Source organism: Paenibacillus sp. RC21, assembly GCF_044907935.1.
GTDB classification, from domain to species: Bacteria; Bacillota; Bacilli; order Paenibacillales; family Paenibacillaceae; genus Paenibacillus; species Paenibacillus terrae_A.
Genome location: NZ_JBIYCS010000002.1, coordinates 230,686 through 287,331, shown reverse-complemented (window position 1 = coordinate 287,331; position 56,646 = coordinate 230,686). Strand labels below are relative to the sequence as shown.

The following is a 56,646-nucleotide window of genomic DNA, read 5'->3' as shown; positions in this document are numbered from 1 at the left end:
TCAAATATAGCGGCTGACATCGTAGAGTATGGTGTGTTGGAACAGGAAGTGGAAATTCGTCTGGATTCCATTGAGGAAGCGTTGGAGGATCTAAAGAACGGTAAAGTCGTGATCGTGGTGGATGATGAGCAACGGGAAAACGAAGGCGATTTTGTCGCTCTGGCTGAAAAAGCGTCCCCCGAGGTCATTAATTTCATGATTACCGAAGGCCGCGGGTTGGTCTGTGTGCCGATTACAGGGCAAAGAGCAGAGGCACTGGAATTGCAGCCGATGGTGGAGCAGAATACAGATTTCCACGGCACAGCCTTTACGGTGTCGGTGGATCATAGAGAGACGACAACGGGGATTTCAGCAGCCGAGCGTTCATTGACCGTGCGTGCGCTGACCGATGAAGCAGCCACAGGAAGCGATTTCCGCAAGCCCGGTCACATGTTTCCGCTGATCGCCCGCGATGGGGGTGTTTTGCAGCGTGCGGGTCATACCGAGGCGGCTGTTGATCTGGCCCGGCTCTGCGGCTCCAAACCCGCCGGAGTCATTTGCGAAATTATAAAGGAAGATGGGTCCATGGCTCGGGTGCCTGATTTGGCAGTGATCGCCAAGCGTCATCATTTGAAGCTGATCAGTATTCAGGATTTGATTGATTATCGTCGTCGTTTGTCATTGAAAGTACAGTTTTGAAACTCATTATTTAAAAAAAGAGAGGTTGATTTATATGGCACGTTTTCTGGAAGGTAATCTCGTATCGGATGGTATGAAGTATGGTATTGTAGTGGGCAGATTTAATGAGTTTATTACAAGTAAGCTGTTAAGCGGGGCAATCGATGCACTTCAGCGACATGGAGCGCAGGAAGATGAGATTGATGTGGCCTGGGTGCCAGGCGCTTTTGAAATTTCACTGATTGCTCAAAAAATGGCTGCAAGCGGTAAATACGATGCTGTGATTACGCTGGGTACGGTGATCCGTGGTTCTACCTCGCATTATGATATCGTCTGCAATGAAGTGGCCAAGGGTGTGGCGGCAAGCAGTCTGAAAACAGGTGTGCCTGTTATTTTCGGTGTAGTGACGACGGAAAACATTGAGCAGGCTATTGAGCGTGCAGGTACGAAGGCTGGTAATAAAGGCTGGGATTCCGCACTGGCTGCGATTGAGATGGCGAATCTGGGCAAGCAGTTTTAATTTTGCGATTACCTGAATAGAACGGCATAACTATAGCCGGAAAAAGGGATTGGATTGTTAAGCAAGGCGATGACGTATATACTACAGAAAGAGGGATTGATAAAGTCGAGCATAAGTGCTAACGGGGAAAGGTATTGTTGAATGATGATTGGAGTAAGGCAGGGGGAAGCACATTGACAGTCGTAAATTACAAGCTGGAAACATTCGAGGGTCCGCTAGATCTGCTGTTGCATCTGATTGATAAGGCCGAGATCGATATTCAGGATATCCCGATTAGTGATATTACCGATCAGTATATGGCTTTTTTGCACAGTATGCAGGAGCTGGAGCTGGACATTACGAGCGAGTTTCTGGTGATGGCGGCGACGCTCTTATCCATTAAGAGTAAATTGCTGCTTCCCAAGCCACCTGTAATGGAATATGATGATTTGGATTTTTATGAAGAAGAGGATTATGATCCGCGGGATGAACTGGTTCGCAAGCTGGTGGAGTATCGTAAATATAAAGGGATTGCCCGCCATCTGAGTGAACGTGAATGGGAACGAAGTCTGATCTATGGTAAGGAGCCGGAAGATTTGAGCGCATTCCTGCCCACCGAACCCGCCAATCCGGTGCATGGGCTACATGCAAGCGATTTGGTCGCGGCCTTTCAGCGTGCGCTGCGTAAAGCAGAGCGACGTACGACGGTAACCCGTATTCACCGCGATGAAATTTCGGTCAAGGACCGTATTCGCCAGGTCATCGGGGCGTTGGAGATGGTAGGGACGGGAGGACGGCTTTTGTTCTCCAAGCTGATGCATGAGGATATGTATCGGCATGAAGTGGTAGTCACCTTTTTGGCTATCCTCGAACTGATGAAAATGAAGCAGATTTTCTGCTATCAGGAGAAGCTTTTCGATGATATTGTAATGGAGTGGAGAGGGGATTTACGGGTTAATGGATTATCTGAAGCTGAAATCAATTATTGAGGGACTGCTGTTTCTTGCGGGAGAGGAAGGGTTGTCCGCCAAGCAGATCGCCGACATTGTAGAGCAGCAGCAAGAGCTGGTTGAAAAGAGTCTGGAGGATATGAAGCAGGACATGGAGCAGGGAGGAAGAGGTTTGCAAATTGTCCGTATCGCTGGGCATTATCAGCTGGCAACCTTATCCGAACATGCACCTTATTTTGAAAAGCTCGCCTATTCTCCCGCACGTGCCTCGCTGTCTCAAGCGGCTTTGGAGACACTTGCCATTGTGGCCTACCGTCAGCCCATTACAAGAGTTGAAATCGAAGATATTCGCGGTGTCAAATCTGAGCGGGCTATACATACTCTGGTCAACAAGGAGCTTATTGAGGAAAAAGGTCGGGCTGAGGCCATCGGACGGCCGATTTTGTATGGAACGACGAAGTCATTTCTGGATTATTTCGGTTTGGGCTCTTTGGCGGATTTGCCGCAGCCTGAGCTGTTTGAGGACTCAGATAATCTGGAGGAAGAGACACAATTGTTGTTCGAACGTTTGGAGAACAGCCAGCCGGTTATGAATGATACGGAGTCTTGATGCCTGGCAGAAGCCTGTTTTACGGGTTCCTCTTCATGGTTACAGGTTCGAAATTTAGAAAACAGCCAGTCCTCGCATAATGGGGGCTGGCTGTTTAGCGTTTCAGGATGCATGTTTTCCGGGCGAAGGGCCATACTATTTTTGCCATGGTATATCCATGGAGAAAAAAGGCAGGGAGGACTCGCCAGTGTGGAAATGGATCGGTATCGCCATCATCGTCGTTTTGTTACTTGTGCTGGCTGTTCTGCTCTCCCGTATCCGATTGAAGCTGGATATTGCCAAGCATGATAATGATGACCGGGCGCATCTGGAGATCAGATTTCTGTACGGGTGGATTAAAATAAATTATGACATTCCGGCTATTCTGCTGGCAGGTTTGCAAAAAGGGCTTCTCTATCGACTCGATCGCAACAAAAACATACATAAAACCGATGCCACCATTGACAGCGGCACCATCGATAAAGAGAAAATTAAGCGATTTATACACGATGTTCGGATACTTCTGAAAGGAACGCGGTCCTTCCGTCGATGGATACGTCATACGCTAGCCCATGTGACGATGTCGAAAATGGAATGGTCCACCAATATCAGTCTTGCTGACGCTGCTTATACGGCTACCTCTACCGGTATTCTGTGGGGGCTGAAAACGTCACTGATCGGTTTTGCCTCCAGCTTTGTGCGCATGAACTGCACACCCAAGCTGTTTGTCGTGCCCTATTGGGTGGATCGCCTGCGTTTTACTACCACTTTGACCTGTGAGGCAAGTATTTCACTGGGTTATGCCGTTTATTCGATGCTTATGTTGGCTTACCGCATATGGCGCGTACCAGGCGGTCCAGAGGCGTGGAAACGGGTATTCTCCAAGAAACCAGTAAAGCATGAGGAATAATGAGCCATACATATTTCCTTGAACCCCTGCGCACAATAGCGAAAGAAAAGGCAGTCTACGCTTGAACAAAGCAGAGGAGGAATAATCATGTCAGATCACCCGATTCAAGGGCTCATGCAAACCGCGATGGAGAACATCAAAGCCATGGTGGATGTGAATACGATTGTGGGAGACGCGGTGGAAACACCCGATGGTTCCGTTATTTTGCCGATTAGTAAGGTGGGATTTGGCTTCGCAGCCGGGGGCAGCGATTTTAATGTAGATGAAGAGGCACTTCATACATCCTCGTCGTCAGGTGCTCACAGCGGCAAGGAAGGACACCCTTTTGGTGGCGGTAGCGGTGGCGGGGTATCCATTCATCCAATCGCTTTTTTGGTTGTTGGCAAACAAGGTGCACAAATCGTTCCGCTGGATAATCAGACTCATCTGATTGAAAAATTGATCGACTCTACACCATACCTGATTGATAAAGTCCAATCTATCTTCCGGAATGCCGACGTGGATATGCATACTCCGCCTCCACAGGTCCCGGTAGATGTTAACACAGATCACAATCACACTGGCCCAGCTTCTTTGTAACGGTTATTTTTAGCACAGGAGGGTATTCCAAAGTCAGCTACTGGCTAAGGAACACCCTCTTTTTTACATACACTTAACCATAATACTTTTATGCACGGATATACTGTCTTCCACCAATGCTCGCATGTATACCGGGAGGGTGCTCTTGTGAAGGGCTCAGCGCAATTTCTTCTTCCCGGTTTCCTTCAGGGGCAAACTGCGACAGATAGGCAAAATCGGGGTAGATCACTTCATTTGTCAAATAAGCAGAAGTGGTGGCCCCTGGTCGTCGATGACGATTGAGGGAGTCGATGATGCCTTGCGCTGTGTGGATGCCAATCCCATGACCATAAAACGAATCTTCCCTTAGCTTGACAACATTTTCTCCTTTCCACTCCGGCGTTTCGGGTGATACATCAGGATTGTTGAAATACAGAATATCGCCAGGAACAGCATTGTGACTCCCTTGCTCCTGTATGAGTCTGAGATCACTGTCATAGTGCCAATCATACAGCAGCATATCGGCAAAAATCCGATTAAATTCACTTTCCAGAATGGAATCCAGCACTCCTTTGTAGAGCACAATGACCATAGCTGTCGCACACTCAAAGGCATATTTATGCCCATTCACAAAAATATCCCTGATCCCCTGCGCCGGAGTGATACCTGCTTTAATCTGAAATCCGCCTTTGTCCGTCAATTCCCAAAATTGCTCGTTGCTGCGTGCTGTATCAAAGGTGGCGAAGGATACACCGCTTCGATTCAAGGCTTCAGCTGCCTCAACAATCCGGGCTCTTAAGATCGTTTCAAACTGTTGCCGCTGCATGTGGTAACCTCCATTCACTCATCAAGTTTAGTAACTATTATATATATGTCATCTGGAGTGCAAGTTGCCTGGTTTCCTTCAAAAAGTAAGCGGAAGAGAGGGACGGTACACCATTATCTCTGGAGGGATTTTCTGCTATAAAGGTGGACATACTTTGAACAGCTTGGACATAGAATGGTACAAGACTTGTTCAAAACCGGAGGAATCCAAATGTTTAAAAGAAAGCCAACAATCCAAACGGGCCACAGCCAGCTTTTGCCCAAGACACGCGTTTTTGTGTTGCCGCTGGCACTGCTGCTCGTCTTGACATTGCCGCTCACACTGCTGAGTCCGCAGGCTGCTTGGGGAGCAGTGAAAAAGGAGGAATTCCCACCTGCTTTTACTACACATGCACAGGCTTCATCTCTAATTGATGTCACATCAGGAAGAATCATATACTCTGCCGAGGGTGACCGAGAGCTGCGTATTGCCAGTCTCACCAAAATTATGACCGCGATCGTAGCCATCGAACATGGACGCTTGCAGGATCCGGTAAAGGTGAGTCCGACGGCTTTTGCCAAAGAGGGTTCCTCGCTTTTTCTCCAAAAGGGTGAACAAATGACACTGGAAAATATGCTGTACGGCTTGATGCTCCGTTCCGGTAACGATGCGGCTTCCGCCATTGCTGAGCATGTAGGAGGGACGGAGGAAGGATTTGTTCATTTGATGAATGAGAAGGCGGTTGAGCTTGGACTAAGCCATTCCCACTTTGCTAATCCGCATGGACTGGATGCCGAGGGGCACTATTCCTCTGCCAATGATATGGCCCGGCTTACCGCTTATGCGCTGCATAATCCGACCTTTGCCCGCATTGTGAAGACGGAGTTAAAAAAAGCGCCTAATCCGAATGAATCATGGGATTATTCATGGCATAACAAGAACAAGATGCTGAGGCTCTATGAGGGAGCTGATGGTGTGAAAACGGGTTTTACGAAAAAAGCGTTTCGCTGTCTGGTCAGCTCAGCTACACGGGACGGTCGCCAGCTTGCCGCTGTTACCTTAAATGATGGAGACGATTGGAACGATCATGCCCGTATGCTCGACTACGGTTTCCGATATTATCCGCTCATTCCGATTACGGACAAGCAGCAGCCGATTGACGGTTATCCGCTGCTGACAGGCACAAGCTTTGCCTATCCTCTGCATGATGGGGAGAAGGCGCAGCTGCACAAAAGACTGGTCCTGTATAAAAAGGCCAAGTCTAACAGAGCTGACGTATCCTTCGGTTTGCGGGGACGTGTCGAGTTCCTGCTGGAAGGCAAGCTTATTGGCTCCGTTCCTGTGTATGACAAAGGCAGCTTGCTGCCCGCCCGAAGCACAGTACAGCCACAACAGGAAATTCCGACTGCCCAAGCTCCTGCAAGCCGTAGCATCCAAAAGCGTACCTGGACGAGCGGATGGAGCGAAATTTTAAGAAATCTGTTCGGAGCATAGGGGTTAGGTTACATTCATCGGTGAAAGGGAGGGATCGGCCTTGATTCATCTCATATGGGTGGCCCTGATTTGTATTGGATTTGTGTTTGCCGCCGCGCAGGGAAATATTGAAGTGGTGACCAAGGCGGCATTTGATGGGGCGGCCACGGGCGTTACGGTATGCTTTGGACTGATTAGTGTGCTTGTATTCTGGATGGGTATGATGAAGCTGGCGGAGGATGGTGGGCTTTTGCAGAAAATATCCAAACTGCTCGCCCCGTTTGTAGCCTTTCTGTTTCCTGATGTTCCGCGTAATCATCCGGCAATGGGGTATATCTTGTCCAATATGAGCGCTAACCTGCTCGGGCTGGGAAATGCGGCGACCCCGATGGGCATCAAGGCGATGCAAGAGCTGCAATCGCTCAATCCCGACAAGCAGACCGCTACACCCGCTATGTGTACGCTGCTTGCTTTGAACACGGCCAGCATTACGCTTATTCCAACCACGCTGATCGCGATCCGGCTCAATTATCATTCCGCAAATCCGACAGAAATCGTTGGGACAACGCTGGTGGCGACTGCAATAGCCACCTTTGCCGCGATTGCGGCGGATCGCTGGTACCGTAGCCGGGAGTTACGTCGTCCTCCAGCCAGTCCACCTTCCACATCATCATTGCCGCCACAGAAAACACAGGCACCACAGGGCACGCCAGTAGCTGCGTCCTCTCCGGCTACGCCGCCCGTTTCTTCACCTGCCGCTCAGGGATCAGGAATGACGGCTGCCAAGGGCAGAAACACCACTTGGAAAGGATGAGGGAGGCATGCTTTATCTCATTAATCTCGTATCGACTTGGGCCATTCCGGTTATTCTTGCCTTTATTCCTTTATATGCTTATGCCAAAAAGGTACCGGTCTACGATTCCTTTGTGGATGGAGCCAAAGACGGCTTCTCTACGGCCATCAGTATCATTCCTCATCTCGTAGGCATGATGGTGGCTATCAGCATTTTTCGAGCGTCCGGCGCTCTGGATTACTTGATATCCTGGGTAACGCCATGGATCAAAAGCTGGGGCGTACCTGGTGAGGTACTGCCATTAGGACTGTTGCGCCCGTTGACGGGCACCGGCTCGCTTGCGTTTACGACGGATCTGATCCGCACGTATGGCCCGGACTCCATGATCGGTCGCATTGCTTCGACGATTCAGGGCAGCACAGATACGACACTCTATGTACTGACTGTATATTTTGGCGCGGTAGGTATCCGAAATGGGCGTTATGCCTTGAAGGTGGGGCTGTTTTCAGACGTGGTCGGTTTTGTGGCAGCGATTGCGATTTGCCTGCTTGTATTTTGATTCCTGCATTGATTTGTGAACGGGGGTTGTGATTTTGTTCATGGATGGGTATCATTAGCATGAGGTGAATTAGCGAACATGGAAAGATTGCAGAAAATACTGGCCCAGGCTGGTGTAGCTTCCCGACGTAAATGTGAGGAGCTTATTCAGGCGGGTAGCGTGGAAGTGAACGGGGTTACCGTAACAGAGCTGGGAACGAAGGCAGACCCTGATCAGGATATAATTACGGTAAAGGGTAGACCTATCAAAACCGAGAAAAAAATCTATTTAATGATGAACAAGCCTAAAGGCGTGATTACGAGCGCTTCCGATCCAGAAGGCCGTAAAATCGTGTCCGACTATCTGAAAGGCGTTAAGGAGCGCGTATATCCGGTAGGTCGTCTTGATTACGATACTGAAGGGCTGTTGTTGCTCACCAATGATGGCGAGTTCGCCAATCTGCTCACCCATCCGAAGCATCATGTGCCCAAGACGTATGTAGCGACAGTCAAAGGCGTTCCGCACGGAACCGAGCTGGACAAGCTGAAAAAAGGGATCGTGCTGGAGGATGGTATTACCGCACCCGCTGAGGTAGAATACAAGGATGTGGACCCGAACGGCAAAGAGTCTGTAATCCAGATTACCATTTATGAAGGCAGAAACCGTCAGGTCAGACGAATGTTTGAGGCCATTTCCCATCCGGTCATCAAGCTTAAACGTATTGCCTTCGGCGATCTTTTGCTGCAAAATTTGAAGCGCGGTCTGACGAGACCCCTCACCAAGGACGAAATCAACCGTCTCATTCAACTTGCACAGTCAGACAACACGAAAAAGAAACGGACAGGACGGGGGTCATAACCCCGGCCTTTTTGGTGTAAAGAGAGCTGAATGAACAGAGTAAGGTTTGACCGGACACGGGAAAATAGTAAAATAGAGAGAATGCTTTTTTTAACGAAGGGGCTGGGAATATGTCAGAACAAAGCAACCGCATATTAATTGTAGATGATGAAGAACGCATTCGCCGCCTTCTGCGGATGTATCTGGAAAAAGAAGGATATGAAATTGATGAAGCTGAGGATGGCGAAATTGCACTCCAGAAAGCGACTGCAAGCGATTACAGCATTATTCTGCTCGATGTGATGTTACCGGGCATGGATGGAATTGAAGTTTGCACACGTCTGCGTCAGACCAAAGCTACACCTGTGATCATGCTGACCGCCAAAGGCGAGGAAGTAAACCGCGTACAGGGTTTTGAAGTCGGAGCCGATGATTATGTGGTCAAGCCTTTTAGCCCGCGTGAGGTGATTTATCGGGTGAAGGCGATTTTACGCCGTTCGTCAGAAACTGCTTTTTTGACCAAGGAGACGGTGCCGAGCAACAGCATTGTTTTTCCGAATCTTATTATTGAGCATGATGCGCATCGTGTAAGTGCAGGCGGGATTGAAATCAGTCTCACACCTAAAGAGTACGAGCTGCTGCATTATTTGGCTGTGTCGCCGGACAAGGTGTTTTCGCGCGAAGAGCTGCTAAAAGACGTATGGAATTATGAATTTTTTGGTGATCTACGCACGGTGGATACACATGTCAAACGGCTTCGTGAAAAGCTGAACAAAGTATCACCGGAGGCAGCGGCTATGATTACAACGGTTTGGGGTGTCGGCTACAAGCTGGAGGTTCCAAAATAACGTGAGCTTCTGGAGATCGCTGGTAGGCAAGCTGTGGATCACCATCATTTGTCTGGTAGGCTGTGTGCTTATTTTTCTGGGACTTTTTTTGTTGCCTTACATCAACAGGAATTTCGCCGCATATGAATCGACGGAAATCAAGCATTTATTCACCTATACATGCATTGTCGGCTTTTTACTTACGACTTTTTTTGCTCTGTTTCTTTTTACTAAAATCACGCAGCCTATGCAGCTGTTGATTCAGGCGGCGAATGCGATCCGTGAGGGAAGATATGATACACGGCTTTCGCTGGTAACGAGTGACGAGATTGGCGAACTGGCGAAAACTTTTAATCATATGTCTACGGAGCTGGAAGCGACGATCCGCAGTCTGAATGAGGAGAAGAATCATCTGTCCAGCGTGCTGAGAAGCATGTCTGATGCTGTAATGACCTTCGACAGAAGCGGACAAATCATTTTAACGAATCCGCCTGCGCAAAGTCTGCTGGATAGCTGGAAAAAGCTGGAGTGGCAAGAGCATGATCAGGAGGAATTCGGAGTGTCTGTACCTGGGCCGTTGCTGCCGTTGTTCCACACCGTTATGGACAGGGGAGAGGACGGCGGGGACTATATTCATGTAAAACAGGGCTCATGGTCGGTACAAATGGCGCCGTTGTACACGGATAATGTAATTCGTGGCGCTGTCGCTGTACTCAGAGATATCACGGAGGAAGTCAAGCTGGAGAAGATGCGGAGTGACTTTGTCGCTAATGTGTCCCATGAAATTCGTACACCGCTTTCCATGATGCAGGGCTACAGCGAGGCCTTGCTCGATGGAATGGCTGGTTCACCAGAAGAATCCGAGGAATTGGTGCGGGTCATTCATGATGAATCGTTGCGTATGGGAAGACTGGTAAAGGATCTGCTAGATCTGGCTCGAATGGAGGCAGGGCATACAGACATGCACCGTCAGGAAGTGGATGTCAATGAACTGATCGAGCGTGTTCACCGTAAATTTACGGTGCGCTCAAAGGAACAGGGGCTGACGCTCGATTATCATGAGCAAGGTCAGCATCTACTGCTACCTGAAGCAGATGAAGACCGATTGGAGCAGGTGCTGACCAACTTGTTAGATAATGCGTTCAGGCATACGCCCGGCGGAAAAAGTGTTACCATTAGTGCCGATCAGATTTTGGGGGAACGGCATGAGCTGATTCGCATTCGGATTAAGGATGAAGGTGTGGGCATTGCCAGTGAGGACTTGCCTTATATTTTTGACCGCTTTTACAAGGCAGACAAGGCCAGAGTGCGGGGCGTGGACAAAGGAACCGGTCTGGGGCTTGCGATTGTCAAAAATATTGTGGAGGCTCACGGAGGCTCTGTCACTGCTGCCAGCGTATTGGGAGAAGGGACGGAGTTCACTATTTTGCTGCCGATCTCCAAAAAACAAAGTCGGGCTCTGCAACAGGGTTTATAAGCCAACAGCAGAATATACCCCGGTTCGCAGGCATCCTCGGAAGAGGGTGCTTTTTGTTGAAAAATCAACATTTATCTTGTTCAACGTGGAACATTCAGCTTCCAAAACAGGTGCGTCAAATGATGGTTATGGATATATAAAAAAGACGCCCGGTTCGCCGGGCGCCGCTGTTATTAAAGCAAGAGCATGTTAACATGCTCTAACGCTGCTGATCATTAATCGAGTACCACTTCTTGAGCGGTATTCAGATCAGGCAAGCCAACCAGTTGGATCAGCACGTCTTTAGGAACGGCTTTATCAACGGTCAGAATCATGATGGCTTCACCACCGACAATTTTACGTCCTACCTGCATGGAGGCGATATTCACGCCGTTCTCCCCGAGCAGAGTGCCGACGCGCCCGATAATGCCGGGTTTGTCATTGTGGGAGATGAGCAGGAAATGCGCTTCTGGTGCCACGTCCACCGGGAACTGGTTCAACCGGACGATACGTTCGCCATAGCCTGCGAGCAGGGTACCTGCTACACGTTGCTCCTCTCCGCTTTGCGTTTTGAGCGTGACGGTGATCAGGTTGGTAAAGCCCTTGGTAGCCGGAGCCTGAGACACGACAAGATGGATGTCACGTGTTTTGGCAAGGTGGACAGAGTTTACAATGTTAACATCGCTGCCCAGATGGCGACTGAGCACACCTTTCAAGATATAACGTGTCAGTGGTTGTGTATCTACAGAAGACAGATCACCTGCGTAATCCACCTGGATTTCACGTACAGCCTGATTCGTCACTTGAGCGGCAAAGCTGCCCAGCTTCTCGCCAAGCGAGAAATAAGGCTGCAATTGCGTCATCACGTTGGATGGCACCGGAGGCATGTTGACCGCATTTTTGAACGGCTCATCACGCAAAATGTGCAGCACCTGCTCGGATACGTCGATCGCTACATTCTCCTGAGCTTCTACCGTGGATGCACCCAGATGCGGAGTAACGATAATTTTCGGATGGCTCAGGAAAGGGTGATCCTGTGCTGGCGGCTCCGATTCGAATACGTCAAAGGCTGCGCCGGCAACGATGCCTTCATCAATGGCTTCAACGAGAGCCATTTCATCGACAACGCCGCCGCGGGCACAGTTGATGATACGCATCCCTTTTTTCATCACTTCAAACTGCGGACGGGCAATCATATGCTTCGTTTCCGGTGTTAACGGTGTGTGTACCGTCATGAAATCCGCGTTGCGGATAATTTCGTCCACACTTGCCAACTTGATGCCCAGCTTCTCGGCGCGTTCTTCCGTCAGAAACGGATCATAGCCGAGGATACTCATGCCGAAGGCTTTGGCACGTTTGGCCACCTCGCTGCCGATGCGTCCCATACCGAGTACGCCAAGCGTTTTGTTACGCAGCTCAACACCGAGGAATGTTTTACGATCCCATGTACCGCTGATGGTTTTGGCATACGCCTGTGGAATATGACGCGCCAGAGCCATCATCATGGCAAAAGTATGCTCACATGTCGTAATTGTGTTGCCGTCAGGGGCGTTAATGACGATAATTCCGCGTTGTGTTGCTGCTTCCAGATCAATATTGTCCACTCCGACACCAGCGCGTCCGACAACCTTGAGGTTCTTACCTGCCGTCATGATGCGTTCTGTTACCCGGGTTTGGCTACGAACAAGCAGTGCATCATAGTCACCAATAATTTGAACTAATTCGTCCTCGCTGAGACCTGTGTTCTTGTCTACCGTTACATCGTCTGCATCCATCAGTTGCTGGATGCCCAGGTCACTGATCGGATCGGATACTAAAACTTTAAACATTTGGTTTCCTCCTCAAAGTTAACTTCTTTTATGGACAGGATGTACTTCAACTGAAATACATTCCATAAAGAACGTGAAAAAAACTTGAGATGCTTCTGAAAAACAGAAGATCGCAGACAGCACTAACGTGATAACGCATTGACGCAGAAAAGGGGTAAAATAGCATTTGGCACCAAGTTGACGGTTAAAAAGGTCATATGCAGAACCGCTTTGCGGTTTGCGGGCATCAAAAAAACTCCCGAATCACATACTATCTCCATAGTAAGGGACGAGAGTTTATCGTGGTACCACCCTAATTCGCAGCCGTTTCACAACGGACTGCCTTCAGCGGTCATAAATATGACCGAAAGGATAACGGTTTTCTGCCGATTGCATCTAATGCCGGGAATCATCCCGAGGCTTCGGTGCAATAACTCAGGAGCGCTAAAAGTAATTACTCCGTCACCGGCTTCCACCCAAGCACCGGCTCTCTGAAGACGAAATCAATACCTTTTCTCCATCATTGTTGTTGTCGCTAATAATTTTTTCATAATGTATCATGGCTTACATGGACATGTCAATAGGACATGTGACATGCGTGGACACCGGGCTAGATACATAGCTGCAGAATGCAGAATAATAAGTTTTAAGCCTTCTTGAATCCGTTCGACTTTTTGGCTATGATGCTTAAGAAGACTATGCAGAGGACTAACTACTATGAAAAAGCTTAAAGTGAAATGGAAAAGAGCGCAAATTCATGAATTGAATGACCGCTTGCTGCTTTACAATTTGTATCTAACCCAGGGACTGACCCTGATAGTCGGGGCAATCTGGATTATTTTTCAGAAAAGAAATGTGCTGGAGTTGTTTGCGTGGCCGAACAGTCTGCATGTTTTATGGTGGGGGTTGGGACTGGCTGCGGCTATGCTGCTGGTGGACCTGCTCCTGTCTCGGGTTATGCCCGAGGATGCTATGGATGACGGGGGCATTAACCAGATGCTGTTTCAAAACCGCCCCATCTGGCATATTGTATGTATAGCAGCCATCGTTTCGATCTGTGAGGAACTATTGTTCAGAGGGGCGATTCAGTACAGCTTTGGGCCTTACTGGACAAGTATCTTGTTTGCGGTCATCCACATCCGGTATTTGCGGCATTGGATTCCAACAGGCTGGGTTTTTCTGAGCAGTTACGGTTTGGGCTACATATACGTGCAGACCGGTAGCCTGTGGGCGCCGATTATTTGTCATTTTGTGATTGACCTCATATCCGGTTTGGCGCTACGTTTTCGGAGGTATGAAGCATGAATCAGGAACTTAGCAGAGTACAGACTTACGGCAGCCGCCGAAATGGACGCAAGAGCAAGGAAGAAAACAGTCCAAAACCGGTTCGCTCCCGTGCTTCACGGCCCGCACCGGAATTGGCTCACGTTGCTGCTGCACGGGAAGTTGCTGTGACGATGGAGGAGGATGCTCCTGTCAGCGAGTACCGGACACGGGCAGAAATGTTTCCGTCCCGCCGTATCCGGGTGAGCAAGTGGTTTTTAAATTTTTTGAGCACACTTTTTGTGCTCATTACAGCAGCATTGCTGTGGTGGGGCATCAAAGGGGCACCGCCCATTAGTAAAATGCTCTGGTAATTTTAAACCTGTGTGGTCGCTTGTGAGTAGAGTTATTTACAGGCACAGGCACTGCAAACGGTATACTAAAAGAGCCTCCTTACCCGCTTATATGACTTGCGGGAAATGGAGGCTCTTTTGCAATCGTTTAGGATCGGTAATAGAAGCACAAGGGCCTGTTAGCTGGAAGGCACCTCAATACTTTGTGGATCGACAAATTGGTAACCCTTTTGCTCCAGATGGGTCAACAGGCTATCCAACGCTTCTGCTGTCCATGGCAGCTCATGCATTAAAATATTGCTGCCCGGATGCAATTGCTCCGTTACATTCTTGAGAATTGCATCGGTTTTATTTGGCTGACTCTTTTTCATTGTCCAATCGAGCGAACCAACGGACCATGTCATATATAAAAGTCCGTTTTCCTTGGCGACCTTGCGGCCGACATCCCCACCTGCACCATGAGGAGGACGGAAGAACACTGGCGTTTGCCCCGTTGTATCCTCAACAATTTTTTGCACCGATTCAATTTGCTTTTTCACTTCGGCCTCGGATTTGTTCTTTAGCACGATGTGATCCCAGCTATGGTTGCCAATAGGCTGCCTACGGTCATGTATGAGCTTGAGCAGCTCAGGGTGCTCCTTCACGCGGTAACCGTTTACGAAGAAAATGGCTTTGGCCTTGTGCTTGTCCAGAATATCAATGATTTTGTTGATCATGACCGCTTCCTTGGGTCCGTCGTCAAAGGTCAGTAAAACAACCTTTTTCTCCGCCCCTTGTTGGTTAGGAACCACGTTGTAAGCCTTGTCCAAATGATACGTTTTGTCAACGGTAGCCGTTAAATTTGTAGCCTCGTTGCTGTCGGCGACGGTCTTGCCAGTTTGCAGCGTTGTTTGGGCTGTTGAGTTATTACTATGATTACTGCCTGCTTGTTCACTGCTGTTGGTTGGGGAAGAAGCTGTGCCCTGCCCTTTGTCTGTGTTGTCACTGGTTTCAGACGTTGCCTGGGTCTGGTTATTGCTTGTGGCTGCCGATTCCGGCTTGGCCGCAGTGCAAGCACTTAGCAGCAGACATGCGGTCAACAAAATGGCTGCTGTTTTTGTACCCATTAATTCATCTCACCTTCCTGTATTTATACCGTATGAGTTTGTCTCTGCTGACGAACACTATGCTTGATTCTACCACAAAGGGAGGTTCTAATTGTGAAAACATCTTCATTTTTCCTGGGAATCGTTTTGGGCGCAGTGGCGAGCGCTATGATCTCCCGAAACCGCAGCATGTTAGGCTTATCTATGGACATGGATGGAAAAAAAGGCGGTAATCTGGTTCAAAAAGCCCGTACCAAAATGATGGACGCGGCGTTCCCCGGAATGGGTGATATTACGCTTAACAAGCAAGACACCCATAAGGACCACGATCACCGTTCCACAACAGATAAGACAGCTCATAGCGCCCATACAGCCCAAAATAAAGAAGAAAATATGAAGCTGATTAAAGATTTTATCAGCACCAGTCCCGATGTTAAGCGTGAGGTCGAGCAAATCCTGAAAGAAACTCATACAGCCGTACCGGGTTTGTAACCCGGAACCTCTATCCCGAATCATTTTGCGGCTTTTTTGTAAAAGCCGTTCAAATGATTCTTTTTTTTATCATTTTTATTTCGTGCATTTACGATTATAAAATGATAACATGATTACATAGAACCATTTTCTTCACAAGCACCATAAATGCATCATAATCTGTTAATAACACTCGGCTGCCAGGAGGAGGGTCCAGTATGAAAATAGAAAGACTGAGTCAGGACAAGATACGGATTTTCCTTACCTTTGACGATTTGAGCGAACGCGGTATTCAAAAAGACGACATGTGGCAAGAGATTCCAAGAGTCCATGAGCTGTTCACCGAAATGATGGATCAGGCATATAGTGAGCTGGGCTTCGACGCCACGGGACCTTTAGCTGTCGAAGTATTTGCGCTTCCTGCTCAGGGCATGGTAGTTATCGTCACTCGTGGGAAATACGACCACCAGCAATTTGGTTCGGGTCCTGATGATGAGCTTCCGGAGGAAGTATATGAAATGGAAGTTACGCTGGAGCACAGCGATTCCATCGTCTACGCGTTTAGCGATTTCGAAGTACTCATAGAAGCGGCTCACATGCTCCGTAGTAACACCACGGATGCAGGTAAGCTGTATCATTATAGAGGAAAATGGATTCTGCACTTGGAACCGGAAGAAGTGGAAGAGCCCAAGCTTGCGGCCTTGATCGCGGTTCTTGCTGAATTTGGGGAAGGCTCATCCGTAACACCGGCAATGCTGGAGGAGTATGGCAAGCTGGTCATTCCTGAACAGGCGATTGATGTCATCTGCACTCATTTTGACAGCCGCTCTTAATGAGGCTTAAAGAAAAGTAATATCGAAGTGACTTTGTCGGCTCTGCGCTGAATGCAGGGCCGACTCATTTTTATGGAGGGATGATCGGTGCTTCTGTTTTCTGTTTTAGCGGCAGCAACTGCGCCGGGTCTCGCCTTATTAATGTATTTTTACTTGAAGGACAGATATGAATCCGAGCCGCTGCACATGGTTATCAAAGTGTTTTTGCTCGGCTTTTTGATGGTACTGCCTGTCATGATTTTTCAACGTGGGTTGCTGCTTTGGCTGGGGGATAACACGTTAATCCAGGTGTTCGGCATTTCGGCCGGAGTGGAAGAGTTTTTCAAATGGTTTTTGCTGTACCACTTTATATATAATCATACCGAGTTCGATGAACCTTATGACGGTATTTTGTATGCCGCCGCAATCTCGCTTGGATTTGCAACCGTTGAAAATCTGTTGTACGCATGGGCAGGCCACGCTTCTGTTAGTATGATGCTGATGAGATCATTGCTTCCAGTATCCGGTCATGCGATGTTTGGAGTCATGATGGGCTATTACATGGGGAAGGCCAAGTTTTCAGAGGACTGGAAAAGCAAATATATGTTGCTTCTGTCACTGGTACTTCCGTGGTTCTGGCATGGCATATATGACCTGATTCTGACGACAATTTCGCATGACTGGATCTGGTTTATCATCCCTCTGATGGCATTCCTCTGGTATGGAGGGATGGCGAAAATCAGTAGGGCCAATAACCGCTCTCCATTTCGACTGTTCAAACGGGAAGGAAAGGTTAATTTGTAACAAATTGGGGCACACTGATCTGACAAACCTGTTAGAGAAAGAGGTGTCTTTTTTTTGCGTATTAAAGTGAGAATACATTGTAAAAGGTGTGGTGAACGTTTCGTACTGAGAGGACAGATGGAGCAAGGGAGTGTTCAGACCGGATTTAAGCGCTGTATCTGCGATCACTGTGAGTTTATTATCGAAGTTATGGAAAACCATGCATAAGAGAGCATTCTTCTTGTCACACTATCGTTAGTGTACTTGAAGAAAGGAGACTCCCAATATGTATAGACGACTTAGTACCGTAATGTTTCCGATTGTTACCCTGATTATGATAGGAGCATTTGTGTGGGGTTATCGGGAAAGCCAGATGAGAAAAGAGGTGTCTCTTCAGGCAAATAGCATGTCGATTAAAGCGGAAAATCAATATCAGCGTGCGTTTCATGATTTGTCGTTTCATATGGATCAGTTGCATTCACAACTCGGGAACGCTATTGCAGTTCACAACACGTCACACGCCATGCATCGCAAATGTCTGATGAATGTGTGGAGAATTACAAGCGAGGCCCAAAATGAGGTCAACCAGTTGCCGCTCAATGTGATGCCTTTTAATCATGCGAAGGATCTATTGTCACATCTATCTGCATTTGCGTATCAAACGTCTGTCCGTGATTTGGATCACGAGCCATTGAATGAGAAAGAATTATCAAATCTGAAAACCTTATACACTAATTCCAGAGAAATTTCGAAAAATATGCACGAAGTCCGGCAAAAAGTCCTCAGCAAAAATTTGCGTTGGATGGATGTCGATACAGCCCCAGGCTCCCAGACCGGGCCTAAGGACAACACCATTATTGACGGCTTCCAAACTGTAGACAAAAAAGTGGAGAATTATAAGGAGCTGGATTGGGGACCATCCGTGGCTAGCATCTATGATAAACGCTCTGTGAAGAAGCTGAGTCTTCCTGCTGTGAACGCGGAGCAAATTAAGCGGAACGCGGCTGAATTTACAGGGAAACCGGAAAGCCAAATCCGTGTCCATGAAAATGGTAAAGGAACGGAATGGGCATCTTATACAGCTACTCTGTATAACAAACAGAAGCCTGTAGCCACCATGGATTATACCAAAAAAGGCGGCAAGCTTATTTCTTACCATGATATGAGAACGGTTGGGCCGAAGAAATCAACTCGCAATGAGGCGGTTCGCTATGCGAGTGAGTATCTCCAACGTAAGGGATATCCAGGGATGAAGCCTGTTTCTTATGATGAAAGTGGAAATTTAGCCAACATCACATTTGCCACTCAAAAAGGGGATGTGATCATCTATCCAGAAAAAATCACAGTTAGATCCGGTCTCGATAACGGGCAAGTGATCGGTTTTCAATCGAGTGACTACGTGTATGAGCACAGCCATCTCCGCCGTATTCCGAAGGCTAAGCTGGATGTGAAGACAGCACGTGCGAAGCTGAACCCTGAGTTTCGTGAAACTTATCACCGGAAAGCACTGATTGAAAATGAACTGTCCAAAGAGGTTCTGTGTTACGAATTTGGCGGGAAAATCAACGGTTCCATTTATCGAATCTACATTAACGCTGATACGGGGATGGAAGAAACGATTGAGCAAGTTAAAGATTCGGACGAACCGGCTTCTGGAAGTAATGTTTAAGTGTAAATAGGGTAAATACGTAAAAATGAACCATTAGTCATGCTAAACCTCCTTCATTAAGGAGGTTTTTTTGTGCTTTTGACATGGTTATAACAAATATAATGCTTAAAATAGGCACAAAGTCGTGGTATTATATACCTTATTAAAGCTTTTAAATGGACAAGGATGGTGAGCGGTTTGTTTCCTACAATTAATGATGTGCTATACATACAAGTGGCTGGTACCGATCATGCGGATGAACATTTTGAATTTAAGTCACGTATTGCGGAAGAGGAGTCCCAGAACTTTCTAATAGAGATACCCATGTCTCAAACGAGCGGGCAACTGAAAAAACTGTTTTTAGGAGAAGAACTGTCGATATTTTTTATGAGCGAGGGCGGGATAAAAAACTATTTCAATACCCACGTTACTGGCTTTAAAGAGGATGTGCTCCGGATGGTTCGCATTCACAAGCCTGTCCCAGACAGCATCAGCAAAATTCAGCGTCGAAATTTTCTACGGGTTCAGGCCAACCTGGAAATAGCGGTAAAGTATGGATTAAACGAATCAAGGTTTGTAGCTGAGACACATGATGTAGGAGGTGGAGGCGTTTCTTTTCAGACTCAAGGATCACATCACCTGGAAGAAGGTGAATCATTGTCCTGCTGGATTCTGGTCCCTTATAAAAATGGAACTCAGGAGCATGTCCCGTTCCAATCCGAAATTGTACGTATTCAGCAAATGGAAAATGGTCGCAGGCTAATCATGCTGAAATATGAGGAAATTGCTGATCAGGAGCGTCAAAAGCTTATCAAATATTGCTTTGAGCGTCAGTTGGAATTCCGGGGGAGATAGCTTTCATCCCGGTTTATTCTTTTTTTGTTAAACCTGCCGTTCATTTTGCATCAACTCTGAATGTGTGGTATAATTTTCACGTCGCAGGCAATGCCTGCTTTTTTCTTGAGGTTAGGTTAGGAGGAATTACCCGTTGGCAAGGCAACATGTATCTTCAAGTAATAAAATAAATGTAGCCATTGATGGACCTGCTGGTGCAGGGAAAAGTACGGTGGCCCGCTTGGTAGCGAAAGCACTTTCTTATGTTTATGTAGATACCGGAGCGATGTACCGGGCAGCAACGTGGTACATGATGCGCAAGGAAATTCCGGCGGAAAATGTACAAAAAGTGCTTCAATATGTGCCTGAGCTGGTGATTGAATTAGTACCGGACCCTACAGGCCAAAAGGTTTATTGTAACGGGGAAGATGTAACGACAGTAATTCGTTCGATGGAAGTGACAGGCAAGGTGTCACAGTATTCGAGTATTGCGGGGTTGCGTTCGCGTTTGACTGAAAACCAGCGTGAAATGGCCGCGCGTAAAGGTGTCGTTATGGATGGTCGCGATATTGGAACCACTGTGCTTCCTGATGCGGAAGTCAAGGTGTTTATGACCGCAAGTGTTCAGGAACGTGCCTCTCGCCGGTTTAAAGAACTAAGCGGAGCTGATGATATCACTCTGGAGCAGCTTGAACGTGACATTGCGGCGCGTGACAAGCTTGATGAGGAGAGGGAGGTATCCCCGCTTCGTTGCAGTGACGACGCTATCGTGCTGGATACGACCCATATGGGCATTCAGGATGTCGTCGATACCATTGTATCTTACTGCACCACGGCGAAGGATGGAGAGATCAGCCAATGATATATGCTGTATGCGTCCGTATTTTGCGTCTCATATACCGCTTTCTGTTCAGACTTGAGGCGGTAGGCAGGGGAAATGTTCCTGCTGAGGGCGGAGTACTGTTGTGTTCTAATCATATTAGTAATCTGGACCCGCCGACAGTTGGCATTTTGCTGGATCGAAAGGTTCACTTTATGGCGAAAGCCGAGTTATTTAATACTCCTGTACTTGGTCCGTTGATTGACAAGCTGGGAGCTTTTCCGGTCAAACGCGGTGGTGTGAGCAAGGAATCCATTAAGCTGGCCTTGACCATTTTGCGTGACGGCAAGGTTATGGGAATCTTTCCAGAAGGCTCCAGAGGAGCCGGGGGAATCGGTAAAAAGGGTGCTGCCAGTTTTGCGCTGCGTAGTGGAGCGGCTGCCGTTCCGGTCGCCATTGTTGGTGATTACAAGCTTTTCCGTAAAACGAAAGTGATATACGGCAAACCTGTTAATTTGGATGCTTACCAAAAAGGCGCCGTTATCGAAGGAGATCCACTTGAGCTGGCAACAGAAGAGATTATGTCTCGTATTCGTACAATGCGAGAAACCGGCGAGCCTACGAATAACTAAAAGGCTTGCATGAATTGTGTCTAATCTCGGAAAACTAGAACAGAAGTTTATCAGTGTTTTGAACTCTGCTACGCGCAGGTTTAAATAAATGGTTTTTTTGAATTGAGGAGGGTATTGACATGTCGGAAGAAATTAAAAATCAAGAAGCTGCTGAAGCGGCAAATCAAGACGAGCTCGATCAAATCGTCTCCCTGAAAAAAGGTGACACCGTTAAAGGTACAATCGTGAAATTGGAAGATAACCAAGCGGTAGTAAGCATTGGATATAAATACGATGGAATTATTCCAATTCGCGAGTTGTCTTCTGGTTTGGACAACGCAGAAGAAGCAGTACAAGTAGGCCAAGAGGTTGAAGCTAGAATTATCAGCATCGACGACGGCAAAGAAAAACTTGTCCTGTCCAAACGTGCAATCGACAGTGAAAATGCTTGGGAAAAGCTGGAGCAGCTGTTTGAAAGCAAAGAAGTATTTGAAGTGGTTGTTAATGATGTCGTTAAAGGCGGCATCGTTGTAGACGTGGGTCTGCGCGGATTTATCCCTGCATCCATGGTAGAACGCCATTTCGTTGAAGATTTCAGCGATTATAAAGGCCGCACATTGCGTGTTGTCGTGAAAGAGCTGGATCGTGAGAACAACAAGGTAATCCTTTCTCAAAAAGACGTTCTGGAAGCAGAATTTGAAGCCAACAAGCTTAAAGTAATGGCTGAGCTGAAAGAAGGACAAGAAATCGTGGGTACGGTTCAACGTCTCACTCAATTCGGTGCTTTCGTTGACGTAGGCGGCGTGGATGGTTTGGTTCACGTATCTGAAATTGCCTGGACTCATGTTGACAAACCTTCCGATGCGGTTTCTGAAGGAGAACAAGTAAAAGTGAGAGTCCTGAAAGTGGACCCTGAAAAAGGAAAAATCAGCCTGAGCATGAAAGCTGCACAGCCTGGTCCTTGGGAATCTGCTGCTGGACAATTTAACAACGGTGACGTTGTAACAGGCGTTGTTAAACGTCTGGTTAACTTCGGTGCATTCGTTGAAATCGCTTCTGGCGTGGAAGGTTTGGTTCATATCTCCCAAATTTCCCACAAACACATTGGAACTCCACAAGAAGTTCTGGAAGAAGGACAAGAAGTTAAGGTTAAAATTCTTGAAATGAATCCTACTGAAAAACGTGTTAGCCTGAGCATTAAAGAAACTGAGGAAGCTCCAGAAGCTGCTCCAAGAGCAGAAAGAGCGCCACGTGCATCCCGCGCGCCTCGTGAGGAACTGAACAATCCGAACGTTTCTTTGAACAATTCTGGTCTGAGCATTACGCTTGGCGAACGTTTTGGCGATAAACTGAACAAATTTAAATGAGTTTGAATCAATACACTTTATAAGCATAACGTACACCATCGGCGGACCCAGAGGGTTCGCCGATTGTTGTTACGTGACAATATCGCTAACAGGCATGTTTTTTGCTATGATGAGAGCGGAAGAATTGACAGGAGGAGTGAATTTATGGCAAGACCCGTTGTGGCTATTGTCGGTCGTCCGAATGTGGGTAAATCCACCATTTTTAATCGGATTATCGGAGATCGTTTATCCATAGTGGAAGATAAGCCTGGAATCACCCGTGACCGTATTTATGGTATATCGGAGTGGAACGGTAAATCCTTCAGTATTATTGATACTGGCGGCATTGAGATTGATGGGGAAGATGAAATCTTGAAATCCATCCGGATGCAAGCCGAACTAGCTATAGAAGAAGCAGATGTTATTGTATTCATGAGTGATGCGAAGGCAGGGATTACGCAATCTGATGAAGAGGTAGCCCAAATGCTGTATCGTTCGGGCAAGCCTGTTGTTGTGGCTGTAAACAAGGTGGACAATCTGGCACGTGCGGATCTGATTTATGAATTTTATTCTTATGGATTCGGCGACCCGATTGCCATTTCTGGTAGCCACGGTATAGGTCTTGGTGACCTGTTGGATGCGATTACGTCCAATTTGCCTGAGCTGGAAGAGGACATTTATGATGAAGATGTGATCCGTGTTGCCTTGATCGGTCGCCCGAACGTAGGTAAATCATCGCTTGTTAACGCCATTCTGGGAGAGGAACGGGTTATTGTTAGTGACATTGCAGGTACAACGCGTGATGCAATTGATACGCCTTTTGAAAAAGACGGCCAGAAGTATGTACTGATTGATACGGCGGGTATGCGTAAACGTGGTAAAGTATATGAGACGACAGAAAAATATAGTGTGATGCGTGCCATGCGTGCTATTGAGCGTGCAGATGTCGTACTGGTCGTTATTAACGGCGAGGAAGGTATTATTGAGCAGGATAAGCACATTGCCGGTTACGCTTATGAAGCAGGTAAAGCCTCGCTGTTTGTTGTAAACAAATGGGATGTCGTGGATAAGGACGATAAAACGATGCGCCAATTTGAAACTAAAATTCGCGATCACTTTCTGTTTATGACCTATGCTCCGATTGTGTTCTTGTCTGCGAAAACAAAGCAGCGCTTGCAAAAGCTGCTCCCTGTTGTCCAGCATGTGGCGCAGCAGCATGTCTTGCGTATTCAGACGCATTTGCTGAACGATGTTATTTCCGATGCGGTTGCGATTAATCCTCCGCCAACTGACAAAGGACGCCGTCTGCGTATTAACTACGTGACTCAGGTTGCTGTTAAGCCGCCTACGATGGTTGTATTCGTCAATGATCCGGAAATGATGCACTTCTCTTACGAGCGTTATCTGGAGAACAAAATTCGCGCCGCCTTCAACTTTGAGGGAACTCCAATTCGTATCTTTACACGGCGCAAGTCTGACGAAAGTTAGGAGCGAATAGGTTGATTTTACAGATCGTTGCCATCGTACTCAGTTACTTGCTTGGCTCTGTCAGCTTCAGTCTGCTGTATGGAAAATTAAAAGGAATCGACATTCGCCAGCATGGAAGTGGCAATGCCGGCGCGACGAATACGCTGCGCGTGCTAGGAAAAGGCCCTGCCATTCTGGTACTGCTGCTGGACGTACTTAAAGGGATTGTTGCGGTGCTGATAGGGCATTGGCTTGGCGGAAATTCATCCTGGTTACCGGGTTTGTGTGGCATTGCGGCGATTGCAGGCCATAACTGGCCGGTATATTTCCACTTTCGCGGAGGAAAAGGTATTGCTACCGCTATTGGTGTATTGGTCTCGATTGCCTTACTCCCCGCATTGTATGCCGGAATTATTGCGATTCTTGCAATCGTAATTACGCGCTATGTATCCCTTGGCTCGCTGATTTTTGTCATTTTGACACCTTGGATTTTACTGGTACTTGGTTATGCATGGCCGCTCTTCTGGACGGCTCTGGTCATTTGTGTGTTTGCTGTGTGGAGACACCGCACTAACATTGCCAAGCTGGTACGGGGGAAAGAAAACAAGCTTGGCTCCAAAGGAGGAGATCGTCTTGTCTGAGAAAATAGCTGTGCTGGTCGCGGGCAGTTGGGGAACAGCTCTGGCTTCCGTCCTTGCGGCCAATAACAACGATGTCTCTGTCTGGACGAGAAACGAACAGCAAGCTGCTGAAATCAATGAGAAGCATACAAATGAGCATTATTTACCTGGTTCTGTCCTGACTGAACGGATTACGGCTACAACTGATATGGAAGCTGCGGTGTCCGGTGCCAAAGCAGTTATAATCGTAGCTCCTTCCGCTGCTGCGCGTCAGGTGGCGCGTAGTCTGAAAGCATTCTTTACCAAGGATATGCTGATTGTGCATGCCATTAAAGGTTTTGAAACGGAAACACTCAAACGTATGTCCACGGTGATTTCAGAAGAGCTGGAAGTCGCGGAGGGTGATATTGCCGTGCTGTCCGGTCCGAGCCATGCGGAAGAAGTAGTGCGGAAATGCCCTACGACGGTTGTCGTAGCCTCGTCTAATGAGAAGGCTGCACAGGCTGCACAGGAGCTGTTCATGAACTCCTATTTCCGTGTGTATACGAACCGGGATTTGTTGGGTGTGGAGCTATCCGGAGCGTTGAAGAACATTATCGCTCTGGGCGCGGGGATGTCGGACGGATTAGGCTTCGGGGATAATGCAAAAGCCGCTTTGTTGACTCGTGGTTTGGCAGAGATTACCCGTGCCGGAGTAGAAATGGGAGCCAATCCGTTGACCTTTTCCGGGCTTGCGGGTATAGGCGATCTGGTCGTCACCGCAACGAGCCGTCACAGCCGTAACTGGCGTGCAGGCTCACTGCTTGGGCAGGGACAAAAGCTTGATGATGTGCTAGAATCCATGGGCATGGTGGTAGAAGGCATTCGGACGACAAAGGCAGCCTATGCGATCTCGCAAAAGCTGGGCGTTCAGATGCCTATTACGGAAGTGCTGTACGGGGTACTATTTGAAGGACGTGACGTCCGCAAGGCCGTCGAGGCGCTCATGGGGCGCGACCCGAAAACCGAAATGGAAGTCATGCCTCTGCAAACATGGGAACAATGGCATTCATAAAGGTTTAGCTGCACATAAAAACATACAAAAGGCTGTCTCGCAAGTGGATTTTATCTACGGTTGAGACAGCTTTTTTCAGTTAGGCGTATGGCATGTCTTTCGTAAGCTTAATCACCTTTGGCTTCCACCATTCATACACTGAGTTGAGCAATGGCGGAGGAGGGGAGAATGTGAGTAAAAACTTTCCGAAAGATGCGTTGAAGGCCATTAACAAAAAAGGCGGCAAAAACATATCTGAAAATGCGGTGAAAAAGCTGGCAAGCACCGTGAAGGCGGACACGCTTCAAAGTGAAGCACAGCTGCGTCAGCTGATAAAGCAGGTATCTGCGATGGCCAACATTCCGGTGTCGGAAGATACAGTAAGGGATATTGTCGGTGCCGTCAAAAAGAGCGGAATGAGTCCTTCCAATATGGAAGGGTTGATGAAAATGATGATGAAAAAATAAAAATTCCGGCCGTGTACTGGCGGGTTCCATTCTCCGTGAACCAGACAGGTTCACGGTTTTTTTTATATATTCCAGCAGATTCTCGTCTGCTCTCTTATGCATAAAATGTCGAACTGCCATACATAACATGTTATAATGGTGCCCAACAGAAACGGGATGATGGATTGAAAGGGAGGAAACAATGTGATGGAGGCTATACCTTCGGTGCGATTGAACAAGCTGCCTCACGAGCTGACGGCTGCGTTGAGCAGCTTGGCGGACGGCTGGGAATCTGTTGCTGTTCCGTGGATGCTGGGAGGAAGCTGTTCGCTGCTTTTACAGGGGGTTGAGCTGGATCGACTGCCCCGAGATATTGATATTTACGCAGATATTCACGCAGCGAAGGAGCTCCATGCGAAAGCACCGGGTATAATGATCGATCGACAGCAGGTAGATCGTAGTGGTTCATACGTTTCATTACTGAGCCACTATGAGCTGGAGGGATTTCCAGTTGAGCTTGTGGGTGGTTTTGAGGTGCTGTGTGATGGAGCTTTATATCGTTTGGAGGTCGAGCGGCTGCTATGGACGGCTGGAATCCGGCTTGACCTGGGGCGCTCTTCACTGCGTCTGATGCCACTCAGTCATGAGTTACTATTTAATCTATTACGAAACCGCCCCGACCGATATGAGGCGATTGCAGACGCCATAAAGCGTGATCCACAGCGACATATAGCGGTACTGAACCAACTGCTGATCAGCAACATTTGGACAGATGGCCAACTGGCTAAGCTGCAAGAGCTTTTGCCTTGGCCCGAGTTGCATTCCAGAAGCTGAGGCTGTAATTGGCAGGTTCGTGGTCGCTAAAAGAATGGAGGGCCGTTCATGGATGTGCATATTACGTTTAAGCCATCAGGGAGGCGCGTACAGGTCGGTCAAGGCACGACATTGCTCCAGGCCGCACGTAAAGCGAACGTGTATATTCCAACCCGTTGTGATGGAAAAGCGGCCTGTCTCATGTGCAAGGTGCATATTTCACAGGAATGGGCTGTACACGCAGGCCAGCCAAGTGATGCAGAGCGCCGCAAGCTGGGATCTCTGCTGGATGAAGGCATCCGCTTGTCCTGTCAGGCTCGCGCTCAGAGTAATGTTGAGGTGATGATACCAGAGGATAAGCTCAAGGCGGCTGTTCGGCGACAGCTTGAGCGTCAGGCACAGGAAGACGAACTATGGTAAAGCTTAAACTCAAAAGAATAAGAAACAAAGGATGTTATCCGACGACTATGAAACTTATACCCCTAAAGTGAACGCTCAAAAAAGTGTTCTTAATATGGGTGCGAGTTTGCTTAGAAAGTCAGAGAGACATCCTTTTTTTATTATAAATCTAGTATCGAAGTCATGGGGAAACCCCGTCACGCATATATTAGGTGAGTGGACCCAAACGTAAAATATCGTTTTGCAGTGATCTCTGTGACGTACTCTATTTTTTCGAAAAACTGAACATATTTTACGGAGGGGATACATATGATGGTATCAGTCCAAATGCATGTACGAGTTTACGCCGTTTCGCCGATTCCATCAGTCTCCTGAACCTCGGCGGCGGACGACTTCCGGGCATTTTAAAGGCTGTTCTGCCGCATCTGGGATCAAGCAGTTGGTTGAACACGAAGCGGATGCTCATTAAGCATTTTTCCTTCGGAGACTTTTGAGGAGGGGATTTCATTGGAGAAAGTGGACATTTTTAAAGACATTGCCGAACGCACCGGAGGAGATATTTATCTTGGGGTCGTCGGCGCAGTCCGAACAGGTAAATCAACTTTTATCAAGCGGTTTATGGAGACGATTGTTCTGCCGAACATTACAAGTGAGGCGGACCGTGCCCGCGCCGTAGATGAGCTGCCACAAAGTGCGGCAGGGAAAACGATCATGACGACGGAGCCTAAATTCGTACCGAATAATGCTGTCCAGATCAAAGTAACGGAAGGACTGGATGTGAATGTCCGTCTGGTCGACTGTGTAGGATACGCAGTAGAGGGTGCGAAGGGCTACGAGGATGAAAATGGTCCGCGGATGATCTCCACGCCATGGTTTGAAGAACCGATTCCGTTTCAGGAAGCGGCGGAGATTGGCACGCGCAAGGTCATTCAGGAGCATTCGACGCTCGGTGTTGTCGTCACGACAGACGGCACGATTGCGGAAATTCCGCGTAGCTCTTATGTAGAGTCGGAAGAGCGAGTCATTGAGGAGTTGAAAGAGGTAGGCAAGCCGTTTGTGCTGGTCATCAATTCCACGCATCCGCGCAGCGATGAAACACTTCAACTTCGCAGTGAGTTGGCAGCCAAGTATGATATTCCTGTCATGACGCTCAGTGCAGCAACGATGACAGAAGATGATGTTACAGGCGTGCTTCGTGAAGTATTATATGAATTCCCAGTGCATGAGGTGAATGTGAATTTGCCGAGCTGGGTTATGGTACTGAATGAAGATCACTGGCTGCGCAGCAATTATGAGAATTCCGTCCGCGATACGGTAAAAGACATTCGACGCCTGCGTGATGTAGACCGGGTGGTCGGCCAGTTTATGGAGTATGAATTCATCGACAGGGCCGGTCTGAGCGGGATGAATATGGGCCAGGGTGTGGCGGAAATTGATCTGTTCGCACCGGATGAGCTGTACGATCAGATTTTGGTCGAGGTGGTTGGGGTAGAGATCCGCGGCAAGGATCATCTTCTGCAAATGATGCAAGATTTTGCCCATGCCAAGCGGGAATACGACCGCTTCGCCGAGGCGCTGGAAATGGTCAAGACAACGGGATATGGCATTGCTGCGCCGTCGTTGTCCGAGATGGCACTAGACGATCCGCAGTTGATTCGTCAGGGTACAAGGTTTGGTGTGCGGCTCAAGGCAACAGCACCTTCCATACACATGATCCGTGTCGATGTGGAATCGGAATTTGCTCCGATTATCGGAACAGAGAAGCAAAGTGAGGAGCTTATGCGCTATCTGATGCAGGATTTTGAAAATGATCCGATCAAAATTTGGGAATCGGACATTTTCGGACGCTCGCTGCATTCCATTGTGCGTGAAGGCATTCAGGGCAAGATCGCAATGATGCCAGACAATGCACGCTACAAACTTCAGGAAACGTTGGGCCGCATTATTAACGAAGGCTCCGGTGGTCTGATTGCCATCATTCTTTAAGCGTAAGTAAATGAAAATCGTGTAAGAAACAATAACGCAGAGAGCTATCCGCTCTTTGCGTTATTTTGATATGCAATTGTCGTATTTTGTCATATATGATCGTAAAATATTTTTCTGTATTCATAAAACCTATTTACATACTTGGTTTAACGCGATATATTAAGTATCAAATTTGAATCATTTTGTTGAATGAACGAGGGGGAAACGAAGCATGAATATCCAAAAAAACAAAAAGCTAGGACTAGGGGCTATGATGCTGCTGGTGCTGGTTTTGCTGGTCACTGCATGTGGCGCGCCGAAAACAGAGAGCGGTGCTCAAGGGACAAGCAGTACAGGATCGAACACAACAGATGCAAAAACAGACAGTTTAAATTTAAAAGGCAAACGGGTTGCATTAATTATGGAGTTTAACACAGGCACGTTCTCGCAGCAGTATGTTCAGGGCGTGGAAGAGGAAGTTAAGAAATTTGGCGGTACGCTGACCAAGTTTGTGGCAGACAACGATAAAGCAAAAATGGCCTCCTTGCTCGATAGCGCGATTAACCAGCAGTTTGATGTCATTTTGACGGATCATGGTGATGCGTTGCTGGAAACAGGATTGAAAAAAGCGATTTCCCGCAATATCCCGGTTATCGTATTCGATGCTGCGGTCAACGTTCCGGGGGCTGTCGTACTTTCACAGGATGACCAAAGCATGGCCGAGCTGACGCTGGAGCAAATGAAAAAGGATATCGGCGGCAAAGGGAACATCGTAAAAGTGTGGGTTGCCGGCTTTGCACCGATGGAGCGTCGTCAAGTTGCTTACGATAAGTTTTCCAAAGCTAATCCGGATATTAAAGAAATTGCAACTTTTGGCTCAGCTCAAAATCCAGCTCTGGATACCCAATCCAAAATGGAGGCTGTGTTGAAACAATATCCAAAGGGTGAAATTACAGCGGTCTGGGCTGCCTGGGATGAATTTGCCAAAGGTGCAGCACGCGCCATCCAGCAAGCTGGACGCACGGAAATTAAAGTCTACGGCATTGATATGAGTGACGAGGATCTGCAAATGATTCAGGACCCGAAAAATCCTTGGGTAGCTTCTGCGGCTGTAGATCCTACAGATATCGGACGTGTACAAGTGCGCTATGCATATCAGAAGCTGCACGGGGACAACCCGGAGGAGCAAGTGGTATTGAAGGCGGTCTATGTGCAGCGCGAAGCATTGCCGGATAAGCAAATTTCCACATCCGAGCTGTCTCAATATGTAAAGGGATGGGGCAAAAGCGAGCAAGGCTACAAGGATTGGATGAAAGAATATGAAACGGCCAAATAAACTTTAGGATAAAACATAAGGCGCGCTTCGGCGCGCTTTTATCATAAGCAGGCGTGAGGGAGGTACCATGAGTTCACAAGTGTATACACTGGAAATGAAGAAAATAAGCAAACAGTTTGCTGGTGTGGATGCGCTGCGGTCCGTGGATTTTACGGTGCATGGCGGCGAAATTCACGCTCTGCTGGGCGCAAACGGAGCAGGTAAAAGTACGCTGATGAAAATTTTATCCGGCGCGTATCGTTCCGATCAGGGAAGCATTGTAGTAGGTGGCAAGGAGCTGAGTATTGGTTCGCCGTGGGAGGCGAAGAGAGCGGGGATTCACTGTGTCTATCAGGAGGTCGATTCGGCGCTTGTGCCGCAGCTGAGCGTCGCGGAGAACATTGTACTGGACGATTTATCTGCACCTGAAGGACGCTGGTGGGCTGCGCCGGGTTCCATGCGTAAACGCGCGCGCGAGGCGTTGGGACGGCTGGAGGCCGATATTGATGTACGGCAATACGTTTCTGAGTTGACGTTGGCAGAAAAGCAGCTTGTACTCATTGCGCGTATTTTGACACAGCAAGCAAATACAATCATTTTCGATGAGCCTACAGCGCCGCTCAGCGAAGAAGAAACGCGGCGCTTGTTCCGCACCATCCATACGCTCAAGGCGGAGGGCGTTGCATGTATTCTTATCACGCACCGATTGCCAGAGGTCATCGAACACAGCGACCGCGTTACGGTGATGCGTGATGGGGAGCAAGTATTCACGGGTCCATCCTCTGATTTGAGTGTAGGCGACATCGTTACGCATATGCTTGGTAAAACATTTGAGGAGGAATTTCCGAAAACGGATGCTCCTGTCGGTGAAACGGTGCTGGAAGCCCAAGGGCTTCACAGGGGATTACGGGTTCACGGTGTCGATTTGCAGGTCAGACGCGGGGAAATCTTGTCTATCGTAGGTTTGGTCGGTGCGGGCAAAACGGAGCTGTCCCGGCTTCTTACAGGCGCCGATAAGCCCGATAAGGGGGAACTGGTCTTCAAAGGTCGCTCTATTCGTCTGAGAGAGCCTGCGGACGCGATAGTTCAGGGGATTGTGTCCATACCTGAGGAACGGCGCAAGCAGGGTGTATTCATCGAAGAGACGGTAGAACGAAACCTTAGTCTTCCGCTATTGGGCAAGTTGAGTGTACTTGGTTTTATCAGTCGTCGCAAAGAACGTACGAACGGTAACGAAGTCGTTGCTTCCCTGGGCATTAAGACGCCATCTCTGCGCCAGAATGTTAAATATTTGAGTGGCGGGAATCAGCAAAAGGTTGCGATAGGAAAATGGCTGCATTCCGGGGCAGATGTGTTTGTTTTTGACGAGCCGACCAAGGGTGTGGATATCGGGGCGAAAAGTGATATTTTCCGTATCATTGGTGAATTGGCGGCCCAGGGAAAAGCGGTCATCTATCTAACTTGTGAATTTGCTGAGGCCATCGGTATTGGTGATCGGATTGCGGTGATGTATGACGGAAAAATAATAAAGGAATTTACGCGGGGCGAAGTGGAGCAGGAACAGCTTCTGTTGTATGCCAGCGGCGGTGAAGAGGTGCATTCATGAAGGAAAAATGGTTAAACGTCTCCTTTCGTTATGGGGCTGTAGTCGTAATTATGGGTGTGCTGGCGTTTTTTTCAGCCACATTGCCCTATTTCTGGACGTATGATAATTTGATGGATATTCTTGGCTCAATTGCGATTGTGACTTTCGTCGCAATTGGTGTGACGTTGTCTCTCATCGTGGACGGTTTTGATCTTTCGGTGGGAGCTACGGTGTCTCTGACCACTATTGTTTCAGCTTCGTTGATGGTCTGGTATGAACAGCCTGTTGCGGTGGTCATTATTGTATCTTTGGTTGTCGGTGCGGTGGTGGGACTATTTAACTCATTGTTGATCGTTAAGCTTCGTATTCCCGATTTGCTGGCAACCCTTGCGATGATGTATATTGTAAGCGGGATTCATAAAACGTACGCTCAAGGCTACACCATCTATAATCATATGCAGTTTCCTGATGGCAGCAAGGCGCCAGGAGAGATATCTCCTGCTTTTCTTATTTTGGGACAAGGCAAATGGCTGGGTATCCCGATTTCGGTTATTTTGCTGCTGCTAGCGGTAGCGGCAGTGCATATTTTCTTAACCTACACCAAGCATGGGCGTCAAATGTATGTGACCGGAGGAAATGAGGAAGCAGCTCGTCTGTCAGGCATACGGGTAAAAAAAGTCCGCACACTGGCCTATGTCGCTTCAGGCGTATTTGCGGCCATTGCTGGTATTTTGTATGCTTCGCGAGTAGGATCGGGCCAAATTGATGCAGGATCTCCCTTGCTGATGGAAGCGGTAGCTGCGGTTTTTGTCGGCTTTTCGGTCTTTGGAGCGGGTAAACCGAATGTCATTGGCACGTTTATCGGTGCGGTTTTGATCGGGGTATTGGTGAACGGTCTGACGATGATGAACGTGCAGTATTTTGCTCATGATATCGTCAAGGGAGTTGTGCTGGTGCTCGCGCTGGCCATCACTTTTTATGTGCTAAACCGTCGCCGTACTTGAAATTGTCTGTGGACTGTATTACTATAAACCTTGTTCCACGCAAGAAGGGTGCCATAAAACGCCAGTTTCGGCGATATTGTCTCTATATTGCGGAGGTTAGGTATATTCTATGTATATTTAACGGCGAAACGGAAACAGATGATAACATTATGGAAGGCATATGCCGCCCGGGTTATTTTATACAGGCGACTTTATATCGGTTCTACAACGCCGATAACCTTAATGCTGGACTACACTTGAATTGGGAGGTGAATATTATGAATAAAACGGATTTGATCAATCAGGTTTCCGAAAGCACTGAATTGTCCAAAAAGGACGTAACTAAAGCCGTTGACGCTGTATTCGAAGCGATCTCCGGAGCGCTGCAAAACGGAGACAAGGTGCAACTGGTAGGTTTCGGGAACTTTGAGGTTCGTGAACGTTCTGCACGTAAAGGACGTAACCCGCAAACAGGAGAAGAAATCGAAATCCCTGCGAGCAAAATTCCGGCATTTAAACCGGGTAAAGCGCTCAAGGACGGAATTAAATAAGATTTCTTACATATTCCCATTGCGCTGGAAAGACCGTGAATTTGATTCACGGCCTTTTCTTTTTGTCCTGTTATTCCGTAGCAGATGCGATGCGGGACGAAGAAGGGGAAGCGCTTCTGTCATCCCGTGAGGCATAGGCGATCAGCACCAATGGTTCACCCGTCAGCTCGGCAAATTCATGCTCCAGCTGCTGAAGCCGCTCTACTTGGGCAGGACTCAGATTAGCGGGACGATAGTTTTTCATCCAATTCGCTCCTTTCGTTAGCAGATGGGGCTGCATAGATAGTATGGCTCGGGACGCAGCAATTGTTGCAGTTAGCGCCGAAGCATATGGTTGACAAAACAAGCTCGAATCTCCATCATAAAAAGTATAGCTTCGGCTCTCAGGGGGGAAATGGATATGGAAGATAACGTGACGGGTAGTAATGAGTACGTTGTGATTAAAGCAAAAAGCAACGGATGTCAGGTTTTTGGTTTAACAAGAGGCCAGGATACACGCCTGCATCATTCAGAAAAATTGGACAAGGGTGAGGTGCTGATCGTCCAATTTACCGATCATACCTCTGCTATTAAAATTCGCGGCAAGGCCGTTGTGATGACCAAGCACGGGGTCGTGGATACAGAGGATTAAAATGCAGGCATAGCCTGCTTTTTTTTGTTGTACAATGAGAGTGAGGACCTTTACCGTAGCAAACCCATAACAGGGTAGGGGTCAGGGGAGGCTCTGATGAAACCTTGGATTGTGCTATGCGGCTCGATTCTCATAACCACCGCTGCTGCTGTACTGCTACCATCCTTACAGGCGCTGGATTCGGGAACCGCAGCTGTTCGTGAGACACAGGCGACGATATCGTCGCAGCAGCGGGTGCTGCTGACCGATGACAATCTGGTGGATACGCTGAAGGAGCTTTCTTTGACGACACCAATTGCCAGCGTAAGCTGGGAACATTCAGTCCTGACTCTGGATGTAAAGCTTTCCAAGGAAGAAACCGCCCCGCTTGAAATCTATCAAAATATGGCGGAGATTGCCGCCTTTAGTTTTTATGGAACAACGAACGTACGGCAATTACTGCTTCGGGTAGTGACGCAGGACGAATGGTCAGGAGAACGGCGTCTTCTGCTGGCATCCGATATACGCCGGAACGAATGGACGATTGAAGCACTGGATCAGCTGAGAAGCCGGGAAGGTGCGGACTTGCCGGAGGAACTGAAAGCCCGCTTCCGTATTACGGTAACTCCAATGTGGCAAAGCAGGTTTAACGGTGTATATACAGATTAGATGTTTCTGTCGTTGGACCTACAGTACTTTAGTCGCGAATCATTTTAAATTGTGATATAATATAAGGCATTGCAATTATTTGAGTACACCAGAAAGTCATGGCTCGGAGGCTTAGGATGAAACCGTATCGCGTACCCCAATTAGCAAGGAAATATGTGGAATACGACATGATTCAACAACATACGGAAATGCCGGCTTTTCCTGACAGTCGTACCCGCCTGTTGTTTATGTTTTTGAACCGGAATGCGCAGGAGCTACATGCCAGCGAGGAAGAGCTATACGCATTGGTCACCTCGCTTTTGCAGATGGGGCTGGATACGCATGATATGATTGATACTTTATCCGGTATACGAAGTCCGGAGGAAATGCGTTCCAGACAGTTGAAAGTGTTGGCCGGGGACTATTTTAGCAGCCGCTTTTATCAGCTGCTTGCACTGGCAGGCCACATCACGACCATTTCGAAGCTGAGTGATGCTGTATGTGAAGTAAACGCTGGTAAAATGAGCCTGTATTGGGAGATGAAGCATCTCCGTCTGAATGCGGCACAGTATTTAACTCAGGTGGTTCGTTTTAAAAAGGAGCTTTTTCTATCCTTTACTTCCCTTGTGGCAGAGCAGGATCGGGAAGTCTGGGAGCCGCTTCTCAACGAATTTGCCCTCTGTGATACGCTGGCAGAGGAATGGCACAAGCGTACAGAATCGGACAAGTCCCGTTTCGGATATATGTTCTGGCATGTTTATAGTAATGCTGACCAGAACGAACGGGAACTGCTGTCTGAGAGTGGTTCAGACACTGATGTATGGTACAAGCTTGTTCTGAAGTACAAAGCCGAGGACGCGATACTGAACAAACTCCAGACGACTGTTACACACATCCGGCAGATCCTGTCAGATGATCAAAATACGGGGATCGAGGAATTCGAACGCATGCTGGAGCCTTTCCTGAAGCTGCTGAATAGTCCACACCCGGTTGTGAGGGAAGGTTAGGTGAACGTCATGGGATCAAGCGACACCAAGCCGAAAGAGCAATTCGTTCATGGCGTGTTTGAAAGCATCGCGGGTAAATACGATTTGATGAACGATATACTGAGCTTTCGCAGACATAAGGCTTGGCGTAAATTTACGATGAAAAAAATGAACATGCACCACGGGGATACGGCAATCGACCTTTGCTGTGGTACGTGTGACTGGACGCTCGCGATGGCGCGTGCAAGTGAAAGTGGTCACATCGTAGGACTGGATTTTAGCCAGAACATGCTGAATGTAGGCGAGCGCAAGATTACATCAGAAGCCCGTGAAAAGCAGATCAAGCTTGTTCAGGGCAACGCGATGGAGCTGCCTTTTGAAGACAATTCTTTTGACTACGCAACGATTGGCTTTGGTCTGCGTAATGTGCCTGATTTGCGCCGCGTATTACAGGAAATGCAGCGTGTCGTCAAACCTGGCGGGCAGGTCGTATGTCTGGAACTATCCAAGCCTACATGGCAGCCGTTCAAGGGAATTTACTATGCATACTTTAAACACATCTTGCCCATGCTCGGCAAATTGTTCGCCAAACGTTATGAGCAATACAAATGGCTCCCTGATTCGTTGGCGCTTTTTCCGGGAAGGGATGAGCTGGCTGGCATCTTCCGTGAAGTCGGATTAAAGGATGTACAGGCTCATTCTCTCACTGGAGGCATTGCGGCATTGCATATTGGAATCAAGGAGAGTCAGCATGTTTAAGAAAATTGCTATTTTTTTGGAAATGATTAAAATTGAACATACGTTATTTGCGCTCCCATTTGCATTTATGGGGGCTGTATTGGGGTCAGTTGTCGTGACAGGCACGCTTCCTTCGTGGTCACAGATCGGATGGATCTTGCTGGCTATGGTCGGCGCACGTAGCGCGGCTTTCGGTTTCAATCGTATGATCGACCGTGTTATTGATGGGAAAAATCCGCGTACGGCAGGACGTGCCATCCCGGCGGGGCTGCTCAAGTCCAGCGAAGTGGTTCTTTTTATTATTGTTAGCTTGGCGCTACTATTTTGGGCATCGTTCAATTTAAGTGCACTGGCGTTCAAGCTGTTTCCACTGGCCTTTTTTATGCTTGTTTTTTATTCCTATACCAAACGTTTCACCTGGCTCTGCCATATTGTGCTTGGCTTGACGATTGGCTTGGCGCCACTGGGTAGCTGGGTAGCTGTGACTGGGCAAATAGATATGACGGCTATTGTTTTTTATCTCACTGTTGCATTCTGGACGGCTGGCTTTGATATTATTTATGCTTGTCAGGATATTGATTTTGACCAGAACGAGGGGGTTTACTCCATTCCTGCCCGTTTTGGTATAGCAGGTGCGCTTAAAATTGCTCGTGCATTTCATGTGATTACGGCGATCGGGTTTATTGTGATGTTCTTTATTGCTGATTTAAGCTGGTGGTATCTGGCGGGCATGATTATTTCTTATATGATGTTATTTTATCAGCATTATATCGTAACTCCGAAGGACCTGAGTCGTTTGCAGACAGCGTTCTTTACGATGAACAGTGTGCTTAGCATTGTCGTATTTGCTTTTACACTGGTTGATTTGGTGGTGCGTCAATACTTATGAATCATAATCAGGTGAGCAACCATCAAGGCAAACGAATCGTTATTGGCATTACAGGCGCGAGCGGAAGCATTTATGGGATACGGCTGGTAGAGATACTGCTGGATTTGCAATACACAGTTCACCTGATTGTTTCCAATGCTGGCTGGCGGGTACTCAAAGAGGAATCAGGCTGGAACGTGACTGACCGGGAAGGGGCTCTGAATGACAAATTCGGAGGCCGTCCCGGTTCTCTTGTATACCATCCGTTCACGGATATTGGCGCTTCGATTGCGAGTGGCTCTTATTTGGTGGACGCGATGGTTATCATGCCCTGCTCGATGGGAACATTGTCTGCAGTGGCGCATGGCTCGTCCGATAATCTCATGGCGCGTGCAGCAGACGTGATGTTGAAGGAAGGCCGTCCACTAATTCTAGTGCCGCGTGAGACGCCGCTGCATGCTATTCATTTGGAAAATATGCTTAAGCTTGCAAGGCTCGGGGTCAAAATGATTCCTGCTATGCCGGCTTTTTACTTTCATCCGAAGACGCTGGATGATATCGTACTGTTCCTCGTAGGCAAAGTATTGGACAGCTTGCGTATCGAACATCAACTGTTTACGAGATGGGGGGATTCCGATGCCGACACCGGACACCAAGACAATCACAATCGGAAAAATTAAATATACAAATGCTTGGCCCATTTTTCATTATTTTAATCCTTCACACCTCCTCCATCCGGCGGAGCTGGTTTCCAGAGTCCCGGCTGAATTGAACCGCAGTATGCTGAAAGGAAATCTGGACATCAGCGCGATGTCCTCCTTTGCTTATGCATCCGGTGCCGAGGATATGCTGCTGTTGCCGGATCTGTCTGTCAGCGCAGACGGTCCTGTGCAATCCATTTTGCTGTTCTCACGCAAGCCGCTGGATGAGATTAAAAACGGAACAATTGCGTTGACGAATACGTCTGCTACATCCGTGAATTTGTTGAAAATTTTGATGCAGAAGGCATGGGAAGGCCAACCTTCCTATTTCGACTGCGAGCCGGATTTGGATTTGATGCTGGAGCAGGCGGATGCGGGGCTGTTGATTGGAGATCACGCGATCAAGGCATCTTGGCGGCGTGATGGTCTGTACGTTACGGACCTCGGAGAAGAGTGGAAACGCTGGACGGGGTACAGTATGACCTTTGCCGTATGGGCAGTACGCCGTGTTTTTGCTACACAGAATCCTGATGCGGTGACTGAAGTAGCGAATGCATTTCGTGCAAGCAAGCAGCGCAGCCTGTCTGATCTGACGTCTGTTATTTCCGAAGCCTGCAAGGAAATTGGAGGCCTGCGGGATTATTGGGAGCGCTACTTTACTAATCTGTGTTATGATTTTGGAGAGAAGGAACAAAAGGGTTTAGAGCTTTATTTTCAGTATGCGCATGAACTGGGGCTGCTTGACCGACGAGTGAAGCCGCTTCTCTGGAGTGACAATACGCTGACACGGGTGAAAGAATGAAACGATTGGATTTGTTCGGTTTATTAAAGAAGGATATGAACTTCATAGAAGAAGAGCTGTACCGCAGCATCGACAGCACAGAGCCGTTGATTAATGATACGTCGCTTCATCTGCTCAAAGCGGGAGGCAAGCGTTTGCGGCCGGTATTTGTACTGCTGGGAGGCAAGTTTGGGGAATACGATCTGGACAAGCTCAAACGCATAGCGGTACCGCTGGAACTGATTCATTCTGCTTCCCTTGTTCACGATGATGTGATTGACGATGCGGAGATGAGGCGCGGCCAGCCAACTGTGAAGTCCAAATGGGACAATCGGGTGGCCATGTACACCGGAGACTACATATACGCGCGTGCGCTTTCGATAGTCGCGGGCCTGCCGAATCCGGACATTCATCGGGTGCTGTCCAAGGCGCTGGTGCAAATGTCCATCGGTGAAATGGAACAAATCCGCGATTTTTTTAATGTGGATCAGAGTGTACGTAATTACTTGCTTCGCATACGTCGCAAAACGGCATTGTTGATTGCGGTCAGCTGCCAATTGGGAGCTATGGCTGCGGGTGCGAGGGAAAGAGTAAATTCTCTCTTGTATACCTATGGCTATAATGTAGGTATGGCTTTTCAAATTCAGGATGATTTGCTCGATCTGTGTGGCACGGAAAAAAAGATTGGCAAGCCGCCGGGCAGTGATATGAGGCAGGGGAATATTACGCTTCCGGTTATTTATGCGCTAGGACAGCCTGAGCTGCGTGACGATCTATTGGCTGAAATCGGTCGTATTCAGGCTGGGGACGGGCAGGGAGATGCTCGCAAAGCGGTGGATATGATTAAAAAAAGTGAAGGAATCGCTAAAGCAGAAATTCTCGCCGACCGATATATAAAAAAAGCGCTACACGCGCTGGACTTACTGCCAGATGTCAAAACGAAAAAGACGCTGCGCGATATTGCTCATTTTGTTACCCGCCGCTCCTACTAAAGTTGTGTTTTGGAACTGCTGTGACAAAATACTTTAACCGTTTCCAAGCTTTCTGTTATAATACAGATTAGTACTGTATAAATACATTAGATTGGATTGGGAGTGAGTCGATGGATCGTACGTTTTTGATGGTTAAACCGGATGGAGTACAACGCGGACTAATTGGACGTATTATTAGTCGTCTGGAAGACAAAGGCTTCAAAATGACGGCTGGTAAACTTGTGCAGGTATCTAGAGAACAGGCGGAACGGCATTATGCGGAGCATGTGGGCAAGCCCTTTTTTGAAGAGCTTGTAGGCTTTATCACTTCTGGCCCTGTATTCGCCATGGTTTGGGAAGGGGATAACATCGTTACCCTGTCCCGCCTGCTGATTGGTAAAACACAAGTGACAGAGGCTCTTCCGGGCACAATCCGGGGAGACTTTGCTGCACATACACCGTTTAACCTCATTCACGGTTCAGATTCACCGGAGAGCGCGGAGCGCGAGATTGCGAATTTTTTCACGCCGGAGGAAACCGTTCGGTATGAAAAAAGTGTGGCGACCTGGGTGTAAGTTTAATTTCGAATGAAGAAGGATGGTAGCATGACGGATATGGAACTGGGTCAGACGGACCCCGATTACACAGCGTTTATCCGCAAAATCAAGGACAGCACAGGTATTGATCTTGCACAATACAAGGAAGCACAGATGAAAAGGCGGTTAACGACGCTTCGCAACAAAAACGGGTTTCCCAGTTTTGTTTCTTTTTATGATGCCATGATGAAAGAAAAGCCCCTGTTCTATGAATTTCTGGATCGGATGACGATCAATGTTTCAGAGTTTTGGCGTAATCCCAATCGGTGGGAAGTACTGCGGGATACGATTTTGCCACAGCTGCTTGCAGGTAAGCAGAAGCTCAAGCTGTGGAGTGCGGCCTGCTCGACTGGCGAGGAGCCGTACAGCTTGGCTATGGTACTGGACGGCAAGGGAATTTTGGGGAATTGCTCCATTACGGCCTCTGACATTGATGACGGCGCACTGGCTAAAGCCAAGGAAGGCAGATATTTGGAGCGTTCGCTCAAGGATGTGCCTGAACAGGTAGCTAGTAAGTATTTCAAGCCGGATGGTGCGATGTATCGAATTGACGACCGTTTGAAGCAGGCTGTGAAATTTCAAAAGCAAAATTTACTTCTGGATCGGTTTGAGGACGGCTACGATCTCATTATCTGCCGTAATGTCATGATTTATTTTACGGAAGAGGCCAAGCATAAGCTGTACCAGAAGTTTGCTGCCAGTCTTCGTCCCGGCGGTGTGCTGTTTGTCGGCAGTACAGAGCAAATTTTTTCTCCAAACCAATATGGTCTGGAATCAACGGAAACCTTTTTTTATCGTAAAAAAGCATAAGCCTGGACATATAGTCCATTGTTTTGTAGCTAGCTGTGCCTAACAACGAGTACGTTGGCTGTTGTCTTATCAGAAGCGCACGTCCTTTGGCTTTGACCAAAGGGCGTGTTTTTTTGTTTATCTGCACTCTCGTGGCTTTTCTTGTCAAAGAAAGGTGCGTATACTATAATGAAGCACAGTTAAAGATTTTAGCGATGCACAGTTTAACAGTTTAAAGGGGGAACGCGTCATGAGTTTACGTTACTTAACCGCGGGGGAAACGCATGGTCCCCAGCTTACTGCGATTGTAGAGGGCATGCCGAGCAATTTAAAATTGGATTTTGAAGAATTGAATTTTCAGCTACACCGTCGTCAGAAGGGGTATGGACGGGGTCGGCGTATGCAGATTGAAAAGGATACGGCCAACATTGCCGGAGGCGTTCGTCACGGGTATACCACAGGTGCACCGATTGCTCTGATTGTGGAAAACAACGATTGGAAGCATTGGCAGAACATTATGAATATTGAGCCCATCGAAGGCAGTGACGAGGAAAAGCGCCGGGTTCACCGTCCGCGTCCGGGTCATGCAGATTTGAACGGCGGATTGAAATACAATCTGAAGGATCTGCGCAACGTGCTGGAACGTTCCAGTGCCCGTGAGACGGCAATTCGTGTTGCCTGCGGCGGTTTGGCCCGTCAATTGCTGGAAGAGTTTGGAATCAAGGTCGCTGGTCAGGTTATCCGCATTGGAGAAATCGAGGCACCTCACCGCGAATTGCCGATTGACGAGCTGATTGCCGTGACAGAAGCTTCTTCAGTGAGAGTAACCGATCCGGAAACCGAAAAGAAAATGGAAGCCTACATTGATCAAATCAAGCAAGAAGGCGATTCCGTTGGTGGCGTAGTGGAATGTATTGTGGAAGGTGTTCCAATCGGTCTGGGCAGTCATGTTCAGTATGATCGGAAGCTGGATGCACGCATTGCCCAAGGAGTCATGTCCATTAATGCGTTCAAAGGCGTGGAAATCGGTATTGGCTTTGAAGCTGGAGAACTGCGTGGTTCGCAGGTGCATGATGAGATTTTGCATGATGACGAACGTGGATATCACCGCCGTACCAATCGTTTGGGCGGTTTTGAGGGTGGCATGACCAACGGAATGCCTGTCGTGGTTCGCGGCGTGATGAAGCCGATCCCGACGCTGTACAAGCCGCTGCAAAGCGTCGATATTGATACGAAGGAAGCGTTCACCGCTCAGGTTGAGCGTTCGGATGCATGTGCCGTACCAGCGGCAAGTGTGGTTATGGAGCATGTTGTAGCATGGGAGATTGCCAAGGCTTTGCTTGAAAAATTCGGCGGGGATTCCATTGAAGAAATCCGTGCGAACATTACATCCTATGAAGAACAACTGGGACGGTACTAAGATGAGTACGCTGACGGTACAGCTTGGGGAACGTTCCTATCCCATTCATATCGGACGTGGACTGTTACATCGGGCAGGAGAGTTGTTGAGCGAACGAGGAATTGCACAAAAAAGTCCGCTGTTGATTGTTTCTGACGAACACACAGCGCGATTCTATTTAGCGACACTGGAGAGCAACCTTCAGGCAGCAGGGTACAAGACGGTTTCCAACGTCGTCAAACCGGGTGAAAAGTCCAAATCGCTTGCTGTGTATGAGCAGGTGATTACAGCAGCTATCGAGGGCGGTTTGGACCGCAATTCAGCTGTTATCGCACTTGGTGGTGGTGTAGTGGGCGATCTGGCAGGATTTGTGGCGGCTTCTTTTATGAGAGGCGTCAAGTTCGTACAGATTCCAACTACAATCCTTGCGCATGACAGTAGCGTGGGCGGCAAGGTCGGCATCAATCATCCTTTGGCTAAAAATATGATTGGAGCTTTCCATCAGCCGGAATTGGTATTGTATGACGTGGATACGTTGTCTACATTACCTCCGCGAGAGGTATCCGCCGGGCTTGCTGAAATGATCAAGCATGGCTTGATCTGGGATGCTGATTTTGCCCACTGGTGCCGCGATCATGCGCCTGACTTGCTGGCTTTGGATGCGGCAGCTCTGGAGTACGGTCTGGAAAAGGGATGCTCCGTGAAAGCCGAAGTGGTGTCGCGCGATGAACGTGAAAACGATTTACGTGCTATTCTAAACCTCGGTCACACTATTGGTCATGCGATAGAGGCGATTGCGGGGTATGGTGAGTTTTTACACGGGGAAGCGATTTCTATTGGTATGGTTGGCTCTGCACTTCTGGGTGTGAAGCTGGGGGCAGATCCTTCTTTGGTAACAGAAACGAGGGATATGCTGGCTTCGCTTCGTCTACCAACTTCTCTTCCCGCTCATCTCGAAACGGATCGTCTGCTGGATGCGATGATGCATGACAAAAAGTTTAAGGAAGGCAGTATTACTTTTGTCGTCCCACGCAGCATCGGGCGTGTGGAGGTAGTGAAGGATATTTCCGTCTCTTACATCCGACAAGTAATTGAACAGCTAAAAGAGGAGGCGTAACGATGTACAATCGTGGAATTCGTGGGGCGACGACCGTAGCGAACAATGAAGAAAACGAAATTTTGGAAGCCACATGCCTACTGTTAGCGGAAATTGTGTCCTACAATGAAGTGCAGCCGGAGGATATTAGCAACGTATGGATTACAGTGACCCATGATCTGAATGCTACTTTCCCGGCAAAGGCGATCCGCCAGCTTGACGGCTGGGATATGGTTCCGCTTATGTGTTCGTTGGAAATTCCCGTAGAGGGCAGCTTGCCAAAATGCATCCGTTTGATGGTACAGGTGAATACCGTTAAAACACAGCGGGAAATCAAACATGTTTATTTGAACGGAGCGCAGGCGCTAAGACCGGATTTGGCTTCCCAAGGAAAGTAATCGCCTGTTTTTAAAGTTGATGGTTGCCAAAGTAACATCGTATGAGATATAGTGTGTGTAGCAGAGTTGAGTAGAGTTAGCCAGAGCCAGTTGAGATGAGAAGAGTGCAGTTGAGCCAATTCCATATGAAGATTACAGAGACCAGCGGTAGCGGGTAAGCCTTTGTCCACGGAGAATGTTTCTGGGGGAAGTGCTTATTTGAAGTAACCCAGGTTATACAAAGGGATGAGTGTATACTTTGTATATTTGCTGTAGTCATTTTGTATATGGTAGCATTCTTATAATTTCAATAACTGACAGCCTCTACCTTCCGGGTGGAGGCTTTTTTATATTCTCTCCTTTGGGTTCTGCGCCAATTTGGAAAGGAAGTGATCTCATGTTAACGCCGCATGTGGAGCAAGTGATAACAATGGCGAATGAATTTAACCTGATTCCTGTGTACAAAAAAGTGCTGGCCGATATGGAGACGCCGATCCGGATTTTCCGTCGGTACGCTGAGCGGGACCGGGCCTTTCTGCTGGAGAGTGTAGAAGGAGGCGAGCAGTGGGCGCGACATTCATTCATCGGGACGGACCCGTTCCTGATGGTTTCCGGCAAAAAAGGCCGTTTGATCCTGGAGCAGCATGGTAAGCGACAAATATTAAACGACAAGCCGCTTGAAGAGCTCAAGGCGTTGCTTCGCAAGTACCGTAGCCCGAAGCTGAAAGAAATGCCTCCATTTACAGGCGGGGCTATCGGATTTTTTGGATATGATCTGCTGCAATACTATGAAAAACTGCCAGAGCATTCAGTAGATGATTTGAATATGGATGATATTCGTTTTATGTTCTGCGATCAAGTTATTGTCTTTGATCATGTGAAACAGCAAATTTTGCTGGTCGGCAATGTTCATGTAGGCGAAGGCTTCCGCGATGAGGACATCCGCGCTGCTTATGCCGAGGTGGAACGGAAGCTGGAAGCAACGGCGCAGTACCTGCGTAAGCAGACACCGCCAGAGACGATGGGAGCAGCCTCTATTCCTGACGATGTGGAGTTGGGTGAGATTCAGTCGAATGTAACGAAGGAGCAGTTTATTTCAAACGTGGAGCAGGCGAAGGAATATATTCGCTCAGGTGATATTTTTCAGGTCGTGCTGTCCCAGCGCTTTCACATTGACACAGATGCCTCTCCTTTACAGGTATACCGCGTGTTGCGCACGATGAACCCGTCTCCTTATATGTATTATTTGAAAATGGATGACGAGATCATCGTAGGCACTTCGCCGGAGGCACTCGTCAAGGTGGAAAACGGTCGGGTGGAAACCCGTCCTATTGCCGGAACGAGGCCGCGTGGCGTGACGGAAGCAGAAGATATAGCGCTCGCTGAAGAACTGCTGAAGGATGAAAAAGAACGTGCCGAGCATCTGATGCTGGTCGATTTGGGAAGAAATGATCTGGGACGTGTATCTCAGTTTGGTACGGTCAAATGCGATACGTTTATGGAAATTGAACGCTATTCCCACGTGATGCACATTGTTTCCAATGTATCGGGGGAGCTACGGGAGGATAAAGATTTCTTCGATGCTTTCCTGTCCTGCTTGCCAGCGGGCACGGTATCAGGGGCTCCGAAGCTGCGGGCGATGGAGATTATTGCCGAGCTGGAGCGGGAAGCGCGTGGGCCGTATGCAGGAGCCATCGGATATTTAGGCTTCTCGGGCAATATGGATGCTTGCATCACGATTCGTACGATTGTGTTTAAAAAGAACCGGGCCTATGTTCAGGCGGGTGCAGGGATTGTGTGGGACTCGGTTCCAGAAAGCGAGTATCAGGAAACGGTGAACAAGGCCAAGGCGATGCTGAAAGCGATCCGCACGGCTGAAGCGATGTTCCCGGCGACGGTACAGCCCTACAACAGCGTCATCAACCAGGATTATTTGTACACTCCGTAACATACAAAAATCTGATTTTGAGGAGGAGACGACGATGGAACGACATGACATTATGCAAGTGGGGTTAAGCCGGGTCATTGAGGGACAGCATCTTTCACGTACGGAGGCCCGCGGCGTGATGGAACAGATTATGAGTGGGAGTGCCACGCAGGCGCAAATTGGCGGGCTGCTGACGGCTCTGCGCATCAAGGGGGAGACAGTGGAGGAAATCACCGGATTTGCCGAAGCTATGCGCAGCTATGCCAGTCCGGTGCAAACCGGAGAAGGTGATACCCATTTGCTGGACACATGCGGAACCGGGGGTTCGGGTATTCACAAGTTTAATATTTCCACGATATCCGCTATTATTGCGGCTTCGGTATCTGTACGGGTAGCGAAGCATGGCAATCGCTCTGCAAGCGGACGTGCCGGGAGCGCCGATGTGCTGGAGGCCCTAGGGGTCAATATCCATTTGACGAGTGATCAGGCGCGGTCATGTCTGGATCGTATCGGCATCTGCTTTTTATTTGCGCAGTTGTATCATCCATCTATGAAGCATGCTGCCGCTCCACGCCGGGAGCTTGGAGTACGAACGGTGTTTAATATGCTCGGTCCCTTGACGAATCCAGCAGGTGCGGATCGGCAGTTGCTGGGCATTTATGATGCGGGAAAAACGGAAGTGATCGCTGAGGTGCTGAATCGACTCGGTTCCAAGCGGGCCATGGTCGTCAGCAGTCTGGACGGATTGGATGAAATCAGCATTTCGGCACCGACACGGGTATCTGAGCTGAAGGATGGTCAGGTTCATACGTTTGAACTTAACCCGTCGGATCTGGGTTTGCAGACGCACCGTCTCGATGAAGTGCTGGGTGGAGACGCGCAGGTTAACGCCGACATTATAGGTCGGATTTTGAACGGGGAGCGCGGAGCTTATCGTGATGTCGTGTTAGCGAATGCCGGTGCGTGCATCTATGTATCGGGCGCAGTAGCTACCTTGACAGATGGAGTAGCGCGGGCGGCTGAAGCTATTGACTCGGGGCTGGCGCTGTCCAAGCTGGATCAATTAATACAGGCAACGGGGGAATATCAATATGTATCTTGATCGAATTGTAGTGACGAAGCGACAGGAAGTAGAGCAGCTTAAGGAGCATTTTCAAATCAGTAAAGCCGAACGATTGGTTGCCGATTTACCTGCGACGAGAGGATTCGAGGATGCTATAGCTCTGCGCCGTAATCGTCCGCTCGGACTGATTGCCGAAGTGAAGAAGGCTTCCCCCTCCAAGGGGTTGATCCGACCGGATTTTCATCCGGTGGACATTGCACGGGCATATGAGGGAGCTGGAGCTGATTGCATTTCTGTCCTGACGGATGTGACGTACTTTCAGGGGAGTCCTGAATATTTGCACCAAATTCGTGAACAGGTAAAAATTCCGTTGCTGCGCAAGGATTTTATCATTGATGAACGGCAAATTTATGAAGCTCGTCTGCTGGGAGCGGATGCAGTGCTGTTGATTGCGGCTATACTGGAGCCACGTGTTTTGGGGTCGTTTTTACAAATTGCCAAGGACCTGGGGCTGGACGCATTGGTAGAGGTGCATGACAGTGAGGAGCTTAAAGCTGTGCTGGATCTGGGGACAGCTACCTTGATTGGCGTGAACAACCGAAATCTGCGGACATTTGAGACCCGCCTCCAGACGACAGAGGAGCTGATCTTACTGATTCCTAAAGGAGTTACGTTTATCAGCGAAAGCGGCATTGCCGGACCCGAAGATGTGAAGTATTTACATTCAGTAGGCGCACACGGCATCCTGGTAGGGGAGCATCTGATGCGCAAGGATGATGTAGGACAGGCTGTAGCCGATTTGATGGACGGGGTTAAAGCATGAACAAAACGGGCATAAAAATTTGTGGACTTCAAAGCGTTGAAGTGCTAAAATCTATGGTAAACTTACCGGTCGATTATATAGGTTTTGTGTTTGCCGACAGCAAGCGCCGGATTGACGGCGCACAGGCTGGAGAGCTGCTTCGCGTATTGGATGAATGGACCCCAGGCAGCAGACCGCGCAGCGTGGGCGTATTTGTGAACCCTGATGACGCACTGTTAAATGATGTCATGGAAAAAGCACCATTGGATGTCATTCAACTGCACGGGCAGGAGAGTCCGCAGCGCTGCCGGGAGATCAGGGAGCATTTTGGTGTACAGGTATTCAAGGCATGGTCTGTGGACAGTAAAGGACAGACGGTGAAGGGTCAGACAGAATGCCTGACGGACGAATTGGATGCCTATGCCGGAACGATTGACGCTTTACTGCTGGATACATATGATCCCCTATATGGTGGCGGCTCCGGCAAAACGTTTGCGTGGGATCGGATTCCTACCTATCAAGCTTGGACCCAACAAAATGAAATTCCTTTGTTTGTAGCCGGCGGGCTGACTGCCGATAATGCGGAAAAGCTGGTTACCGAGTATCATCCCGAAGGGCTGGATGTGTCCAGCGGTGTAGAGACGGATGGAGTCAAGGACATTGCAAAAATCACAGCATTCGTAGAAAGGGTGAAGCAGGCATGACACAATTACCTGATAATAACGGACGTTTTGGAACATTTGGCGGACGTTTTGTACCGGAAACGTTGATGAACGCACTGATTGAATTGGAGGAATCCTACCGGAAGTATGCGGATGATCCTGATTTTAACGCAGAGCTGAACGGACTGCTAAAGGATTATTCGGGCCGGGAAACGCCGCTCTATTATGCGGAGCGTCTGAGTCAGCATTTGGGCAAGGCTAAAATTTACTTGAAACGCGAAGATCTGAACCATACCGGAGCCCACAAAATTAATAATGCGCTGGCGCAGGGACTGCTGGCGAAGCGTATGGGCAAGCAGAAGGTCATTGCCGAAACAGGCGCAGGCCAGCATGGTGTTGCGACGGCGACCGTCGCGGCATTGCTCGGACTGGAGTGCAAGGTGTTTATGGGGGAAGAGGATACCGTACGCCAGCAACTAAATGTATTCCGTATGCAACTATTGGGTGCAGAGGTCATTCCGGTTACATCGGGCACACGTACACTCAAGGATGCAGGGAATGAAGCTTTGCGGTATTGGGTGAGCCATGTCCATGATACGTTCTATATTTTGGGCTCGGCGGTCGGACCACATCCGTATCCAATGATGGTGCGCAACTTCCAGCGTGTCATTGGCGATGAAACCCGCCGTCAAATTCTCGAAAAAGAAGGCAGACTTCCAGATGTCGTGGTAGCGGCGATCGGTGGAGGAAGTAATGCCATCGGTATGTTCTATCCTTTTATCGAGGATCACGAGGTAGCTTTGCTTGGCGTCGAGGCGGCTGGAAAAGGCGTGGAAACGGAATTTCATGCAGCAACTATGAGCAAGGGAACGCAAGGTGTCTTCCAAGGCTCTATGAGTTATCTGCTTCAGGATGAATACGGACAGGTACAGCCAGCGCATTCCATCTCGGCGGGATTGGACTATCCGGGGGTTGGGCCGGAGCATTCGTATTTGAAGGATATTGAGCGGGCCAAGTATGTTCCGATTTCCGATCAGGAAGCCCTGGATGCCCTCCAATTGTTATGCCGTACGGAAGGTATTCTTCCGGCGTTGGAGTCGGCACATGCAGTTGCACAGGTCGTTAAACTGGCACCTACCTTGAAGGCGGATGATATTATTGTTATCTGTTTGTCGGGTCGCGGTGACAAAGATGTGGACTCCATTATTAAGCATTTGGGAGGAAATCCGTCATGAATTTAATTGATCAGGTGTTTGGACGTCTCAAAAATGAAGGCAAAACAGCATTAATTCCTTTCCTGACGGTAGGCGATCCGGATGTGGACACGACGGTAGAAATCATTCGGCAACTGGAGTTGGCTGGAGCCGATATATTAGAGCTGGGGGTTCCATATTCGGACCCGCTGGCTGACGGACCTGTCATTCAGCGTGCGTCTGAGCGTGCGTTGAAACGGCAGATCTCGATCCGCACGTGTATGGAGACGGCTTCTTTGGCCCGGGCGGCGGGATCAAGCCTGCCTTTTATTTTGTTCACATATTATAATCCTGTGTTGCAGATGGGCATGGATGCTTTCTTTGCAGGCTTGCAGGAGCATGGCATCAGTGGCCTGATTATTCCCGACCTTCCGCTTGAGGAAGCAGAAGAGCTGGGAGGACGGGCGGCAGAGGTTGGTGTACATCTGATTCCGTTGGTGGCTCCAACTTCTGAACAACGGATTGAACGAATTGTCCGTCAATCACGCGGATTTGTATACTGTGTATCCTCTCTTGGGGTGACCGGAGAAAGAGCTTCCTTTTTTGAGGGTATAGAGGGCTTCATCACGCAGGTCAAGCGGCATACGGATATTCCGGTGGCGGTTGGGTTCGGTATCTCTACTAGGGAGCAGGTAGCCCGTTTTTCAGACATCTGTGATGGAGTTGTCGTCGGAAGTGCTATTGTGCGTCAGGTGGAGGAAGCGATCCCGCTGCTGGACGATTCTGCGCGCAGAGAAGAAGGACTTTTGCAAATTCGTAATTTTGTGGCACAATTAAAGCAGTAGCTGGCATCAATATAGAAAGCAGCAAATTTAGTTCTGAATGGATTAGAGGAGGTAGGGGCATGCAACCTAAACCGCATATTGTACATTTGCCGGTATATCAGCCCGGTAAACCGATTGAAGATGTGAAGCGTGAGCTGGGACTTGATGAAGTGATCAAGCTCGCCTCGAATGAAAATCCGTATGGCAGCTCTCCTAAAGTATTGCAGGCCATTCAGGAGGAATTTGCGAATATTAGTGTATATCCTGACGGCAGCGCGGTAGCTTTAACACAGGCGCTGTCTAAACATACGGGCTTGAAAGAGGATCAGTTTATTTATGGCTGTGGCTCTGACGAGATTATTGCGTTGATTACGCGCGCTTTTCTTCTTCCCGGAGAAGAAAGTATCATGGCCGATCAGACCTTCTCCGTATACAAGAGCAATGTGGAAATTGAGGGAGCGGTTGCTGTTGAGGTGCCTTTGCGTGACGGGGTGCATGATCTGGAAGCCATGTTGTCTCAGATTAACGACCGTACGAAAATGATCTGGATCTGTAATCCGAACAACCCGACAGGCACGATTGTACCTGAAGCAGAATTGATCGCATTTTTGGATCGGGTGCCGAAGCATGTTATGGTTGTGCTGGATGAGGCGTATTTCGAGTTTGTGACGGATAGCACTTATCCAGACGGTATTCGTTTATTGCCAGCCTATGAAAATCTGGTTGTATTGCGCACTTTCTCCAAAATCTACGGTCTGGCATCGCTTCGCATCGGATACGGTATGGGAGCTGTGGCAACGATTCGCCTGATTAATCAGGTTCGTGAGCCGTTCAATACTTCGCGGGTAGCACAGGCTGCGGCGGTTGCGGCGTTGGAAGATCAGGATTTTGTGCAGGAATGCCGTGACCGCAACGCAGAGGGCAGAGCCTATTTGCAAAATGAATTAAAGCGCCTTGGACTGGAATATTTTCCGGCACATGGTAATTTCATTATGCTGGATGTACGTCGCCCGTCGGGTGAGGTATTTCAGGAGCTGCTTCGTAAAGGCGTGATTATTCGCGCTGGTCATCACAAATATCCGACATACATTAGGGTGTCGGTTGGATCACAGCCGCAAAATGAGTGGTTTATCCGTGCGCTGGAACAGGTCCTGGGGGCGGAAGCGGCGAAAGCGCGTCTATAATTTCCGCAGATGGGATTTGATAATTGATGAAGATTGCCATTTTCGGCGTGGGACTGATCGGTGGGTCCCTTGCGCTTTGTTTTAAAGGGAAGCCGGGCATTACCGTTGTTGGTCATGCTCATCTCCCCGAGCTCATGGAGCCGATGTTGAGCCGTGGTGTCGTGGACACTGCGACTCTTTCGGTTGAAGAGGCGGCAGAGGATGCCGATTTTATTTTTTTATGCGTACCTGTCGGCTTACTGGAGCATTATCTGGAGCTGTTAAGCAGGTTGCCGCTTAAAGAGGGTTGTATTATTACCGATGTAGGCAGTACAAAATCGTCGATTGCCAATAAAGCGTCGGAAATCTCTTTGCGTCATGCTTATTTTATTGGTGGCCATCCGATGGCCGGCTCGGAGCGTTCCGGTGTGAAGGCTGCTTCTGCGTTACTGTTTGAGAATGCCTACTATGTACTTTCCCCCGCAGAAGGTGTGCCTGAGGAAGCATACAGTTCGCTGGAGCGTCTGTTGAAATATACAGGAGCTCAGGTTGTGCGTGTCCAGCCTGATATGCACGATGACATTGTCGGGGCGATCAGCCATCTTCCGCATATTATTGCAGCGGCGCTGGTGAATCAGGTGCGCAAGCACAATGACGAAAATCCGTTGTACCGTACGCTGGCTGCTGGCGGATTTCGCGATATTACGCGAATTGCTTCCAGTGATCCTATTGTGTGGCGGGACATTTTGCTGAGCAATCGTGATGTTTTGCTAGGTCTGCTGGAAGAGTGGAACGGGCAGATTGAGCGTTTTACCCATTTACTGAGAATACAAGACGGAGAGGGAATTGCTGACGAGTTTTTGACGGCGGGACATTTCCGCAGTGAGCTGCCGGAACGCCGCAAAGGTGTCATCGTCTCAACGTTTGATCTGTATATTGATGTACCGGATACCCCGGGGATTATCGGTCGAATTGCAACAGAGCTGGGGGACAACAGCATTAACCTGAGCAATATGCAAATCATCGAAAGCCGGGAGGATGTTCCCGGTATTATGCGGCTTTCCTTCCGTCAGGAGCAGGATTGGGAGCGGGCGAAGGCGTTGCTGGATTCGATGAGTTATAAAGTGGTGGTATGACCATCTCCTTTATTGGAAATTTAAAAAAATGATTTGGCAGGCGAATGGAGAACATCTTCATTCGCCTTTTGCATAATAAAATATATATTCCTAAATTGACCGAATTAGTGTATAGATCATCTTCCACAGAACAATATATGGTGGTGAATTGGCCTAAATTTGGGTGAAAATAGACCATTGTCTAAGTTTTGTTTGGTTATAAGTCCATTCTCCTGTTCATAAATAGCATAGTATTTATAAACAGGAGGCGATTCACATGGTTAATCTGAAAACGAAAGTTAAATTGAGCCGTGACAGCATTAAGGTCGCCTATTATCCTAAAAGAAAACATAGACATCATCCATATAGAAAAACAAGTTTGGGTTCATTGTCTGCTTGTCGGGCATTCCGTTCGAAGAAAAAAATCGCAATCGGTAAGAGACGGATATTCCGTTTGTGTCTTAAAAAATGGAGTACAGCTAATTACTCTAAACGCAATTATAAACGTCGTCCCTTAAAATTTCGCATGCTAATTCCAAAAACGGCATCTCCTGAAAACAAAAAGCTTTTACGCTCGCCAATCACCATTTTACCAACAGTGAAACGGTTTTTTTGGGTAGCCGACTCTAATATCAAATTGGAGAGCGAGCTAGTTATTCAAGCTCATCAATTTGTAAACGATGCTGGTGAATCCGCTAACGAGCTCATCAGCTTTGGAGCAAGCGGATACACTAATTTATTTATTAATGCCGTCTTACAAGAAGGAGAGCTATATAACATTAGCCCCCAAAATTTGACCATCCAACCTACAGGGCAAACGATTATATCTGGTACTCCTATAATTATAGAATCAGTGGGCTTCGTTGCGCAGTATTCGGCCAACTAATTTGTTACCGTAGACTATGGCACTTCCTTTCTATAATTTCATGCATTTACTGAAATTATAGGAAGGAGGTGAAAGTAATATGGCTCTTTCTATTTTCAATGTTGTTATTAGTGCGGCTGTTACTTCAAGCAGATTTTTCTACACTTGGCCGACGACAACTCCGATTTCGCCGGGACTAAACACTCCCGCAACTAGTTTTGTAGATGATACAGGTACAGCGGCAACTGCGTTCCCGACAGTACCGAATGGTTATTACAATTTTTACATCAATGGCGTGCTGCAAGAACAAGGCACATTTTCGGTTTCAACATCAGCTCTGACCATCAATACCGGAAGCGCAGGACCAATATCTGCAAATACTCCTTTCATTATTGAAGCTGTTAATTTGGCACAGTTATAATCCAGTAGGACAAATAATCCCCTTGCATCGGAGCAAGGGGATTTTTAGTTTTTAGTTCAGGTTTCAAGGCTGAATGCAAAGAGGCGGGAACCTTACAACCTTCACGGCTTATGTTTTCTTGAAAGCAAAAAAAGACCACCCGGGTAAAGCCCCGGGTGGTAGCTGCTCTTATGGAGTAGCTGAGTAGGATAGGAGTGGAGAGAAACCATACTGTACTTTTATTATATGTATACGTTTTCATTTTGTCAATGATTTTTTAAAGCGTTTTCTTTTGGGTAATTATTCTTACCAGCGTATTCAAAAGGGACAGATTCAAGGTTATGTGACTTTATCTTGAAAAACTTAAAATAGGTTGGAAATGCCGCATATCGTAAACGGTTGCTAGCGTTATGTAGCTCGTGATGGAAATCACGGGGATTTTGGACTTTTTTACTGACGACTATTTTGTGGTACAATGGGTAAGTCCATTGTGGATGTTGAGAAATGTTGGGATAGCACCGTTATTGTTGGCACTACATAGGGTAAGAAAAAAACAAATGTTCCATGATGCTGTTTCATCCATTTGCGCAGAGTGCGCAACTTTTTTTGGCCTGTTCGGTATATATAGACAGAATCGGATGGGAGAACAGCACATGTATGGGCGAGGAGGGTCTCACTCGGATGATGACAGATTCCCAGATGATTCAGGAAATCAAACAAGGAAATGTTGAGGTTTATTCAGAATTAATGAGGCGGCACCAACGTAAAATTTTAGCTTTTGTTTATCATATGCTAAAAAGTTCGAACCTGGAAATGATTGCTGAGGACTTATGCTCGGAGACGTTTTATAAAGCGTACCGGAGCCTTCACTCTTTTCGCGAGGTAGATGCATCGTTCTCCACATGGTTATATACGATTGCACGTAATACGGTGCTGAGCGAGCTTCGCAAGCATCGTAGCGGTCAGGTTCCATTGGAGGAGAGCGGTTATGTGCCGGTTGCTCCATTGGATGTGATTCCAGAGCAGGCCGTCCTTCGCGGCGAGAAGGTAGAGATGGTTCGTGAAGCGATCAACAGATTGCCAGAGAAGCAGCGGTCTGCGCTGATTTTGCGCGAATACGAGCAATTGGACTATCAGGAGATTGCTACGATTTTGGGGCAGACGGTCAGTGCGGTGAAATCGTTGCTTTTCCGGGCCAGAACCAGTGTGAAGACGCAGTTGGAGCCTTATTTTTTTGAGCCTCTCTATGAGGAAAACGAAGGGATGAGCAGCCAATGAAATCCAGGGACGCTGAGGATTTGTTCGCTACAGGCAAAAATGTATCGAAACAAGACTCGGAGCACAGACGGGCCAAAAGCTCGTCTGCCGGATGGGAGCATGGTTCGAAAGAAAATGAGTGGAATTTGTCAAAAGAAAGTGGATCCGCTATTCGCGATATTTCCTTTGAGATAACAGATGAGCAGGCGGAAGCAATGAATCGCAGGGTCATGGATCGGATTTATGAAGAGTCACCGTGGCTTGTTCCCGGCGAGCATCGGCGTGCGCGTGTGAACCCGGCATCTCGTAAGTATATGTCCGTGTGGATCGCCGGATTTTTGGCGGTATTTTTGTGTAGCTTTTTGTTTTTGAACTGGAATGGAAGCTCCTCTCAAGAAAACCCTCCTCAAGCGGCACCTGTCATGGATACGGGTATTTTACCGACAGGCTTGCTAGAAACTACAAGTACATCTCCACAATATCAATACCACATTAAAGATGTGAATAGTGGCATTATGGACCCGCTGGTTGCAAGCATTGTTCCTACTTACCCGCAATATTGGATGTTGCTGTCTGTGTTGGCACTTGCGCTTGCCTTATTTTCTCTGGGCTGGATTCATCGTGCGAGACGGGTTAGAAATTAGCAGCACAGCTGGGTCCAATACGGATTCATAACAATGCCTGAATAACTAAATAGCGGAGGAAACAACACGATGCGTATTGGCTTGATCAGACATGGATTAACGGATTGGAATGCGGTAGGTAAAATCCAGGGCCACAGTGATATTCCGTTGAATGAGGAAGGGCGCCAGCAGGCACGCTTGTTGGCAGAACGTTTAAAAGATGAGCCCTATCATTGGGATGGACTTATTACAAGCAGCCTTTCGAGAGCCAAGGAGACGGGAGAGATTA

64 protein-coding genes and 1 other annotated feature (2 of these 65 cut by a window edge) are annotated in these 56,646 nt (G+C 48.1%); of the genes, 60 read left to right on the top strand and 4 right to left on the bottom strand.

What is annotated here, in order from left to right; genetic code table 11:
• The 6 genes from ribB to ytfJ form a co-directional block, all read left to right on the top strand.
• Positions 1-678, top strand: partial view of a 3,4-dihydroxy-2-butanone-4-phosphate synthase gene (ribB, locus tag ABIA61_RS06495; RefSeq protein WP_404580487.1) — the 3' portion only. It extends 27 nt beyond the left edge of the window; 678 of the gene's 705 nt are visible here — the last part of the coding sequence; its start codon lies off the left edge, out of view; it ends in the stop codon at positions 676-678.
• 34 nt (positions 679-712) lie between these two features.
• Positions 713-1,177, top strand: a complete 465-nt coding sequence (gene ribH / locus ABIA61_RS06490; protein WP_283652276.1) for a 6,7-dimethyl-8-ribityllumazine synthase — start codon at positions 713-715, stop codon at positions 1,175-1,177.
• Between the two features lie 173 nt (positions 1,178-1,350).
• Positions 1,351-2,145, top strand: a complete 795-nt coding sequence (locus tag ABIA61_RS06485; protein ID WP_044646810.1) for a segregation and condensation protein A — start codon at positions 1,351-1,353, stop codon at positions 2,143-2,145.
• Entirely contained in the window at positions 2,114-2,716 is a 603-nt protein-coding gene (gene scpB / locus ABIA61_RS06480) for an SMC-Scp complex subunit ScpB (RefSeq protein WP_283652275.1), read from the top strand. Before ABIA61_RS06485 ends, scpB begins: the two co-directional genes overlap by 32 nt.
• A gap of 187 nt (positions 2,717-2,903) precedes the next feature.
• Positions 2,904-3,605 (top strand): DUF2953 domain-containing protein, encoded by a 702-nt coding sequence (locus ABIA61_RS06475; protein WP_283652274.1) that lies wholly within the window; start codon positions 2,904-2,906, stop codon positions 3,603-3,605.
• 87 nt (positions 3,606-3,692) lie between these two features.
• Entirely contained in the window at positions 3,693-4,184 is a 492-nt protein-coding gene (gene ytfJ, locus ABIA61_RS06470) for a GerW family sporulation protein (protein WP_137063497.1), read from the top strand.
• An 88-nt stretch (positions 4,185-4,272) separates the two neighbouring features.
• On the opposite strand, the gene ABIA61_RS06465 is transcribed toward ytfJ, so the two are convergent.
• Entirely contained in the window at positions 4,273-4,989 is a 717-nt protein-coding gene (locus ABIA61_RS06465) for a protein-glutamine gamma-glutamyltransferase (RefSeq protein WP_283652273.1), read from the bottom strand.
• A 210-nt stretch (positions 4,990-5,199) separates the two neighbouring features.
• Between ABIA61_RS06465 and ABIA61_RS06460 the strand changes: the two genes are divergently transcribed.
• The 6 genes from ABIA61_RS06460 to ABIA61_RS06435 all read left to right on the top strand — a co-directional run bounded on the left by ABIA61_RS06460 (position 5,200) and on the right by ABIA61_RS06435 (position 10,913).
• Complete coding sequence (locus ABIA61_RS06460) at positions 5,200-6,462, top strand: D-alanyl-D-alanine carboxypeptidase family protein (RefSeq protein ID WP_283652272.1); 1,263 nt, start codon at positions 5,200-5,202, stop codon at positions 6,460-6,462.
• Between the two features lie 40 nt (positions 6,463-6,502).
• Complete coding sequence (locus ABIA61_RS06455; RefSeq protein ID WP_283652271.1) at positions 6,503-7,255, top strand: nucleoside recognition domain-containing protein; 753 nt, start codon at positions 6,503-6,505, stop codon at positions 7,253-7,255.
• A gap of 7 nt (positions 7,256-7,262) precedes the next feature.
• The gene (locus ABIA61_RS06450) at positions 7,263-7,793 is read left to right on the top strand and encodes a spore maturation protein (protein WP_283652270.1); all 531 of its coding nucleotides are present in this window, start codon (positions 7,263-7,265) and stop codon (positions 7,791-7,793) included.
• A 78-nt stretch (positions 7,794-7,871) separates the two neighbouring features.
• Positions 7,872-8,630, top strand: a complete 759-nt coding sequence (locus ABIA61_RS06445; RefSeq protein ID WP_025685819.1) for a pseudouridine synthase — start codon at positions 7,872-7,874, stop codon at positions 8,628-8,630.
• Between the two features lie 110 nt (positions 8,631-8,740).
• Complete coding sequence (locus ABIA61_RS06440; protein ID WP_014282126.1) at positions 8,741-9,457, top strand: response regulator transcription factor; 717 nt, start codon at positions 8,741-8,743, stop codon at positions 9,455-9,457.
• A gap of 1 nt (position 9,458) precedes the next feature.
• Positions 9,459-10,913 carry an ATP-binding protein gene (locus ABIA61_RS06435; protein WP_283652269.1) on the top strand — a complete coding sequence of 485 codons (1,455 nt, stop codon included), beginning with the start codon at positions 9,459-9,461 and terminating at the stop codon, positions 10,911-10,913.
• A 215-nt stretch (positions 10,914-11,128) separates the two neighbouring features.
• Here the strand turns inward: ABIA61_RS06435 and serA are convergent, their stop codons facing one another.
• Positions 11,129-12,721, bottom strand: a complete 1,593-nt coding sequence (gene serA, locus ABIA61_RS06430; protein WP_283652268.1) for a phosphoglycerate dehydrogenase — start codon at positions 12,719-12,721, stop codon at positions 11,129-11,131.
• 261 nt (positions 12,722-12,982) lie between these two features.
• Positions 12,983-13,233, bottom strand: a binding site (T-box leader).
• A gap of 184 nt (positions 13,234-13,417) precedes the next feature.
• Between serA and ABIA61_RS06425 the strand changes: the two genes are divergently transcribed.
• Both ABIA61_RS06425 and ABIA61_RS06420 read left to right on the top strand, forming a co-directional pair.
• Complete coding sequence (locus tag ABIA61_RS06425) at positions 13,418-14,005, top strand: type II CAAX endopeptidase family protein (RefSeq protein ID WP_283652267.1); 588 nt, start codon at positions 13,418-13,420, stop codon at positions 14,003-14,005.
• The gene (locus ABIA61_RS06420; protein ID WP_283652266.1) at positions 14,002-14,337 is read left to right on the top strand and encodes a hypothetical protein; all 336 of its coding nucleotides are present in this window, start codon (positions 14,002-14,004) and stop codon (positions 14,335-14,337) included. Before ABIA61_RS06425 ends, ABIA61_RS06420 begins: the two co-directional genes overlap by 4 nt.
• 158 nt (positions 14,338-14,495) lie before the next feature.
• On the opposite strand, the gene ABIA61_RS06415 is transcribed toward ABIA61_RS06420, so the two are convergent.
• Complete coding sequence (locus ABIA61_RS06415) at positions 14,496-15,422, bottom strand: polysaccharide deacetylase family protein (protein WP_404580486.1); 927 nt, start codon at positions 15,420-15,422, stop codon at positions 14,496-14,498.
• A gap of 93 nt (positions 15,423-15,515) precedes the next feature.
• Here ABIA61_RS06415 and ABIA61_RS06410 point away from each other — a divergent pair, with 93 nt between their 5' ends.
• The 20 genes from ABIA61_RS06410 (at position 15,516) to ABIA61_RS06315 (ending at position 33,903) form a co-directional block, all read left to right on the top strand.
• Positions 15,516-15,893 (top strand): hypothetical protein, encoded by a 378-nt coding sequence (locus ABIA61_RS06410; protein WP_283652264.1) that lies wholly within the window; start codon positions 15,516-15,518, stop codon positions 15,891-15,893.
• A gap of 197 nt (positions 15,894-16,090) precedes the next feature.
• The gene (locus tag ABIA61_RS06405) at positions 16,091-16,705 is read left to right on the top strand and encodes a genetic competence negative regulator (protein WP_404580484.1); all 615 of its coding nucleotides are present in this window, start codon (positions 16,091-16,093) and stop codon (positions 16,703-16,705) included.
• A gap of 87 nt (positions 16,706-16,792) precedes the next feature.
• Positions 16,793-17,488 (top strand): glutamic-type intramembrane protease PrsW, encoded by a 696-nt coding sequence (prsW, locus tag ABIA61_RS06400; RefSeq protein ID WP_283652262.1) that lies wholly within the window; start codon positions 16,793-16,795, stop codon positions 17,486-17,488.
• Positions 17,489-17,753: 265 nt separating this feature from the next.
• Positions 17,754-19,136, top strand: coding sequence for a germination protein YpeB (gene ypeB / locus ABIA61_RS06395; RefSeq protein WP_404580482.1), 1,383 nt, complete (start codon positions 17,754-17,756; stop codon positions 19,134-19,136).
• 177 nt (positions 19,137-19,313) lie between these two features.
• Entirely contained in the window at positions 19,314-19,970 is a 657-nt protein-coding gene (locus ABIA61_RS06390) for a flagellar brake protein (RefSeq protein WP_283652260.1), read from the top strand.
• Positions 19,971-20,103: 133 nt separating this feature from the next.
• Entirely contained in the window at positions 20,104-20,811 is a 708-nt protein-coding gene (gene cmk / locus ABIA61_RS06385) for a (d)CMP kinase (protein WP_044646795.1), read from the top strand.
• A complete protein-coding gene (locus ABIA61_RS06380; protein WP_283657129.1) occupies positions 20,808-21,401 on the top strand; it encodes a lysophospholipid acyltransferase family protein in 594 nt (197 codons plus the stop codon). The genes cmk and ABIA61_RS06380 overlap by 4 nt, the downstream gene beginning before the upstream one ends.
• Positions 21,402-21,520: 119 nt before the next feature.
• Positions 21,521-22,747, top strand: coding sequence for a 30S ribosomal protein S1 (gene rpsA, locus ABIA61_RS06375; RefSeq protein ID WP_283652259.1), 1,227 nt, complete (start codon positions 21,521-21,523; stop codon positions 22,745-22,747).
• A gap of 144 nt (positions 22,748-22,891) precedes the next feature.
• Positions 22,892-24,214, top strand: coding sequence for a ribosome biogenesis GTPase Der (gene der / locus ABIA61_RS06370; RefSeq protein ID WP_044646792.1), 1,323 nt, complete (start codon positions 22,892-22,894; stop codon positions 24,212-24,214).
• 11 nt (positions 24,215-24,225) lie between these two features.
• Positions 24,226-24,834 (top strand): glycerol-3-phosphate 1-O-acyltransferase PlsY, encoded by a 609-nt coding sequence (gene plsY, locus ABIA61_RS06365; RefSeq protein ID WP_283652258.1) that lies wholly within the window; start codon positions 24,226-24,228, stop codon positions 24,832-24,834.
• Complete coding sequence (locus ABIA61_RS06360; protein WP_283652257.1) at positions 24,827-25,867, top strand: NAD(P)H-dependent glycerol-3-phosphate dehydrogenase; 1,041 nt, start codon at positions 24,827-24,829, stop codon at positions 25,865-25,867. Before plsY ends, ABIA61_RS06360 begins: the two co-directional genes overlap by 8 nt.
• Before the next feature lie 170 nt (positions 25,868-26,037).
• Entirely contained in the window at positions 26,038-26,313 is a 276-nt protein-coding gene (locus tag ABIA61_RS06355; protein ID WP_044646789.1) for a stage VI sporulation protein F, read from the top strand.
• 186 nt (positions 26,314-26,499) lie between these two features.
• Positions 26,500-27,126: a hypothetical protein gene (locus tag ABIA61_RS06350; protein WP_283656286.1), complete on the top strand. Its 627-nt coding sequence runs from the start codon at positions 26,500-26,502 to the stop codon at positions 27,124-27,126.
• 48 nt (positions 27,127-27,174) lie between these two features.
• A complete protein-coding gene (locus tag ABIA61_RS06345) occupies positions 27,175-27,525 on the top strand; it encodes a 2Fe-2S iron-sulfur cluster-binding protein (protein WP_283652256.1) in 351 nt (116 codons plus the stop codon).
• A gap of 191 nt (positions 27,526-27,716) precedes the next feature.
• Positions 27,717-27,998 carry a hypothetical protein gene (locus tag ABIA61_RS06340; RefSeq protein WP_404529612.1) on the top strand — a complete coding sequence of 94 codons (282 nt, stop codon included), beginning with the start codon at positions 27,717-27,719 and terminating at the stop codon, positions 27,996-27,998.
• A 13-nt stretch (positions 27,999-28,011) separates the two neighbouring features.
• Positions 28,012-29,490 carry a stage IV sporulation protein A gene (gene spoIVA, locus ABIA61_RS06335; protein WP_044646785.1) on the top strand — a complete coding sequence of 493 codons (1,479 nt, stop codon included), beginning with the start codon at positions 28,012-28,014 and terminating at the stop codon, positions 29,488-29,490.
• A 211-nt stretch (positions 29,491-29,701) separates the two neighbouring features.
• On the top strand, positions 29,702-30,805 hold the full coding sequence (locus tag ABIA61_RS06330) for a sugar ABC transporter substrate-binding protein (RefSeq protein ID WP_044646784.1): 1,104 nt from the start codon (positions 29,702-29,704) through the stop codon (positions 30,803-30,805).
• A gap of 67 nt (positions 30,806-30,872) precedes the next feature.
• Positions 30,873-32,390, top strand: a complete 1,518-nt coding sequence (locus ABIA61_RS06325; protein ID WP_404518927.1) for a sugar ABC transporter ATP-binding protein — start codon at positions 30,873-30,875, stop codon at positions 32,388-32,390.
• Positions 32,387-33,373, top strand: a complete 987-nt coding sequence (locus ABIA61_RS06320; RefSeq protein ID WP_044646782.1) for an ABC transporter permease — start codon at positions 32,387-32,389, stop codon at positions 33,371-33,373. The genes ABIA61_RS06325 and ABIA61_RS06320 overlap by 4 nt, the downstream gene beginning before the upstream one ends.
• Before the next feature lie 257 nt (positions 33,374-33,630).
• Positions 33,631-33,903, top strand: coding sequence for an HU family DNA-binding protein (locus tag ABIA61_RS06315; protein ID WP_014282101.1), 273 nt, complete (start codon positions 33,631-33,633; stop codon positions 33,901-33,903).
• Positions 33,904-33,973: 70 nt separating this feature from the next.
• On the opposite strand, the gene ABIA61_RS06310 is transcribed toward ABIA61_RS06315, so the two are convergent.
• Positions 33,974-34,147 (bottom strand): hypothetical protein, encoded by a 174-nt coding sequence (locus ABIA61_RS06310; RefSeq protein ID WP_283652253.1) that lies wholly within the window; start codon positions 34,145-34,147, stop codon positions 33,974-33,976.
• Between the two features lie 156 nt (positions 34,148-34,303).
• Between ABIA61_RS06310 and mtrB the strand changes: the two genes are divergently transcribed.
• The 26 genes from mtrB to ABIA61_RS06180 all read left to right on the top strand — a co-directional run.
• Positions 34,304-34,534 (top strand): trp RNA-binding attenuation protein MtrB, encoded by a 231-nt coding sequence (mtrB, locus tag ABIA61_RS06305; protein WP_044646781.1) that lies wholly within the window; start codon positions 34,304-34,306, stop codon positions 34,532-34,534.
• A 96-nt stretch (positions 34,535-34,630) separates the two neighbouring features.
• Complete coding sequence (locus ABIA61_RS06300; protein WP_283652252.1) at positions 34,631-35,182, top strand: hypothetical protein; 552 nt, start codon at positions 34,631-34,633, stop codon at positions 35,180-35,182.
• A 116-nt stretch (positions 35,183-35,298) separates the two neighbouring features.
• Positions 35,299-36,168, top strand: a complete 870-nt coding sequence (locus ABIA61_RS06295; protein ID WP_283652251.1) for a heptaprenyl diphosphate synthase component 1 — start codon at positions 35,299-35,301, stop codon at positions 36,166-36,168.
• A 9-nt stretch (positions 36,169-36,177) separates the two neighbouring features.
• Positions 36,178-36,906 carry a demethylmenaquinone methyltransferase gene (locus ABIA61_RS06290; RefSeq protein WP_283652250.1) on the top strand — a complete coding sequence of 243 codons (729 nt, stop codon included), beginning with the start codon at positions 36,178-36,180 and terminating at the stop codon, positions 36,904-36,906.
• Positions 36,899-37,774 (top strand): UbiA-like polyprenyltransferase, encoded by an 876-nt coding sequence (locus ABIA61_RS06285; RefSeq protein WP_283652249.1) that lies wholly within the window; start codon positions 36,899-36,901, stop codon positions 37,772-37,774. Before ABIA61_RS06290 ends, ABIA61_RS06285 begins: the two co-directional genes overlap by 8 nt.
• The gene (locus tag ABIA61_RS06280; RefSeq protein WP_283652248.1) at positions 37,771-38,433 is read left to right on the top strand and encodes a UbiX family flavin prenyltransferase; all 663 of its coding nucleotides are present in this window, start codon (positions 37,771-37,773) and stop codon (positions 38,431-38,433) included. The genes ABIA61_RS06285 and ABIA61_RS06280 overlap by 4 nt, the downstream gene beginning before the upstream one ends.
• Positions 38,390-39,256, top strand: coding sequence for a menaquinone biosynthetic enzyme MqnA/MqnD family protein (locus tag ABIA61_RS06275; RefSeq protein ID WP_283652247.1), 867 nt, complete (start codon positions 38,390-38,392; stop codon positions 39,254-39,256). The genes ABIA61_RS06280 and ABIA61_RS06275 overlap by 44 nt, the downstream gene beginning before the upstream one ends.
• Entirely contained in the window at positions 39,253-40,227 is a 975-nt protein-coding gene (locus ABIA61_RS06270; RefSeq protein WP_283652246.1) for a polyprenyl synthetase family protein, read from the top strand. Before ABIA61_RS06275 ends, ABIA61_RS06270 begins: the two co-directional genes overlap by 4 nt.
• Before the next feature lie 110 nt (positions 40,228-40,337).
• Positions 40,338-40,781 carry a nucleoside-diphosphate kinase gene (ndk, locus tag ABIA61_RS06265; RefSeq protein ID WP_044646773.1) on the top strand — a complete coding sequence of 148 codons (444 nt, stop codon included), beginning with the start codon at positions 40,338-40,340 and terminating at the stop codon, positions 40,779-40,781.
• Positions 40,782-40,811: 30 nt separating this feature from the next.
• Positions 40,812-41,612 carry a CheR family methyltransferase gene (locus ABIA61_RS06260; protein ID WP_014282091.1) on the top strand — a complete coding sequence of 267 codons (801 nt, stop codon included), beginning with the start codon at positions 40,812-40,814 and terminating at the stop codon, positions 41,610-41,612.
• Between the two features lie 229 nt (positions 41,613-41,841).
• The gene (gene aroC / locus ABIA61_RS06255; protein ID WP_283652245.1) at positions 41,842-43,011 is read left to right on the top strand and encodes a chorismate synthase; all 1,170 of its coding nucleotides are present in this window, start codon (positions 41,842-41,844) and stop codon (positions 43,009-43,011) included.
• Between the two features lies 1 nt (position 43,012).
• Complete coding sequence (gene aroB / locus ABIA61_RS06250; protein ID WP_283652244.1) at positions 43,013-44,107, top strand: 3-dehydroquinate synthase; 1,095 nt, start codon at positions 43,013-43,015, stop codon at positions 44,105-44,107.
• A 2-nt stretch (positions 44,108-44,109) separates the two neighbouring features.
• Positions 44,110-44,484 carry a chorismate mutase gene (aroH, locus tag ABIA61_RS06245; RefSeq protein WP_283652243.1) on the top strand — a complete coding sequence of 125 codons (375 nt, stop codon included), beginning with the start codon at positions 44,110-44,112 and terminating at the stop codon, positions 44,482-44,484.
• Between the two features lie 376 nt (positions 44,485-44,860).
• Positions 44,861-46,411, top strand: coding sequence for an anthranilate synthase component I (gene trpE / locus ABIA61_RS06240; protein ID WP_404518930.1), 1,551 nt, complete (start codon positions 44,861-44,863; stop codon positions 46,409-46,411).
• 34 nt (positions 46,412-46,445) lie between these two features.
• Positions 46,446-47,492, top strand: a complete 1,047-nt coding sequence (gene trpD / locus ABIA61_RS06235) for an anthranilate phosphoribosyltransferase (protein ID WP_283652241.1) — start codon at positions 46,446-46,448, stop codon at positions 47,490-47,492.
• Positions 47,482-48,276 carry an indole-3-glycerol phosphate synthase TrpC gene (trpC, locus tag ABIA61_RS06230; protein ID WP_283652240.1) on the top strand — a complete coding sequence of 265 codons (795 nt, stop codon included), beginning with the start codon at positions 47,482-47,484 and terminating at the stop codon, positions 48,274-48,276. The genes trpD and trpC overlap by 11 nt, the downstream gene beginning before the upstream one ends.
• Positions 48,273-48,959, top strand: a complete 687-nt coding sequence (locus ABIA61_RS06225; protein WP_283652239.1) for a phosphoribosylanthranilate isomerase — start codon at positions 48,273-48,275, stop codon at positions 48,957-48,959. Before trpC ends, ABIA61_RS06225 begins: the two co-directional genes overlap by 4 nt.
• Positions 48,956-50,152 carry a tryptophan synthase subunit beta gene (gene trpB / locus ABIA61_RS06220; RefSeq protein WP_404518932.1) on the top strand — a complete coding sequence of 399 codons (1,197 nt, stop codon included), beginning with the start codon at positions 48,956-48,958 and terminating at the stop codon, positions 50,150-50,152. Before ABIA61_RS06225 ends, trpB begins: the two co-directional genes overlap by 4 nt.
• A complete protein-coding gene (gene trpA, locus ABIA61_RS06215; RefSeq protein ID WP_404580480.1) occupies positions 50,149-50,955 on the top strand; it encodes a tryptophan synthase subunit alpha in 807 nt (268 codons plus the stop codon). Before trpB ends, trpA begins: the two co-directional genes overlap by 4 nt.
• Before the next feature lie 59 nt (positions 50,956-51,014).
• On the top strand, positions 51,015-52,118 hold the full coding sequence (gene hisC, locus ABIA61_RS06210; RefSeq protein ID WP_283652237.1) for a histidinol-phosphate transaminase: 1,104 nt from the start codon (positions 51,015-51,017) through the stop codon (positions 52,116-52,118).
• Positions 52,119-52,144: 26 nt separating this feature from the next.
• The gene (locus tag ABIA61_RS06205) at positions 52,145-53,233 is read left to right on the top strand and encodes a prephenate dehydrogenase (RefSeq protein WP_283652236.1); all 1,089 of its coding nucleotides are present in this window, start codon (positions 52,145-52,147) and stop codon (positions 53,231-53,233) included.
• Between the two features lie 256 nt (positions 53,234-53,489).
• Positions 53,490-54,098: a DUF4183 domain-containing protein gene (locus tag ABIA61_RS06200; protein ID WP_283652235.1), complete on the top strand. Its 609-nt coding sequence runs from the start codon at positions 53,490-53,492 to the stop codon at positions 54,096-54,098.
• A gap of 79 nt (positions 54,099-54,177) precedes the next feature.
• Positions 54,178-54,498: a DUF4183 domain-containing protein gene (locus tag ABIA61_RS06195; RefSeq protein WP_283652234.1), complete on the top strand. Its 321-nt coding sequence runs from the start codon at positions 54,178-54,180 to the stop codon at positions 54,496-54,498.
• Positions 54,499-55,158: 660 nt separating this feature from the next.
• Positions 55,159-55,755: an RNA polymerase sigma factor gene (locus ABIA61_RS06190; protein ID WP_014282079.1), complete on the top strand. Its 597-nt coding sequence runs from the start codon at positions 55,159-55,161 to the stop codon at positions 55,753-55,755.
• Positions 55,752-56,378, top strand: coding sequence for a hypothetical protein (locus ABIA61_RS06185; RefSeq protein WP_044648459.1), 627 nt, complete (start codon positions 55,752-55,754; stop codon positions 56,376-56,378). Before ABIA61_RS06190 ends, ABIA61_RS06185 begins: the two co-directional genes overlap by 4 nt.
• A gap of 69 nt (positions 56,379-56,447) precedes the next feature.
• A protein-coding gene (locus tag ABIA61_RS06180; RefSeq protein ID WP_404518934.1) for a histidine phosphatase family protein crosses the window boundary here: on the top strand, positions 56,448-56,646 show its 5' portion. Its footprint extends 404 nt past the window's final position; the window shows 199 of its 603 coding nt (coding positions 1-199); its start codon is at positions 56,448-56,450; the stop codon falls past the right edge of the window.

Bases quoted from the DNA above. Each gene is read 5' to 3' on its own strand.
- ribH (WP_283652276.1), top strand. From the start codon at position 713: ATGGCACGTTTTCTGGAAGGTAATCTCGTATCGGATGGTATGAAGTAT.
- scpB (WP_283652275.1), top strand. From the start codon at position 2,114: ATGGATTATCTGAAGCTGAAATCAATTATTGAGGGACTGCTGTTTCTT.
- ytfJ (WP_137063497.1), top strand. From the start codon at position 3,693: ATGTCAGATCACCCGATTCAAGGGCTCATGCAAACCGCGATGGAGAAC.
- ABIA61_RS06465 (WP_283652273.1), bottom strand. From the start codon at position 4,989: ATGCAGCGGCAACAGTTTGAAACGATCTTAAGAGCCCGGATTGTTGAG.
- ABIA61_RS06460 (WP_283652272.1), top strand. From the start codon at position 5,200: ATGTTTAAAAGAAAGCCAACAATCCAAACGGGCCACAGCCAGCTTTTG.
- ABIA61_RS06450 (WP_283652270.1), top strand. From the start codon at position 7,263: ATGCTTTATCTCATTAATCTCGTATCGACTTGGGCCATTCCGGTTATT.
- ABIA61_RS06445 (WP_025685819.1), top strand. From the start codon at position 7,872: ATGGAAAGATTGCAGAAAATACTGGCCCAGGCTGGTGTAGCTTCCCGA.
- ABIA61_RS06440 (WP_014282126.1), top strand. From the start codon at position 8,741: ATGTCAGAACAAAGCAACCGCATATTAATTGTAGATGATGAAGAACGC.
- serA (WP_283652268.1), bottom strand. From the start codon at position 12,721: ATGTTTAAAGTTTTAGTATCCGATCCGATCAGTGACCTGGGCATCCAG.
- ABIA61_RS06425 (WP_283652267.1), top strand. From the start codon at position 13,418: ATGAAAAAGCTTAAAGTGAAATGGAAAAGAGCGCAAATTCATGAATTG.
- ABIA61_RS06420 (WP_283652266.1), top strand. From the start codon at position 14,002: ATGAATCAGGAACTTAGCAGAGTACAGACTTACGGCAGCCGCCGAAAT.
- ABIA61_RS06415 (WP_404580486.1), bottom strand. From the start codon at position 15,422: ATGGGTACAAAAACAGCAGCCATTTTGTTGACCGCATGTCTGCTGCTA.
- ABIA61_RS06405 (WP_404580484.1), top strand. From the start codon at position 16,091: ATGAAAATAGAAAGACTGAGTCAGGACAAGATACGGATTTTCCTTACC.
- ypeB (WP_404580482.1), top strand. From the start codon at position 17,754: ATGTATAGACGACTTAGTACCGTAATGTTTCCGATTGTTACCCTGATT.
- ABIA61_RS06380 (WP_283657129.1), top strand. From the start codon at position 20,808: ATGATATATGCTGTATGCGTCCGTATTTTGCGTCTCATATACCGCTTT.
- rpsA (WP_283652259.1), top strand. From the start codon at position 21,521: ATGTCGGAAGAAATTAAAAATCAAGAAGCTGCTGAAGCGGCAAATCAA.
- der (WP_044646792.1), top strand. From the start codon at position 22,892: ATGGCAAGACCCGTTGTGGCTATTGTCGGTCGTCCGAATGTGGGTAAA.
- ABIA61_RS06350 (WP_283656286.1), top strand. From the start codon at position 26,500: ATGGAGGCTATACCTTCGGTGCGATTGAACAAGCTGCCTCACGAGCTG.
- ABIA61_RS06345 (WP_283652256.1), top strand. From the start codon at position 27,175: ATGGATGTGCATATTACGTTTAAGCCATCAGGGAGGCGCGTACAGGTC.
- ABIA61_RS06330 (WP_044646784.1), top strand. From the start codon at position 29,702: ATGAATATCCAAAAAAACAAAAAGCTAGGACTAGGGGCTATGATGCTG.
- ABIA61_RS06325 (WP_404518927.1), top strand. From the start codon at position 30,873: ATGAGTTCACAAGTGTATACACTGGAAATGAAGAAAATAAGCAAACAG.
- ABIA61_RS06320 (WP_044646782.1), top strand. From the start codon at position 32,387: ATGAAGGAAAAATGGTTAAACGTCTCCTTTCGTTATGGGGCTGTAGTC.
- ABIA61_RS06315 (WP_014282101.1), top strand. From the start codon at position 33,631: ATGAATAAAACGGATTTGATCAATCAGGTTTCCGAAAGCACTGAATTG.
- ABIA61_RS06310 (WP_283652253.1), bottom strand. From the start codon at position 34,147: ATGAAAAACTATCGTCCCGCTAATCTGAGTCCTGCCCAAGTAGAGCGG.
- mtrB (WP_044646781.1), top strand. From the start codon at position 34,304: ATGGAAGATAACGTGACGGGTAGTAATGAGTACGTTGTGATTAAAGCA.
- ABIA61_RS06300 (WP_283652252.1), top strand. From the start codon at position 34,631: ATGAAACCTTGGATTGTGCTATGCGGCTCGATTCTCATAACCACCGCT.
- ABIA61_RS06295 (WP_283652251.1), top strand. From the start codon at position 35,299: ATGAAACCGTATCGCGTACCCCAATTAGCAAGGAAATATGTGGAATAC.
- ABIA61_RS06290 (WP_283652250.1), top strand. From the start codon at position 36,178: ATGGGATCAAGCGACACCAAGCCGAAAGAGCAATTCGTTCATGGCGTG.
- ABIA61_RS06285 (WP_283652249.1), top strand. From the start codon at position 36,899: ATGTTTAAGAAAATTGCTATTTTTTTGGAAATGATTAAAATTGAACAT.
- ABIA61_RS06280 (WP_283652248.1), top strand. From the start codon at position 37,771: ATGAATCATAATCAGGTGAGCAACCATCAAGGCAAACGAATCGTTATT.
- ABIA61_RS06275 (WP_283652247.1), top strand. From the start codon at position 38,390: ATGCCGACACCGGACACCAAGACAATCACAATCGGAAAAATTAAATAT.
- ABIA61_RS06270 (WP_283652246.1), top strand. From the start codon at position 39,253: ATGAAACGATTGGATTTGTTCGGTTTATTAAAGAAGGATATGAACTTC.
- ndk (WP_044646773.1), top strand. From the start codon at position 40,338: ATGGATCGTACGTTTTTGATGGTTAAACCGGATGGAGTACAACGCGGA.
- ABIA61_RS06260 (WP_014282091.1), top strand. From the start codon at position 40,812: ATGACGGATATGGAACTGGGTCAGACGGACCCCGATTACACAGCGTTT.
- aroC (WP_283652245.1), top strand. From the start codon at position 41,842: ATGAGTTTACGTTACTTAACCGCGGGGGAAACGCATGGTCCCCAGCTT.
- aroB (WP_283652244.1), top strand. From the start codon at position 43,013: ATGAGTACGCTGACGGTACAGCTTGGGGAACGTTCCTATCCCATTCAT.
- aroH (WP_283652243.1), top strand. From the start codon at position 44,110: ATGTACAATCGTGGAATTCGTGGGGCGACGACCGTAGCGAACAATGAA.
- trpE (WP_404518930.1), top strand. From the start codon at position 44,861: ATGTTAACGCCGCATGTGGAGCAAGTGATAACAATGGCGAATGAATTT.
- trpD (WP_283652241.1), top strand. From the start codon at position 46,446: ATGGAACGACATGACATTATGCAAGTGGGGTTAAGCCGGGTCATTGAG.
- trpC (WP_283652240.1), top strand. From the start codon at position 47,482: ATGTATCTTGATCGAATTGTAGTGACGAAGCGACAGGAAGTAGAGCAG.
- ABIA61_RS06225 (WP_283652239.1), top strand. From the start codon at position 48,273: ATGAACAAAACGGGCATAAAAATTTGTGGACTTCAAAGCGTTGAAGTG.
- trpB (WP_404518932.1), top strand. From the start codon at position 48,956: ATGACACAATTACCTGATAATAACGGACGTTTTGGAACATTTGGCGGA.
- trpA (WP_404580480.1), top strand. From the start codon at position 50,149: ATGAATTTAATTGATCAGGTGTTTGGACGTCTCAAAAATGAAGGCAAA.
- hisC (WP_283652237.1), top strand. From the start codon at position 51,015: ATGCAACCTAAACCGCATATTGTACATTTGCCGGTATATCAGCCCGGT.
- ABIA61_RS06205 (WP_283652236.1), top strand. From the start codon at position 52,145: ATGAAGATTGCCATTTTCGGCGTGGGACTGATCGGTGGGTCCCTTGCG.
- ABIA61_RS06200 (WP_283652235.1), top strand. From the start codon at position 53,490: ATGGTTAATCTGAAAACGAAAGTTAAATTGAGCCGTGACAGCATTAAG.
- ABIA61_RS06195 (WP_283652234.1), top strand. From the start codon at position 54,178: ATGGCTCTTTCTATTTTCAATGTTGTTATTAGTGCGGCTGTTACTTCA.
- ABIA61_RS06190 (WP_014282079.1), top strand. From the start codon at position 55,159: ATGATGACAGATTCCCAGATGATTCAGGAAATCAAACAAGGAAATGTT.
- ABIA61_RS06185 (WP_044648459.1), top strand. From the start codon at position 55,752: ATGAAATCCAGGGACGCTGAGGATTTGTTCGCTACAGGCAAAAATGTA.